52 protein-coding genes, 1 tRNA gene and 1 pseudogene (2 of these 54 running past the window's edge) are annotated in these 55,865 nt (G+C 70.7%); 28 read left to right on the top strand and 26 right to left on the bottom strand.

The window, feature by feature from the left end; all coding sequences use genetic code 11:
* Window positions 1-14, bottom strand: the start of a protein-coding gene (locus tag ACFPIH_RS22700) for a PucR family transcriptional regulator (RefSeq protein WP_381164139.1). The gene continues 1,189 nt to the left of window position 1, outside the view; only the first 14 of its 1,203 coding nucleotides appear in the window; the start codon lies at window positions 12-14; its stop codon lies off the left edge, out of view.
* 148 nt (window positions 15-162) lie between these two features.
* Between ACFPIH_RS22700 and ACFPIH_RS22695 the strand changes: the two genes are divergently transcribed.
* The gene (locus ACFPIH_RS22695) at window positions 163-813 is read left to right on the top strand and encodes a pirin family protein (protein WP_381164142.1); all 651 of its coding nucleotides are present in this window, start codon (window positions 163-165) and stop codon (window positions 811-813) included.
* On the opposite strand, the gene ACFPIH_RS22690 is transcribed toward ACFPIH_RS22695, so the two are convergent.
* Together ACFPIH_RS22690 and ACFPIH_RS22685 are read right to left on the bottom strand one after the other, a co-directional pair.
* The gene (locus tag ACFPIH_RS22690) at window positions 810-1,625 is read right to left on the bottom strand and encodes a serine hydrolase domain-containing protein (RefSeq protein ID WP_381164145.1); all 816 of its coding nucleotides are present in this window, start codon (window positions 1,623-1,625) and stop codon (window positions 810-812) included. The two genes, ACFPIH_RS22695 and ACFPIH_RS22690, sit on opposite strands and share 4 nt — an antisense overlap.
* A gap of 19 nt (window positions 1,626-1,644) precedes the next feature.
* Complete coding sequence (locus ACFPIH_RS22685) at window positions 1,645-2,115, bottom strand: GNAT family N-acetyltransferase (protein WP_381164148.1); 471 nt, start codon at window positions 2,113-2,115, stop codon at window positions 1,645-1,647.
* Window positions 2,116-2,210: 95 nt separating this feature from the next.
* Between ACFPIH_RS22685 and ACFPIH_RS22680 the strand changes: the two genes are divergently transcribed.
* Complete coding sequence (locus tag ACFPIH_RS22680; protein ID WP_381164151.1) at window positions 2,211-2,708, top strand: MerR family transcriptional regulator; 498 nt, start codon at window positions 2,211-2,213, stop codon at window positions 2,706-2,708.
* On the top strand, window positions 2,705-3,718 hold the full coding sequence (locus tag ACFPIH_RS22675) for an aldo/keto reductase (RefSeq protein ID WP_381164154.1): 1,014 nt from the start codon (window positions 2,705-2,707) through the stop codon (window positions 3,716-3,718). Before ACFPIH_RS22680 ends, ACFPIH_RS22675 begins: the two co-directional genes overlap by 4 nt.
* 28 nt (window positions 3,719-3,746) lie before the next feature.
* Here ACFPIH_RS22675 and ACFPIH_RS22670 read toward each other — a convergent pair.
* The 3 genes and pseudogenes from ACFPIH_RS22670 to ACFPIH_RS22660 all read right to left on the bottom strand — a co-directional run.
* A pseudogene (locus ACFPIH_RS22670) lies at window positions 3,747-4,436 on the bottom strand (DUF4429 domain-containing protein); the annotation flags it as partial.
* A gap of 66 nt (window positions 4,437-4,502) precedes the next feature.
* Window positions 4,503-5,720: an alpha/beta hydrolase gene (locus ACFPIH_RS22665; RefSeq protein WP_381164157.1), complete on the bottom strand. Its 1,218-nt coding sequence runs from the start codon at window positions 5,718-5,720 to the stop codon at window positions 4,503-4,505.
* 92 nt (window positions 5,721-5,812) lie between these two features.
* On the bottom strand, window positions 5,813-6,439 hold the full coding sequence (locus tag ACFPIH_RS22660) for a TetR family transcriptional regulator (protein ID WP_381164160.1): 627 nt from the start codon (window positions 6,437-6,439) through the stop codon (window positions 5,813-5,815).
* Window positions 6,440-6,506: 67 nt separating this feature from the next.
* On the opposite strand from ACFPIH_RS22660, the gene ACFPIH_RS22655 reads away from it, so the two are divergent.
* Window positions 6,507-8,126, top strand: a complete 1,620-nt coding sequence (locus tag ACFPIH_RS22655; RefSeq protein ID WP_381164163.1) for an MFS transporter — start codon at window positions 6,507-6,509, stop codon at window positions 8,124-8,126.
* A gap of 214 nt (window positions 8,127-8,340) precedes the next feature.
* Here the strand turns inward: ACFPIH_RS22655 and ACFPIH_RS22650 are convergent, their stop codons facing one another.
* On the bottom strand, window positions 8,341-9,078 hold the full coding sequence (locus ACFPIH_RS22650) for a potassium channel family protein (protein WP_381164166.1): 738 nt from the start codon (window positions 9,076-9,078) through the stop codon (window positions 8,341-8,343).
* A gap of 81 nt (window positions 9,079-9,159) precedes the next feature.
* The gene (gene aceE / locus ACFPIH_RS22645) at window positions 9,160-11,892 is read right to left on the bottom strand and encodes a pyruvate dehydrogenase (acetyl-transferring), homodimeric type (protein ID WP_381164169.1); all 2,733 of its coding nucleotides are present in this window, start codon (window positions 11,890-11,892) and stop codon (window positions 9,160-9,162) included.
* Between the two features lie 359 nt (window positions 11,893-12,251).
* Here aceE and ACFPIH_RS22640 point away from each other — a divergent pair, with 359 nt between their 5' ends.
* The 6 genes from ACFPIH_RS22640 to ACFPIH_RS22615 all read left to right on the top strand — a co-directional run bounded on the left by ACFPIH_RS22640 (window position 12,252) and on the right by ACFPIH_RS22615 (window position 16,724).
* Window positions 12,252-12,689, top strand: coding sequence for a DUF3052 domain-containing protein (locus ACFPIH_RS22640; RefSeq protein ID WP_381164172.1), 438 nt, complete (start codon window positions 12,252-12,254; stop codon window positions 12,687-12,689).
* 110 nt (window positions 12,690-12,799) lie between these two features.
* Window positions 12,800-13,258 carry a peroxiredoxin gene (locus tag ACFPIH_RS22635; RefSeq protein WP_381164175.1) on the top strand — a complete coding sequence of 153 codons (459 nt, stop codon included), beginning with the start codon at window positions 12,800-12,802 and terminating at the stop codon, window positions 13,256-13,258.
* A gap of 156 nt (window positions 13,259-13,414) precedes the next feature.
* Window positions 13,415-13,990: a calcium homeostasis/redox stress adaptation protein gene (locus tag ACFPIH_RS22630; RefSeq protein WP_381164178.1), complete on the top strand. Its 576-nt coding sequence runs from the start codon at window positions 13,415-13,417 to the stop codon at window positions 13,988-13,990.
* Window positions 13,991-14,096: 106 nt separating this feature from the next.
* Window positions 14,097-14,672, top strand: coding sequence for a TerD family protein (locus tag ACFPIH_RS22625; protein WP_381164181.1), 576 nt, complete (start codon window positions 14,097-14,099; stop codon window positions 14,670-14,672).
* A gap of 49 nt (window positions 14,673-14,721) precedes the next feature.
* Window positions 14,722-15,870: a DUF475 domain-containing protein gene (locus tag ACFPIH_RS22620; protein ID WP_381164185.1), complete on the top strand. Its 1,149-nt coding sequence runs from the start codon at window positions 14,722-14,724 to the stop codon at window positions 15,868-15,870.
* A gap of 116 nt (window positions 15,871-15,986) precedes the next feature.
* Window positions 15,987-16,724, top strand: a complete 738-nt coding sequence (locus ACFPIH_RS22615; RefSeq protein WP_381164188.1) for a TerD family protein — start codon at window positions 15,987-15,989, stop codon at window positions 16,722-16,724.
* Between the two features lie 12 nt (window positions 16,725-16,736).
* Here ACFPIH_RS22615 and ACFPIH_RS22610 read toward each other — a convergent pair whose 3' ends face one another.
* Complete coding sequence (locus ACFPIH_RS22610; RefSeq protein ID WP_381164191.1) at window positions 16,737-17,486, bottom strand: TerD family protein; 750 nt, start codon at window positions 17,484-17,486, stop codon at window positions 16,737-16,739.
* Between the two features lie 173 nt (window positions 17,487-17,659).
* Here ACFPIH_RS22610 and ACFPIH_RS22605 point away from each other — a divergent pair, with 173 nt between their 5' ends.
* From ACFPIH_RS22605 to ACFPIH_RS22595, 3 genes are read left to right on the top strand one after another with little or no spacing between them, the layout of a single operon-like run.
* The gene (locus ACFPIH_RS22605) at window positions 17,660-18,826 is read left to right on the top strand and encodes an HpcH/HpaI aldolase/citrate lyase family protein (protein ID WP_381164194.1); all 1,167 of its coding nucleotides are present in this window, start codon (window positions 17,660-17,662) and stop codon (window positions 18,824-18,826) included.
* A gap of 24 nt (window positions 18,827-18,850) precedes the next feature.
* Window positions 18,851-21,331: a phosphoribosyltransferase gene (locus ACFPIH_RS22600; RefSeq protein WP_381164197.1), complete on the top strand. Its 2,481-nt coding sequence runs from the start codon at window positions 18,851-18,853 to the stop codon at window positions 21,329-21,331.
* Window positions 21,331-22,134 (top strand): HAD family hydrolase, encoded by an 804-nt coding sequence (locus tag ACFPIH_RS22595; RefSeq protein WP_381164200.1) that lies wholly within the window; start codon window positions 21,331-21,333, stop codon window positions 22,132-22,134. Before ACFPIH_RS22600 ends, ACFPIH_RS22595 begins: the two co-directional genes overlap by 1 nt.
* A gap of 2 nt (window positions 22,135-22,136) precedes the next feature.
* Here the strand turns inward: ACFPIH_RS22595 and ACFPIH_RS22590 are convergent, their stop codons facing one another.
* Window positions 22,137-22,355 carry an FmdB family zinc ribbon protein gene (locus ACFPIH_RS22590; protein ID WP_381164203.1) on the bottom strand — a complete coding sequence of 73 codons (219 nt, stop codon included), beginning with the start codon at window positions 22,353-22,355 and terminating at the stop codon, window positions 22,137-22,139.
* 290 nt (window positions 22,356-22,645) lie between these two features.
* Here ACFPIH_RS22590 and ACFPIH_RS22585 point away from each other — a divergent pair, with 290 nt between their 5' ends.
* The 3 genes from ACFPIH_RS22585 (at window position 22,646) to ACFPIH_RS22575 (ending at window position 27,442) form a co-directional block, all read left to right on the top strand.
* Window positions 22,646-24,820 carry a transglycosylase domain-containing protein gene (locus ACFPIH_RS22585; RefSeq protein WP_381164638.1) on the top strand — a complete coding sequence of 725 codons (2,175 nt, stop codon included), beginning with the start codon at window positions 22,646-22,648 and terminating at the stop codon, window positions 24,818-24,820.
* Between the two features lie 46 nt (window positions 24,821-24,866).
* A complete protein-coding gene (locus ACFPIH_RS22580) occupies window positions 24,867-26,150 on the top strand; it encodes a polysaccharide deacetylase family protein (RefSeq protein ID WP_381164206.1) in 1,284 nt (427 codons plus the stop codon).
* Between the two features lie 137 nt (window positions 26,151-26,287).
* Window positions 26,288-27,442 carry an amidase domain-containing protein gene (locus ACFPIH_RS22575; RefSeq protein WP_381164209.1) on the top strand — a complete coding sequence of 385 codons (1,155 nt, stop codon included), beginning with the start codon at window positions 26,288-26,290 and terminating at the stop codon, window positions 27,440-27,442.
* Here ACFPIH_RS22575 and ACFPIH_RS22570 read toward each other — a convergent pair.
* The 3 genes from ACFPIH_RS22570 to ACFPIH_RS22560 all read right to left on the bottom strand — a co-directional run bounded on the left by ACFPIH_RS22570 (window position 27,430) and on the right by ACFPIH_RS22560 (window position 30,234).
* On the bottom strand, window positions 27,430-27,954 hold the full coding sequence (locus tag ACFPIH_RS22570) for a DUF4383 domain-containing protein (RefSeq protein ID WP_381164212.1): 525 nt from the start codon (window positions 27,952-27,954) through the stop codon (window positions 27,430-27,432). The two genes, ACFPIH_RS22575 and ACFPIH_RS22570, sit on opposite strands and share 13 nt — an antisense overlap.
* A 56-nt stretch (window positions 27,955-28,010) precedes the next feature.
* Complete coding sequence (locus tag ACFPIH_RS22565) at window positions 28,011-29,384, bottom strand: coiled-coil domain-containing protein (RefSeq protein ID WP_381164215.1); 1,374 nt, start codon at window positions 29,382-29,384, stop codon at window positions 28,011-28,013.
* A gap of 82 nt (window positions 29,385-29,466) precedes the next feature.
* Window positions 29,467-30,234: a DUF4097 family beta strand repeat-containing protein gene (locus tag ACFPIH_RS22560; RefSeq protein ID WP_381164218.1), complete on the bottom strand. Its 768-nt coding sequence runs from the start codon at window positions 30,232-30,234 to the stop codon at window positions 29,467-29,469.
* A gap of 167 nt (window positions 30,235-30,401) precedes the next feature.
* On the opposite strand from ACFPIH_RS22560, the gene ACFPIH_RS22555 reads away from it, so the two are divergent.
* From ACFPIH_RS22555 to ACFPIH_RS22545, 3 genes are all read left to right on the top strand, one after another.
* Window positions 30,402-30,476: transfer RNA gene (locus ACFPIH_RS22555), tRNA-Val, on the top strand.
* A gap of 75 nt (window positions 30,477-30,551) precedes the next feature.
* Entirely contained in the window at window positions 30,552-30,914 is a 363-nt protein-coding gene (locus ACFPIH_RS22550) for a DUF6153 family protein (RefSeq protein ID WP_381164221.1), read from the top strand.
* Between the two features lie 54 nt (window positions 30,915-30,968).
* Window positions 30,969-31,532, top strand: coding sequence for a DUF305 domain-containing protein (locus tag ACFPIH_RS22545; RefSeq protein ID WP_381164224.1), 564 nt, complete (start codon window positions 30,969-30,971; stop codon window positions 31,530-31,532).
* Here the strand turns inward: ACFPIH_RS22545 and ACFPIH_RS22540 are convergent.
* Together ACFPIH_RS22540 and ACFPIH_RS22535 are read right to left on the bottom strand one after the other, a co-directional pair.
* Entirely contained in the window at window positions 31,529-31,873 is a 345-nt protein-coding gene (locus tag ACFPIH_RS22540; RefSeq protein ID WP_381164227.1) for a hypothetical protein, read from the bottom strand. The genes ACFPIH_RS22545 and ACFPIH_RS22540 overlap by 4 nt on opposite strands.
* 81 nt (window positions 31,874-31,954) lie before the next feature.
* A complete protein-coding gene (locus ACFPIH_RS22535; RefSeq protein ID WP_381164230.1) occupies window positions 31,955-32,809 on the bottom strand; it encodes a serine hydrolase domain-containing protein in 855 nt (284 codons plus the stop codon).
* A 61-nt stretch (window positions 32,810-32,870) separates the two neighbouring features.
* Between ACFPIH_RS22535 and ACFPIH_RS22530 the strand changes: the two genes are divergently transcribed.
* The gene (locus ACFPIH_RS22530; RefSeq protein ID WP_381164232.1) at window positions 32,871-33,098 is read left to right on the top strand and encodes a DUF2277 domain-containing protein; all 228 of its coding nucleotides are present in this window, start codon (window positions 32,871-32,873) and stop codon (window positions 33,096-33,098) included.
* A 68-nt stretch (window positions 33,099-33,166) separates the two neighbouring features.
* Here ACFPIH_RS22530 and ACFPIH_RS22525 read toward each other — a convergent pair whose 3' ends face one another.
* From ACFPIH_RS22525 to ACFPIH_RS22505, 5 genes are all read right to left on the bottom strand, one after another.
* Window positions 33,167-33,841: a DedA family protein gene (locus tag ACFPIH_RS22525; RefSeq protein ID WP_381164641.1), complete on the bottom strand. Its 675-nt coding sequence runs from the start codon at window positions 33,839-33,841 to the stop codon at window positions 33,167-33,169.
* A gap of 153 nt (window positions 33,842-33,994) precedes the next feature.
* On the bottom strand, window positions 33,995-34,450 hold the full coding sequence (locus ACFPIH_RS22520; protein ID WP_381164235.1) for a DoxX family protein: 456 nt from the start codon (window positions 34,448-34,450) through the stop codon (window positions 33,995-33,997).
* Between the two features lie 68 nt (window positions 34,451-34,518).
* The gene (locus tag ACFPIH_RS22515; protein WP_381164644.1) at window positions 34,519-36,387 is read right to left on the bottom strand and encodes an FAD/NAD(P)-binding protein; all 1,869 of its coding nucleotides are present in this window, start codon (window positions 36,385-36,387) and stop codon (window positions 34,519-34,521) included.
* An 847-nt stretch (window positions 36,388-37,234) separates the two neighbouring features.
* Window positions 37,235-38,869, bottom strand: coding sequence for an alkaline phosphatase D family protein (locus ACFPIH_RS22510; RefSeq protein ID WP_381164238.1), 1,635 nt, complete (start codon window positions 38,867-38,869; stop codon window positions 37,235-37,237).
* 170 nt (window positions 38,870-39,039) lie between these two features.
* Entirely contained in the window at window positions 39,040-39,684 is a 645-nt protein-coding gene (locus ACFPIH_RS22505; RefSeq protein WP_381164241.1) for an HNH endonuclease family protein, read from the bottom strand.
* A 354-nt stretch (window positions 39,685-40,038) separates the two neighbouring features.
* Here ACFPIH_RS22505 and ACFPIH_RS22500 point away from each other — a divergent pair, with 354 nt between their 5' ends.
* The gene (locus tag ACFPIH_RS22500) at window positions 40,039-40,620 is read left to right on the top strand and encodes a TMEM165/GDT1 family protein (protein ID WP_381164244.1); all 582 of its coding nucleotides are present in this window, start codon (window positions 40,039-40,041) and stop codon (window positions 40,618-40,620) included.
* Between the two features lie 179 nt (window positions 40,621-40,799).
* Window positions 40,800-41,453, top strand: a complete 654-nt coding sequence (locus ACFPIH_RS22495; protein WP_381164247.1) for an HAD-IA family hydrolase — start codon at window positions 40,800-40,802, stop codon at window positions 41,451-41,453.
* A 480-nt stretch (window positions 41,454-41,933) separates the two neighbouring features.
* Here the strand turns inward: ACFPIH_RS22495 and ACFPIH_RS22490 are convergent, their stop codons facing one another.
* Window positions 41,934-43,331, bottom strand: a complete 1,398-nt coding sequence (locus ACFPIH_RS22490) for a peptidoglycan-binding protein (protein WP_381164250.1) — start codon at window positions 43,329-43,331, stop codon at window positions 41,934-41,936.
* 172 nt (window positions 43,332-43,503) lie between these two features.
* Here ACFPIH_RS22490 and ACFPIH_RS22485 point away from each other — a divergent pair, with 172 nt between their 5' ends.
* Window positions 43,504-45,633: an MDR family MFS transporter gene (locus tag ACFPIH_RS22485; protein ID WP_381164253.1), complete on the top strand. Its 2,130-nt coding sequence runs from the start codon at window positions 43,504-43,506 to the stop codon at window positions 45,631-45,633.
* On the opposite strand, the gene ACFPIH_RS22480 is transcribed toward ACFPIH_RS22485, so the two are convergent.
* Together ACFPIH_RS22480 and ACFPIH_RS22475 are read right to left on the bottom strand one after the other, a co-directional pair.
* Entirely contained in the window at window positions 45,626-46,126 is a 501-nt protein-coding gene (locus ACFPIH_RS22480) for a GNAT family N-acetyltransferase (RefSeq protein WP_381164256.1), read from the bottom strand. The genes ACFPIH_RS22485 and ACFPIH_RS22480 overlap by 8 nt on opposite strands.
* A 2-nt stretch (window positions 46,127-46,128) precedes the next feature.
* A complete protein-coding gene (locus ACFPIH_RS22475; protein WP_381164259.1) occupies window positions 46,129-46,773 on the bottom strand; it encodes a dihydrofolate reductase family protein in 645 nt (214 codons plus the stop codon).
* Between the two features lie 168 nt (window positions 46,774-46,941).
* Here ACFPIH_RS22475 and ACFPIH_RS22470 point away from each other — a divergent pair, with 168 nt between their 5' ends.
* Together ACFPIH_RS22470 and ACFPIH_RS22465 are read left to right on the top strand one after the other, a co-directional pair.
* Window positions 46,942-47,628, top strand: a complete 687-nt coding sequence (locus ACFPIH_RS22470) for a hypothetical protein (RefSeq protein ID WP_381164262.1) — start codon at window positions 46,942-46,944, stop codon at window positions 47,626-47,628.
* Entirely contained in the window at window positions 47,625-48,365 is a 741-nt protein-coding gene (locus ACFPIH_RS22465; protein WP_385877362.1) for a hypothetical protein, read from the top strand. Before ACFPIH_RS22470 ends, ACFPIH_RS22465 begins: the two co-directional genes overlap by 4 nt.
* Here ACFPIH_RS22465 and ACFPIH_RS22460 read toward each other — a convergent pair.
* Window positions 48,354-48,809, bottom strand: coding sequence for a DnaJ family domain-containing protein (locus ACFPIH_RS22460; RefSeq protein WP_381164268.1), 456 nt, complete (start codon window positions 48,807-48,809; stop codon window positions 48,354-48,356). The genes ACFPIH_RS22465 and ACFPIH_RS22460 overlap by 12 nt on opposite strands.
* Before the next feature lie 106 nt (window positions 48,810-48,915).
* On the opposite strand from ACFPIH_RS22460, the gene ACFPIH_RS22455 reads away from it, so the two are divergent.
* Entirely contained in the window at window positions 48,916-49,308 is a 393-nt protein-coding gene (locus ACFPIH_RS22455) for a hypothetical protein (RefSeq protein WP_381164271.1), read from the top strand.
* A 51-nt stretch (window positions 49,309-49,359) separates the two neighbouring features.
* Here ACFPIH_RS22455 and ACFPIH_RS22450 read toward each other — a convergent pair whose 3' ends face one another.
* Both ACFPIH_RS22450 and ACFPIH_RS22445 read right to left on the bottom strand, forming a co-directional pair.
* A complete protein-coding gene (locus ACFPIH_RS22450) occupies window positions 49,360-50,034 on the bottom strand; it encodes an O-methyltransferase (protein ID WP_381164274.1) in 675 nt (224 codons plus the stop codon).
* A gap of 144 nt (window positions 50,035-50,178) precedes the next feature.
* Entirely contained in the window at window positions 50,179-52,080 is a 1,902-nt protein-coding gene (locus ACFPIH_RS22445) for a DUF2330 domain-containing protein (protein WP_381164277.1), read from the bottom strand.
* 397 nt (window positions 52,081-52,477) lie between these two features.
* On the opposite strand from ACFPIH_RS22445, the gene ACFPIH_RS22440 reads away from it, so the two are divergent.
* On the top strand, window positions 52,478-54,523 hold the full coding sequence (locus tag ACFPIH_RS22440; protein WP_381164280.1) for a bifunctional glycosyltransferase 87/phosphatase PAP2 family protein: 2,046 nt from the start codon (window positions 52,478-52,480) through the stop codon (window positions 54,521-54,523).
* Between the two features lie 80 nt (window positions 54,524-54,603).
* Window positions 54,604-55,865, top strand: partial view of a CHAT domain-containing protein gene (locus ACFPIH_RS22435; protein ID WP_381164283.1) — the 5' portion only. 796 nt of this gene lie beyond the right edge of the window; only the first 1,262 of its 2,058 coding nucleotides appear in the window; it begins with the start codon at window positions 54,604-54,606; its stop codon lies beyond the right edge, outside the window.

The following is a 55,865-nucleotide window of genomic DNA, read 5'->3' as shown; positions in this document are numbered from 1 at the left end:
TCGGGTTCGGGCACGGTGACAACTCTGCCCTATCGCTGCGCTGGCTTGCGTTGGTGGGGGCTCGGGTCTGGGGGCTGCCGCCCCCGGGCCCCCGCTTCGGCCCTGAACGGGCCTTGTCCTCAAACGCCGGACGGGCTGGATGATGGATACCTTGGTCGAGTGATGGACGTACGGCGTGCTGAGGCGCGCTACCCGGGCGGGGATGCCGCTGCCGGTGTCGAGACGCGGCACGCCTTCTCCTTCGGGGCGCACTACGACCCCGGCAACCTCCGCTTCGGCGCGCTGATCGCCTGCAACGAGGAGCGGCTGGCCCCCGGCGCCGGGTTCGGCGAACACCCGCACAGTCACACGGAGATCGTCACCTGGGTGGTGGCGGGCGAGCTGACCCACCGCGACTCGGCCGGCCACGGGACGACCGTCCGCCCCGGGGACGTCCAGCGGCTCAGCTCGGCGGGCGGAGTACGGCACGTCGAGCGCAACGACGGTACGGAGCCACTGGTCTTCGTCCAGATGTGGCTGGCCCCCCTGGACCCCGGCGGCGACCCCTCCTACGAGATCGTCCGGGGCATCGCCGACTCCACCCCGTACGCCGTCCCGGAGGCCGGCGCGATGCTCCACGTACGGCGTCTGGCGCCGGGCGAGCGCACGGCCGTACCGGACGCGCCCCATGTGTACGTCCATGTCGTGCGCGGCGAAGTCCTGCTGGACGGCACGGAGTTGGGGCCGGGGGATGCGGCCCGTATCACCGACACCAAGGACACGGAGGCGGTCGGGGTGACCGAAGTCGAGCTGCTGGTCTGGGAGTTGGCCTAGAGCTCGGCCAGTACCGCGTCCGTGAAAGCCGGCCAGGCCTCGACCGCCCAGGGGCCGAAGGCGCGGTCGGTGAGAGCCACACACGCCACCTCTGCGGCGGGGTCGATCCACAGGAACGTACCGGACTGGCCGAAGTGTCCGAAGGTGCGCGGCGAGGACGAAGAGCCGGTCCAGTGCGGGGACTTGGAGTCCCGGATCTCGAAGCCGAGACCCCAGTCGTTGGGGTTCTGGTGGCCGTAGCCCCGCAGGACGCCCTTCGTCCCCGGGTACTGCACGGTCATCGCCTCCGCGACCGTGCGCGGGTCGAGGAGCCGCGGCGCCTGCACCTCCGCCGCGAACCGCAGCAGGTCCAGGACCGTCGACACACCGTCCTTGGCGGGCGACCCCTCCAGCGAGGTGGACGTCATTCCCAGCGGCTCCAGCACCGCCTGCCGCAGATACTCCGCGAACGGGATGTCCGTCGCCTTCGCGAGATGGTCGCCGAGCTGCTCGAACCCGGCGTTGGAGTACAGCCGCCGCTCCCCGGGCGGGGCCGTGACCCGGTGCTCGTCGAAGGCGAGCCCCGAGGTGTGCGCGAGGAGATGGCGGACGGTCGCCCCGGGCGGCCCGGCGGGCTCGTCCAGCTCCAGCGCGCCCTCCTCGTACGCGACGAGCGCGGCGTACGCGGCGAGCGGCTTGGTGACCGAGGCCAGCGGGAAGCGCCGCCCGACGGGGCCGTGGGTGCCCAGGACCGTGCCGTCGGCCCGTACGACACCCGCGGCGGCGGAGGGAACCGGCCAGTTCTCGATCAGCGCGAGGCTCTGCAGCGACATGCCGTCGAGCCTATGCGGCTCACAGCGTCAGCCGCATCGAGGGGTCCGGCTTGCGTAGGAAGCCCAGTGACGCGTAGAGCGGCTCGGCCTCGGCGGAGGCGTTGAGGTCGACCTGGCCGGCGCCCTGCTCCCGGAACCAGTCCAGGAGCGACTCCACGCACGCGCGCGCGTACCCGCGGCGGCGCGTGGCCGGGTCGGTCGCGACGCTGAAGACGTGCCCCACCCGGCCCTGCGGATTGCCCGGCCGCCCGATCCGGTACTCCATCGTGCCCACCGCCAGCGCGGCCAGCAGCCCCGGCCGTTCCGGATGGTTCACGACGAACGCGGCGAGATCGCCGTCCGGGGCGGCGAGCCGGGACCGCAGGACCGGGAGGGACTCGCCGTGCCAGTCCGAGGAACCGGCGGCGGCGAACACGGAATCGAGCATCACCTGACGCAACCGCAGTACCTCGGCGGCGTCCTCGGGCAGGGCGCGGCGTACCTTTGTCATGCCCGGCACGCTAACCGTTGCGATCAAGCCGCGTCCCCCGAATTCTTACCGGTTCCGCTTGCTTCGAGCCCACTCCAACGTCATAGCGTGGAGCCATGACGGTGTTGCAGTCCACGCCCCTGACCGCCGAGCAAACCTCCCGCGACGACGTCTGCGCCGCGCCACCGCCGCGCCACCCTCGTCCCGACGGACAGGACAGCTACACGATCAGCGAGGTCGTCGCGTTCACCGGGCTCACCGCCCACACCCTGCGCTGGTACGAGCGGATCGGGCTGATGTCCCACATCGACCGCTCGCACACCGGCCAGCGCCGCTACAGCAACCGCGACCTGGACTGGCTCGACCTCGTGGGCAAGCTGCGGCTGACCGGGATGCCGGTCGCCGACATGGTGCGGTACGCCGAGCTGGTGCGCGAGGGCGACAGCACGTATCCCGAGCGGTACGAACTCCTCGAGGCGACCCGGCGGGACGTGCGGGCCAGGATCGCGGAGCTCCAGGACACGCTGGCCGTGCTCGACCGCAAGATCATGTTCTACGCGGACGCCTCTTCCGGCGCCCGTGCCTACGAAGCGGAAAGGACCCCCGTCCGATGAGCAGCCCCACCATCCCGACCGTCCGGCTCGGCGAACACGGCCCCGAGGTCGGCGTCCAGGGCCTCGGCTGCATGGGCATGAGCTTCGCGTACGGCCCCTCCGACGCGGAGGAGTCCCGCGCCACCCTGGACCGCGCCCTGGAACTCGGCGTCACCCTCTACGACACGGCCGACGCGTACGGCGACGGCGAGAACGAGCGGTTCCTCTCCCCGTTCTTCAAGGCGCACCGCGACGAGGTCGTCATCGCCACCAAGTTCGCCCTGTCGATCCCGCCGGACGACCCGGCCCGGCGGATCATCCGCAACGACGCGCCCTACATCCGCCAGGCGGTCGAGGCGAGCCTGGAACGCCTGGACGTCGACGTCATCGACCTCTACTACATGCACCGGCGCGACCCGGCCGTACCGATCGAGGACACCGTCGGCGTGATGGCCGAGCTGGTGCGCGAGGGCAAGGTCAAGCAGCTGGGCCTGAGCGAGGTGACGGCCGGCGAACTGCGCGCCGCGCACGCGGTGCACCCGATCGCCGCCGTGCAGTCGGAGTGGTCGCTGTTCAGCCGGGACATCGAGGCGCAGGTCGTGCCGGCGGCCCGGGAGCTGGGCGTCGCCCTGGTCCCGTACTCCCCGCTCGGTCGCGGCTTCCTGACCGGCTCGTTCACCCAGGCCGAGACGCTCACGGCGGACGACTACCGCCGTACGCAGCCCCGCTTCACCGGCGAGAACGCGGCGGCCAACGCGGCCCTGCTGGAGGTGATCCGCGCGGTCGCGAAGGCCCATGAGGCGACCGTCGGCGAGATCGCCCTGGCCTGGGTCCAGCAGCAGGCCCGGGTGCACGGCCTCCCGGTGGTCCCGATCCCGGGCACCCGCAGGCCGTCCCGCGTCGAGGAGAACGCACGGGCGACGACGATCAGCCTGACGGAGGACGAACTGGCCCTCCTGGAGCCCATAGCGGACAAGGTGGCCGGCGACCGCTACGCGGACATGACGTCCACTTCGAAGGGGCGTGAGTAGACCCACCCCGAGGGGCTCTTCACCGCCCGCGAACCGCTGCCAGAACCGCCGCCGCGAACGGCAGTGACTCGTGCAGCGCGCCGTACCCCAGCCCGAACACCACGGCGGCCGGATCCTGGTCCGGCTGCCCGGGCCGTTCGCCGTCCTCCCGGCGCCGCAGCCGCAGATACCCCTCGAGCAGCTCCGGCGAGCGCCACTCCACGTCGTTCAGCTCGCCCACCGGGAAACTCTGGTCCCCGGCCCGCCACTTCGCCGACGACGCGCCCGTCCAGAACCACCGGAACCGCACGGTCCGTCCGTCGAAGGACGCCTTCGCGTCGTAGGCCTTGAAGGACAGCGGTACTGGTGGCGCCTCCACGAGGAATCGTTCCGTCGGACCGGACTCGACGAGCCGCCCCTTGAGTTCGTCCGCGTAGTACTCGGCCAGCAGCTCCCGCTCGGCGGGCAGCACCAGCCGGTACGGATCGCACCCTTCCTTGAGCTGCCCGGCCGCCGCCTCCATCAGCGGATCGGCGCCGGGCCGCACCTCGGCCCGCAGCACGACCGTGCCCCGCCTGCCCGGTGAGAGGGTCACCCCCTCCAGGGCCGCGAGCGGAATCCTCCGTTCACCCAGCGCCGAGAGCAGCTTGGGTGTGCGCATCCCCCGTTCGTAGCGGATGTGTACGGAGTCGGAATCGAACTCCCAGGCGGCATGAAATCCGGCCAGTACGTCACCCATGCGGCTCATCGTATGCGCGACACGCATCTTCGTCCCCTCCTCGCGCGGGCCGCAATTTCTGCGTCTCTACGCGCGTCCGTCCGTGGCAGTGCCGGACAAACCCGCCCGGCAGGTGCCGTCGTCTGCTGCGCACCGCACCGAGCGGTATGCGCCAGTTCCGATGCCGGCGAGGTTGCGCAGGCTGTCCGTGCCGGGCACGAAGTAGCCGCCGTGGCCCTCCGCGTCCTTCGACGACAGCAGCCGTGCGCCGAACGCCCTGGACATCGGGTCCTCGCCGTGCCCGAGCCCGCCGACCTCCAGGTGCGGCACGTCCTGCACCCAGTCGTCGGCGTCCCGCATCGCCCACACATGGGCACCCGTGCGCAGCTGGGAAGCCTTCTCCACCCGCATACCGGGGCTCCCCGCCACCGCGATGTCGGCGACCCGCGAGGGCATCCCGCGCGCCGCGACCCCGCAGACCACCGAGCCGTAGCTGTGGCAGAACATCGAGACGGGCGAGCTGCCGGGCAGGGCGCGCAGCAGCGCGTTCAGCCGTACGGCGCCGTTCTCCGCGCGCATCGCGGTCGCCGAGTCGATGCCGAGGCCGTCGGGGGAGGTGTAGTCGGCCCAGGCGATCACGGCGGTCCGGGTCGACGGGCTGACCTCGCGCTCGGTCTCGTACAGGGCCTCGGCCATGCCGACCGGTGCCGAGTATCTGCGGTTGGTGCGCTGGAAGGTGAGCACGTCGGTGTCGACGCCGGGGACGACGACGGAGATCCGTCGGGCCTCCTCGAGGTCGCCGAAGACCTCGGCGGCACGCCCCGAGCCCTCCGGGTCGAAGGCGAGCATCTGCCGGTGGGCGCTGCTCATCACCTCGTAGCGGTGCATGCGCCGCCCGGCCTCCTGCTGCCCGGTGGGCGAGAGCCGGCTGTCGTGCATCCGCTCGCGCTCGATCCGCGTCTGCTCGCGCAGGGCGAGCCGGTTGGCGCGGTAGCGCAGCGTGACCGGGGCGCCGTTCATGTTGCCCACCGCGAGCGGGTAGGCGTGCACGAGCTCGGTGCGCTGGGCGGCGTTCAGCGAGGCGAAGAAACGGGCGATCCGGCCGGGCGTCGCGTCGGGGTCCGGCAGTGCGTGGCCGTCGAGCCTGCCGTGCTCCCACGCCGAGCGCGAGGCCTGCAGGGCCGTGGTTCCCCGTTGATGGCGTACGGCGGTCCAGCCGGTGGTCGCCAGCATGAGGAACACCACGGCCAGAGCGAGCAGCGCACGCCAGGCGCCGAGCTGGGGGGAGGTGTCGAAGGAAGTCACTGGGAGGACACACTAGGAGAACGGGAGGGTCTCAGGTTAATAAAGTGACAGGGATCACGTTTGGTGTGGCGTGGTGATGGTCATAAGGCTTTTCAGGGCTTGCGCCAGCTTCCCAGCAGGGCCGGTCCCACCTGATCGAGGTAGCGGGACGTCAGCGCGTGCATGCCCGCCACGCTGAATTCCGGGCCCGTCACCCACTGCCGCTCGGTCACCCGCATCACCCCGCTGAAGACGGCCACCGCGAGCCGCGGCCGGGGATCGGCGTCCACGTCGAGGCCCTCGCGCTCGGCGATCACCCGGGCCAGCGTCTCCTCGACCTCCAGGGACCGCCGCAGATGCGCGGCGAGCAGCACCGGCGTCGACTCGATCACCCGGTACATCCTCAGGTACTGCTCCACCGGTACGACGCTCTCGACGATCTCGTGGATCGACTGCCAGCCGTCCAGCACGGCCTGGCGCAGCGCCTCCATCGGCGCCTCGTGCGCCGGCCGCTCCCGCACCGCCCGGACGAACCGCTCCACCGTCATGTCCAGCAGACCGAGCGCGGCCTCGTCCTTGCCCGCGAAGTAGCGGAAGAAGGTGCGCTGGGAGACGTCGACGGCCTCGGCGATCGCGTCGACGGTGGTCGCCTCGTACCCCTGCGTGGTGAACAGCTCGACCGCGGCCCGCAGGAGCGCGTCCCGGGTGCGCTGTTTTTTTCGCTCACGCAGAGTTTCCATAATGTGTCAGTTACCGACTTGTGAACTCGTTTGTCAATTGTCAGTGGCTGTCACTAGCCTCGGAAGCATGACTAGTCAGACCACCATCGACACGACGGGGTCGGGGGACAAGGCACCGACAGCCCCGTCGAAGGGGGCGCCGGCCGACGGGCTGCGCGGACACCCCTGGTTCACTCTCATAACCGTCGCCGTCGGGGTCATGATGGTGGCCTTGGACGGCACCATCGTCGCCATCGCCAACCCGGCCATCCAGAAGGACCTCGGCGCGAGCTTCGCCGACGTCCAGTGGATCACCAACGGCTACTTCCTCGCCCTCGCGGTCTCCCTGATCACCGCGGGCAAGCTCGGTGACCGCTTCGGCCACCGCCAGACCTTCCTGATAGGCGTCGTCGGCTTCGCCGCCGCCTCCGGAGCCATCGGCCTGTCCAGCAGCATCGCCGCGGTCGTCGCCTTCCGGGTCCTGCAGGGCCTGTTCGGCGCGCTGCTGATGCCGGCCGCGCTCGGCCTGCTGCGGGCCACCTTCCCGGCCGAGAAGCTCAACATGGCGATCGGCATCTGGGGCATGGTCATCGGCGCCTCCACCGCCGGCGGCCCGATCCTCGGCGGCGTGCTCGTGGAGCACGTCAACTGGCAGTCGGTGTTCTTCATCAACGTGCCGGTCGGAGTCCTCGCCGTCGTCCTCGGCGTGATGTTCCTGCTCGACCACCGCGCGGAGAACGCGCCGCGCTCCTTCGACCTGCTCGGCATCGCCCTGCTCTCGGGCGCGATGTTCTGCCTGGTCTGGGCCCTGATCAAGGCTCCGGCCTGGGGCTGGGGCGACGGCAAGACCTGGGCGTTCGTGGTCGGCTCCGTCGTCCTCTTCGCGGCCTTCGCCATCTGGGAGACGAAGGTCAAGGAGCCGCTGATCCCGCTGACGCTGTTCCGCTCGGTCCCGCTGGCCGCGGGCGTGGTCCTGATGGTCCTGATGGCCATCGCCTTCATGGGCGGCCTGTTCTTCGTGACGTTCTACCTCCAGAACGTGCACGGCATGAGCCCCATCGACGCCGGCCTGCACCTCCTGCCGCTCACCGGCATGATGATCGTCGGTTCCCCGCTCGCGGGCGTGATGATCACCAAGCTGGGCCCGCGCATCCCGCTGGCGGGCGGCATGGCGGCCACCGCGCTCGCCATGTACGGCATGTCCACGCTGGAGACGGACACCGGCAGCGCGGCCATGGCCCTCTGGTTCGCCCTGCTCGGCCTCGGCCTCGCCCCGGTCATGGTCGGCGCGACGGAGGTCATCGTCGGCAACGCGCCCATGGAGCTGTCGGGCGTGGCGGGCGGCCTCCAGCAGGCGGCGATGCAGATCGGCGGCAGCCTCGGCACGGCCGTGCTGGGCGCGGTGATGGCCTCCAAGGTCGACAGCGACCTCGCCGGCAACTGGACCGCGGCCGGACTGCCCGAACTCAGCCCCGCAGAACTGGCCCAGGCCTCCGAGGCGGTCCAGGTCGGGGTGCCCCCGCTGGCGGCGCAGACGCCGCCCGAGGTCGCCGCGAAGATCACCGGCGTCGCCCATGACACGTTCATCTCCGGGATGAGCCTCGCGTCCCTGGTGGCGGCGGGCGTGGCGGTCGTCGCCGTCTTCGTCGCCCTGCTCACCAAGCGCGGGGAGAACGCGGAGGCGGGCGCGGGGGTCGGCCACATCTGAGGTCCACGGGCCGGGGGCGAACCTGCCCGACGTCACCTGCCCTGACGTCACCTGACCCGACGTCAACGGATTTCCCCTATCAGGGTGACAACGCTAAAGCTCTCTCGCCTCCGGCACGTGCCACAGGTCACAGTTAGTCAGGCCCTCCGGATGACAGGGCGACCAGGTCCGCGACGCGCTGCCGGAGGGGGACAGCGCGCCGCGGACCTGGCTGTTACGGCCTCAGGGAGTGGTCCCGAAGTTCCGCGACCTCCGCCCGCAGCGCCCGTACCTCCTCCGTCAGCGCCAGGATCGCCTGCGTCTGGGCGCGTTCCTCCACGTCGTCCTTCTCGAAGCGCTCCATGAACCACGCCGCGATGTTCGCCGTGACGAGACCGAGCAGGGCGATACCGGAGAGCATCAGGCCGACCGCGATCATCCGCCCGAGCCCGGTGGTCGGCGCGTGATCGCCGTAGCCGACGGTCGTCATCGTCGTGAAGGACCACCACAGCGCGTCACCCAGAGTGCGGATGTTCCCGTCCGGCGAGTCCCGCTCCACCGACAGCACGGCGAGCGAGCCGAACATCAGCAGCCCGACCACCGCCCCCGCGACGTATGTCGTCACCCGGATCTGGTCGGCCATCTGCGCCCGCCGCCCCACCAGCAGCAGCGTCGACACCAGCCGCAGCAGCCGCAGCGGCTGGAGCAGCGGCAGTACGACCGCGCACAGGTCCAGCCAGTGGCTGCGGACGAACTGCCCCCGGCGCTCCGTCAGCGCCAGCCGGACGACGTAGTCCGCGGCGAACGCCCCCCACACCACCCACTCGACCGCGGTGCACGCCACCGTCACCGCGTGCCCGGCCGACGTGTCCACGATGGGCAGGGCGTAGGCGACGGCGAACACCACCGCGAGGGCCAGCAACGGCCGCTGGGTCCACCGCTCCCACCGCGCCTGCGCCGTTCGTTGTTGCATGCCCGCATCGTAGGGAACGCGTAAGGGGCGCCGGAGCCACCGGCCCCAGCGCCCCTCTCACGCGGTACGCGCGGGTACCCGCTACGCGTCGCCGCCCGCGGCCCCGGGGTCCGCCGCCGACGCGTCGAGGAGCTGGTAGCGGTCGATCGCCTGCTTCAGCACCGACCGGTCCACCTTCCCCTCCTTCGCCAGCTCGGTCAGCACCGCCACCACGATCGACTGCGCGTCGATGTGGAAGAACCGGCGGGCCGCGCCCCGGGTGTCGGCGAAGCCGAAGCCGTCCGCGCCCAGCGACTGGAACGTGCCCGGCACCCACCGCGCGATCTGGTCCGGCACCGACCGCATCCAGTCGGACACCGCCACGAACGGTCCCTCGGCGCCGCTCAGCTTGCGCGTCACGTACGGCACCCGCTGCTCCTCCTCCGGGTGCAGCAGGTTGTGCCGCTCGACCTCGACGGCCTCGCGCCGCAGCTCGTTCCAGGAGGTCGCCGACCAGACGTCGGCCTTCACGCCCCACTCCTCGGCGAGGATCTTCTGCGCCTCGACCGCCCACGGGACGGCCACACCGGAGGCGATGACCTGCGCGGGGATGGTGCCGGCGGTGGCCTCGGCGATCCGGTGGACGCCCGCCAGGATGCCCTCGACGTCCACGTTCTCCGGCTCGGCCGGGTGCTGGATGGGCTCGTTGTAGACGGTGAGGTAGTAGAAGACGTCCTCACTGTCCGGGCCGTACATCCGGCGCAGCCCGTCCTGCACGATGTGCGCGATCTCGTACGAGTACGCCGGGTCGTACGCCACACAGCCCGGGTTCGTCGACGCGAGCAGCTGCGAGTGGCCGTCCGCGTGCTGCAGACCCTCACCGGTCAGCGTCGTACGCCCGGCGGTCGCACCCAGGACGAAACCGCGCGCCAGCTGGTCCGACATCTGCCAGAACTGGTCACCGGTGCGCTGGAAACCGAACATCGAGTAGAAGACGTACACCGGGATGAGCGGCTGGCCGTGCGTCGCGTACGCCGAGCCCGCCGCGATGAGCGAGGCCGTACAGCCCGCCTCCGAGATGCCGTCGTGCAGCATCTGCCCGGTCGGCGACTCCTTGTACGCGAGCAGCAGATCGCGGTCGACCGACTCGTACTGCTGGCCGAGCGGGTTGTAGATCTTCGCGCTCGGGAAGAACGAGTCCATGCCGAACGTGCGGTACTCGTCCGGTGCGATCAGTACGAAGCGCTTGCCCAGCTCCTTGTCCCGCATGAGGTCCTTGAGGAGCCGCACAAAGGCCATGGTGGTCGCGATGGACTGCTGGCCCGAGCCCTTCTTCACACTCGCGTACGTCTTCTCGTCCGGCAGCGCGAGCGGCTCGGCGCGTACGACGCGGGTCGGGACGTAGCCGCCCAGCGACTTGCGCCGGTCGTGCATGTACTGGATCTCCTCCGAGTTCCGCCCGGGGTGGAAGTACGGCGGCGCGCCGGACTCCAGCTCCTGGTCGGAGATCGGCAGGTGGAGGCGGTCGCGGAAGCCCTTGAGGTCGGCGACCGTCAGCTTCTTCATCTGGTGCGTGGCGTTGCGGCCCTCGAAGTTCGGGCCCAGCGTCCAGCCCTTGACGGTCTTGGCGAGGATGACCGTCGGCTGCCCGGTGTGCTCCACGGCGGCCTTGAACGCCGCGTAGATCTTCTTGTGGTCGTGACCGCCGCGGCCCAGGTGCAGGATCTGGTCGTCGGTCATGCCCTCGACCATCGCGCGCAGCCGCTGGTCGTCGCCGAAGAAGTGGTCGCGGATGTACGAGCCGGGTTCGGTGGCGTACGTCTGGAACTGCCCGTCCGGCGTCGTGTTCATCCGGTTGACCAGGATGCCGTCGCGGTCCTGCGCGAGCAGCGGGTCCCAGGAGCGGTCCCAGATCAGCTTGATCACGTTCCAGCCGGCGCCCCGGAAGACCGACTCCAGCTCCTGGATCACCTTGCCGTTGCCCCGCACCGGCCCGTCGAGCCGCTGGAGGTTGCAGTTGACGACGAAGGTCAGGTTGTCCAGGCCCTCACGGGCGGCGATGGTCAGCTGGCCGAGCGACTCCGGCTCGTCCATCTCGCCGTCGCCGAGGAAGGCCCACACGCGCGACTTGGAGGTGTCGGCGATCCCGCGCGCGTGCATGTAGCGGTTCATCCGCGCCTGGTAGATCGCGCCGATCGGGCCGAGGCCCATCGACACGGTCGGGAACTCCCAGAAGTCCGGCATCAGCCGCGGGTGCGGATACGAGGACAGCCCGTACGGCGCCTTCGACTTCTCCTGGCGGAACGCGTCCAGGTTCTGCTCGCTCAGCCGGTCCAGAAGGAACGCGCGCGCGTAGATGCCCGGCGAGGCATGCCCCTGGAAGAAGACCTGGTCGCCGCCGTCGCCCTCGTCCTTGCCGCGGAAGAAGTGGTTGAAGCCGACGTCGTAGAGCGACGCGGAGGACGCGAAGGTGGCGATGTGCCCGCCGACGCCGATGCCGGGCCGCTGGGCCCTGGACACCATCACGGCGGCGTTCCAGCGGGTCGCGTTGAGGATCCGGCGCTCGATCTCCTCGTTGCCCGGGAAGAACGGCTCGGCCCTGGTGGGGATGGTGTTGACGTAGTCCGTGCTGCGCATCTCGGGCACGGCCACCCGCTTCTCGCGGGCGCGCTCGATCAGCCGGAGCATCAGATAGCGGGCCCGCTCCCGGCCGCGTTCGTCGATCGCGGCGTCGAGGGAGTCGAGCCACTCCTGGGTTTCCTCGGGATCGAAGTCAGGAACCTGACTCGGAAGGCCGCCAATGATGATCGGGTTGCGATCGGATCCGGAAGCCACGCTGTTCCTTACCTGTCAGAGGGCTGGGTGGGGCTGGTTGTCCAGTGCGTTTACCGCCCCCCATCGTGTACCTCGGGGGTTCAAACGTCATCTCTACCCAGAGGTAATCACCATCTGTTCGAATCTCGCATCCATGGATGGTTCCCAATCGTACAAACCGGGCAGATAGGTGTGGTGTATGTCACCTTCGGTCCGGATCGCGTGCCTGGAGTTGCGTCGACACGGCCAGGATCGTCACCGTTTCGGCGGTCCGAACCGCCGGGTACTTGCGCGATCCGCCCCGCCCGTGTGGACTACGGCCAATGCTTCGCGCACGCGCGTGGCTGAGTTATTCCCAAAACATGATCAGGAGGCAACCCGTGAGCGCGACCGCGGACCACGCGGAGGAGCGGACGACCCTTGCCGTCAGGCTGGGGTTCCAGCCTGACCAGGTGGTCCAGGAGATCGGCTACGACGACGACGTCGATCAGGAGCTCCGCGAGTCCATTGAGGAAGTCATCGGCAGCGATCTGGTGGATGAGGAGTACGACGACGTGGCCGACGCCGTCGTTCTCTGGTTCCGCGACGATGACGGCGACCTGACGGATGCGCTGGTGGATGCCATCGCGTACATGGAAGAGGGCGGCTCCATCCTCCTTCTGACGCCGAAGACCGGCCGGGAGGGATACGTCGAGCCCAGTGACATCGGCGAGGCGGCGACGACCTCCGGTCTGTCGCAGACCAAGAGCGTCAATGTCGGCAAGGACTGGAACGGCACCCGGCTTCTGACGCCGAAGGCAGCCAAGTCCAAGAAGTGACGTGAGGCCGTACGGGCCGGGCCGGCGTGCCCGGCCCGTACGCCGTCCCTCGCGGGGGGCTGCGTAGGGTGGGAGTCACCCAGACAGCCCCACGAAGGGACATCCCCGCGATGGCGATCCAGGTCGGCGACAAGGCCCCCGACTTCGAGCTCAAGGACAACCACGGCGCCACCGTGCAGCTCTCCGACTTCCGCGGGAGCAAGAACGTCATCCTGCTCTTCTATCCCTTCGCCTTCACCGGCGTGTGCACCGGCGAGCTGTGCGAGGTGCGCGACAACCTGCCGAAGTTCGCCGACCGCGACACCCAGGTGCTCGCCGTCTCCAACGACTCCATCCACACCCTGCGGGTCTTCGCCGAGCAGGAGGGCCTGGAATACCCGCTGCTCAGCGACTTCTGGCCGCACGGCGAGGTGTCCCGCGCCTACGGTGTCTTCGCCGAGGACAAGGGCTGCGCGGTGCGCGGCACCTTCGTCATCGACAAGGAGGGCGTGGTCCGCTGGACCGTCGTCAACGCCCTGCCGGACGCCCGTGACCTCGGCGAGTACGTCAAGGCACTCGACACCCTCTGACCACACCGGCCCCCGAGCGGCGGCGACACCGGTGATTCTTCGGCTCCAGGGCCTGCGGGGGGCGGGAACCCGTCACTAGGATCGACTCGTTGATCCGATAGTTCCGAAATCCACGCACCACGGGGCTCCCCGCCCCAGGACACCAATGGAGGACTCGTGGGAGTCAGCCTCAGCAAGGGCGGCAACGTTTCGCTGACCAAGGAGGCCCCCGGCCTGACCGCGGTCATCGTCGGTCTGGGGTGGGACGTCCGCACCACGACCGGCACCGACTTCGACCTGGACGCGAGCGCGCTGCTGCTGAACAACTCCGGCAAGGTCGGCAGCGACGCGAACTTCGTGTTCTTCAACAACCTCAAGAGCCCCGACGGCTCCGTCGAGCACACCGGCGACAACATCACCGGTGAGGGCGAGGGCGACGACGAGCAGATCAAGGTCAACCTCGCGGGGGTGCCGGCCGACATCGAGAAGATCGTGTTCCCGGTCTCGATCTACGACGCCGAGAACCGCCAGCAGTCGTTCGGCCAGGTCCGCAACGCGTTCATTCGCGTGGTGAACCAGGCGGGCGAGGCGGAGATCGCCCGCTACGACCTGAGCGAGGACGCCTCGACCGAGACCGCGATGGTCTTCGGCGAGCTCTACCGGCACGGCGCGGAGTGGAAGTTCCGCGCCATCGGCCAGGGCTATGCCTCCGGGCTGCGCGGCATCGCCCAGGACTTCGGCGTCAACGTCTGAGGCGACCGGGGGCACCAAGGTTCACCATCCGGCGCCGCACCGTTTAGGGGCGGCGCCGGACGCGCAGGACAACCGCACAGGCATCACCCAGGGGAGGACCAGCAACATGGGCGTCACGCTCGCCAAGGGGGGCAATGTCTCCCTCTCCAAGGCCGCGCCGAACCTCACTCAGGTGATGGTCGGGCTCGGCTGGGACGCGCGCTCCACCACCGGAGCCCCCTTCGACCTCGACGCCAGCGCGCTGCTGTGCAACAGCGGCCGGGTGCTCGGGGACGAGTGGTTCGTCTTCTACAACCAGCTCAAGAGCCCCGACGGCTCCGTGGAGCACACCGGTGACAACCTCACCGGCGAGGGCGACGGCGACGACGAGTCGATCCTGGTGGACCTCGCCAAGGTGCCGGCCGGCTGCGACAAGATCGTTTTCCCGGTCTCCATCCACATGGCCGACGAGCGGGGCCAGACCTTCGGCCAGGTCTCCAACGCCTTCATCCGGGTCGTCAACCAGGCCGACGGCCAGGAGCTCGCCCGCTACGACCTCAGCGAGGACGCGAGCACCGAAACGGCGATGATCTTCGGTGAGCTCTATCGCTACCAGGGCGAATGGAAGTTCAGGGCGGTAGGACAGGGGTACGCGTCGGGCTTGCGGGGCATCGCTCTAGACTTCGGAGTCAACGTTTCGTAAAGCCGAGTACGGCGCGGGGGAGACCCGTACTAACAGGATTGGGTAGCCAGTGCTTCTGAAAACCTTCGGCTGGTCGTTCGCGGTCACCGCGCTCGGCCTGGTCGCTGCGGTCTTCTACGGGGGGTGGGAGGCCTTCGGCATCGTGGCGATCCTCTCCATCCTCGAGATCTCGCTGTCGTTCGACAACGCGGTGGTCAACGCCGGAATCCTGAAGAAGATGTCCGCCTTCTGGCAGAAGATCTTCCTCACCGTCGGCGTGCTCATCGCTGTCTTCGGCATGCGGCTGGTCTTCCCCGTCGTGATCGTCGCGCTCAGCGCCAAGATCGGCCCGATCGACGCGGTCGACCTCGCGCTCAACGACAAGGACCGCTACCAGGAACTGGTCACCGACGCCCACCCGGCGATCGCGGCCTTCGGCGGCATGTTCCTGCTGATGATCTTCCTCGACTTCATCTTCGAGACCCGTGACATCCTCTGGCTGCGCTGGATCGAGCGCCCGCTGGCCAAGCTGGGCAAGGTCGACATGCTGTCGGTCTGCATCGCCCTGATCGTCCTGCTCATCACCTCGTTCACCTTCGCCACCCACGCCCACCAGCACGGCGGCGGCCACGTCGACAAGGCACAGACGGTCCTGATCTCCGGGGTCGCGGGCCTGATCACGTACCTGGTCGTCGGCGGTCTCTCCGGCTACTTCGAGGACCGCCTGGAGGAAGCGGAGGAACGCGAGCACGAGGAGGAGGAAGAGGCCGAGCGCAGCGGCAAGAAGCGCTCGCCGGTCGTGCTGGCCGGCCAGGCCGCGTTCTTCATGTTCCTCTACCTGGAAGTCCTCGACGCGTCCTTCTCCTTCGACGGCGTGATCGGCGCCTTCGCCATCACCAACGACATCGTCCTGATGGCGCTGGGCCTGGGCATCGGCGCGATGTACGTCCGTTCGCTGACGGTCTACCTGGTCCGCCAGGGCACCCTCGACGACTACGTCTACCTGGAGCACGGCGCCCACTACGCGATCGGCGCCCTCGCCGTGATCCTCATGGTCACCATCCAGTACCAGATCCACGAGCTCATCACCGGCTCCGTCGGTGTGATCCTGATCGGCTGGTCCTTCTTGTCGTCCGTGCGCCGCAACCAGAAAATCGCGGCAGCCGAGGGAAAAGCCGCGGGCTCGGACGAGAAGACTGAGGTCTCGTCCGGGGTGTGACCACCTCCTGAGTGAGGGAACGCTCTCTGGCGGGGCGGCCGGTGGGGAACTGTCCTCCACGGCCGTCCCGCCGGTCTTGGACAGTCGGTCTTCGACAGTGGATGTGGGGGCGGGGAATGGGCTTCTTCGACGGGCTCCTGGGCAGCCGCAGCGCCGACTTCGACTCGGGCAGCGCGGCGAGCAACGCGATCGAACTGACCAAACGGCACCACCAGGTCTCCCTCACCAAACAGGGCGCGGCCACCGGGAACCTGCGGGTCAACCTGACCTGGCGGATGCGGACCTCCGACTTCGGCGGACCCCAGCGGGAGAGCCTGCTGCGCCACCCCTTCAAGGCGCTGCGGCCCCCGGAGGTCATGGGACACAGCCAGAGCATGGTCAACGTCGACCTCGACCTCGGCTGCCTGTACGAGCTGGCCGACGGCACGAAGGGGGTCGTACAGCCGCTGGGCGGGCTGCTGGGGGACGTGAACGGGGCGCCGTACGTCAAACTCAGCGGGGACGACCGGTTCGGCTCGGCGTCCGGCGAGACGATGTACGTCAACCTCGACCACCGCGACGAGATCAAGCGGCTGCTGGTCTTCGTCTACATCTACGACCAGACCCCGGCGTTCGACCGTACCCACGCGATCGTGACGCTGTACCCCAGCAACGGGCCCCGAATAGAGATCGGCCTCGACGAACGGCACCCGCAGGCGCGGTCCTGCGCGGTCGTGATGATCGAGAACGTGAAGGGGGAGCTGATGGTGCGGCGCGAGGTGCGGTTCGTGTACGGGTTCCAGGCGGAGCTGGACCGGTTGTACGGGTGGGGGTTGCAGTGGGGGCGGGGTTACAAGACGAAGGTCGAGAAGTAACCCCGCAACGGTCTACCGCCCGATGAACTGCGGTCCCTGGGGCGGCAGCCGGAAGTTGCCGTCCGGGTAGCCGTAGCCGTGCGTCGGGAGGTTGGACGGGTAGCCGTACGCCGGTTGCTGTTGGGGGACCGCGGAGGTCGGCTGCTCGGGAGGCAGGGGTTGGGAGAGGCTCGGGGTGGGCGGGAGAGGGGCCGGCGTGGGGTCGTCCGACGTCGCCTCCTCGGACTCGTCCACCGAGATGCCGAAGTCCGTCGCGAGGCCCTTGAGACCGTTGGAGTAGCCCTCGCCGAGCGCGCGGAACTTCCAGCCCTCACCACGGCGGTACAGCTCGCCGCAGATCAGGGCGGTCTCCTCACCGGTCTCGGGACGGATGTCGAACGTCGCGATCGCGTCGCCGTCGCTCGCCGCGTCGTACAGCACGATGCTGAGGGAACGTACGGCGTCGAAGGTGAGGCCGTCCGCCGAAGCGACCAGGAGAATCTGGCTGACGCTGGGCTCGACACCGGCCAGATCCGTCTGGATCGTGTCGGTGAGACCGTCGGCGACCCGTTTCTTGCCGAGCCGCCACACCTTCCCGGAGGGGTGCCGGGGCTGGTTGTAGAAGACGAAGTCCTCGTCGGAGCGCACACGACCGTCGGGGCCGAGGAGCAGCGCGGAGGCGTCGACGTCCGGGACCCCCTGCCCGGGGGTCCAGCGCAGTACGGCGCGTACCGTGGTGACCTTGAGCGGGACGTTGGACCCCTTCAGCATCGCGTGCGTCATGCGGTCATCCTGCCCTCTCGGTCCTGGTCACGACAACGCGGGGTAGGGCACCCCACATGGGCGAGTTACCTGAAGTTCATGCCCAGTGGGAACCCCTGACATGGACTTCTACGTACTATTACCGGCCACCTCTTGTGGAATCCACAGGCTCAGCTCGTACCACGGGGAGATGTATGCGTCATTTCGGGCACCTGGCCCCCGAGGTGCGACAGCGCCTCTTCCACCGGGAACCGTGCGAGTTCGGCGCGGGCTCCCCGGCCAAACTGCTCTCCGCGGCCCTGGGCGCCACCCTGTACAGCCCGGCCACCCGGCCGCAACTGGCCGACGACGTCGTCAAGCAGGCCGGGCGGGGCGTGGTCTCGATGGTGCTGTGCCTGGAGGACTCCATCGGCGACGAGGACGTGGTGGCCGGCGAGGAGAACCTCGTCCGGCAGTTCGCCGACCTGGCGGGCCGCACGGACGTCGAACTGCCGCTGCTCTTCATCCGGGTGCGCGAGCCCGAGCAGATCCCCGACCTGGTCCGCCGGCTCGGCGCGCACGCGAACCTGCTGAGCGGGTTCGTGTTCCCGAAGTTCACCGAGGAGCGCGGCATCCCGTTCCTGGAGGCGCTCGCCGGCGCCGAGGGCGCCAGCGGGCACCGGCTGTTCGGCATGCCCGTCCTGGAGACGCCCGAGCTGATGTACCGCGAGTCCCGGGTGGACGCCCTGGAGGGCATCGCACGGGCGGTCGACAAGTACCGCAGCCGGGTGCTGGCGCTGCGCCTCGGCGTGACCGACTTCTGTTCCTCCTACGGCCTGCGCCGGGCGCCCGACATGACTGCCTACGACGTCCAGATCGTCGCCTCCGTGATCGCCGACGTGGTGAACATGCTGGGCCGCGCCGACGGCACCGGGTTCACGGTGACCGGGCCGGTGTGGGAGTACTTCCGGGTCCCGGAGCGCATGTTCAAGCCGCTGCTGCGCACCAGCCCCTTCCTCGAGGGGCAGGCCGTCGAGCTGCGCGAGAGACTGATCGAGCACGCCATGGACGGGCTGCTGCGCGAGATCTCCCTCGACCACGCCAACGGCCTGCTCGGCAAGACCTGCATCCACCCGTCCCATGTGCCGGCCGTGCACGCGCTGTCCGTGGTCAGCCACGAGGAGTACAGCGACGCGGTGGACATCCTGCGGCCGGAGCGCGGCGGCGGGGGCGTGCTGAGGTCGCAGTACACGAACAAGATGAACGAGGTGAAGCCGCACCGCGCCTGGGCCGAGCGGACCATGCTGCGCGCCGAGGTCTTCGGCGTCGCCCACGAGGACGTCAGCTTCGTCGACCTGCTCGCCGCGGCCATCCCTCGCTGAACCCACCTCACCATCTAGGGACGCATGAACAACGCAGTGAACAACGGGGTCTGGTCCGGCAGCTGGGTCGCCGAGCGGCTCGGGGTCGAGATCCTGGGGGACGACGCGCTGAAGGGGATGCTGGGGCTGGCCCTGCGGCGCAATCCCAAGCGGGCGCATCTGCTGGTCTCCAACGTGCTGGGCAAGCACGTCCCGCAGTCACCGTCCGTCGTGTACGGCCATGGGCTGGCCCTGGGCCGCAGGGTGCGCGAACTGCTCGGTGAGGAGGAGAGCGGCCGGGCGGTCGTCCTGGGCTACGCCGAGACCGCCACCGGCCTCGGCCACGCCGTCGCGGACGGGGTCGGCGTCGCGCCGTATCTGCACTCCACCCGCCGCCCGGTGGCAGGCGTCGCCCGGGCCGGCGGCTTCGAGGAGTCCCACTCCCACGCCACGTCCCATCTGCTGCTGCCAGAGGACCCGGCCCTGCTGGCCGGCACCGGCCCGCTGGTCCTGGTCGACGACGAGTTCTCCACCGGCAACACCATCATGAACACGATCCGCGACCTGCACGAGCGCTACCCGCGCCGCCGGTACGTCGTGGTCGCCCTGGTCGACATGCGCTCGCCGGCGGACGCGGGCCGCCTCGCGGACTTCGCCGGGGAGATCGGCGCGAGGGTGGACCTGGTGGCGGCGGCTTCGGGCACCGTACGCCTGCCGGAGGGGGTCCTGGAAAAGGGCCAGGACCTGGTGGCCAAGCATGAGGATCCCCACCTAGGGGCGCGGGGCTGTGTTGAATCTGCGGCTGCCGCCGCGTGGGCGCGCCCAGCCCCCACCGGCCCGCACGTGATCGATCTCCCCTGGCCCCCCGGCCTCCCCGACGGCGGCCGGCACGGCTTCACCCCGTCGCACCGAATACGGCTGGAGAGCGCCCTCCCCGCAATGGCCGCGCAGCTGGCCAAGGCGATACCCGAAGACGCCGCACGCGTCCTGGTGCTCGGGTTCGAGGAGCTGATGTACACCCCTCTCCGCCTCGCCCAGGAACTGGAGCGGACCGTGGCCGCCGAGGTCCGGTACTCGACCACCACCCGCTCCCCGGTCCTCGCCGTGGACGACCCGGGATACGCCATCCGCAGCCGCATCGTCTTCCCCGCGCACGACGACCCGGCCGACGGCCCCGGCGAGCGCTACGCCTACAACGTCGCCGGCACCGGAGACGGCAGAGGCTTCGACGCCGTCGTGGCGGTCGTGGACTCGGCCGCAGACACCCCCGCGCTGCACGCCCCCGACGGTCTGCTGGCCCGGCTCGGCGCGCACGCCCCGCACATCCTGCTCGCGGTTATCCCGTCGTACGTCCCCGAAAGGCCCTCCATGCTGCCCGAGCCCCTCCGCGGCCCCGCCTTCTCCTCGTACCCGCCGGAGGAGGTCGGCTGGCTGCTCCAGGACCTCTCGGACGTGACGCTGGAGGCGCCGACCGAGGAGCGCGAGGAGGCCATCCAGAGCGGCGGCGCGCACTACGCGGAGTCGCTGCCGGTGGAGTACCAGCCCAGCGAGCGCTACCAGAAGCTCTTCCAGGTCGCCCTGGAGACGTCCGCCGTCCGCCTGGCGCAGGCCGTCGGCACGGTCACGGAACTGGTGCTCGCCGAGCGGTCGCCCCGCCCGGTGCTGGTCTCCCTGGCCCGCGCGGGCACCCCGGTCGGCGTACTCATGCGCCGCTGGGCCAAGTACCGGCACGGGCTCGACCTGCCGCACTACGCCGTGTCGATCGTGCGGGGCCGCGGCATCGACGCGAACGCGCTGCGCTGGCTGGCCGCCCACCACGACCCGAGGGACGTCGTCTTCGTCGACGGCTGGACCGGCAAGGGCGCCATCACCCGCGAACTCGCCGAAGCGCTGCGGGAGCTGGAGGCCTCGGACGGGATCGGCGGCTTCGACCCGGAGATCGCGGTGCTCGCCGACCCGGGCTCGTGCGTGCGGACCTACGGCACCCGGGAGGACTTCCTGGTCCCTTCCGCGTGTCTCAACTCGACCGTCTCCGGCCTGATCTCGCGAACGGTGCTGCGCGCGGACCTGGTCGGGCCGCACGACTTCCACGGCGCCAAGTTCTACCGCGAACTCGCCGGCGCGGACGTGTCGATGGACTTCCTGGCCGCCGTCGAGGCCTGCTTCCCGGAGGCCGCCCTGGAGGCCCTCGCCCGCACCAGGAAACTCCTCGCCGCGGACCGTACGCCGACCTGGGAGGGCTGGGCGGCCGTCGAGCGGATCAGCGAGGAGTACGGCATCCACGATGTGAACCTGGTCAAGCCCGGCGTCGGCGAGACCACCCGGGTGCTGCTGCGCCGGGTGCCGTGGAAGATCCTGGCGCGGGCCGGGGCGGGCGCCGACCTGGACCACGTACGGCTGCTCGCGGAGCAGCGGGGAGTCCCGGTGGAGGAAATCGGCGAGCTGCCGTACAGCTGCGTCGGGCTGATCCACCCCCAGTACACGCGCGGGGCGACCGGCGCCGACGGCAAGGCGGTGGCGGTCTGATGCCGGTGCTGGTGGCGAGCGACCTCGACCGTACGCTCATCTACTCCGCGTCGGCCCTCGCGCTGACCATGCCCGACGCCCGCGCGCCCCGGCTGCTGTGCGTGGAGGTGCACGAGAGCCGTCCGCTGTCCTTCATGACGGAGACGGCGGCCGGGCTGCTCACCGAACTCGGCGACACGGCGGTGTTCGCGCCGACGACCACCCGGACGCGCAAGCAGTACCTGCGCATCAATCTCCCCGGCCCGGCGCCGAAGTACGCGATCTGCGCCAACGGCGGCCACATCCTGGTCGACGGCGTCTCCGACCAGGACTGGCACGCGCGCGTGACGGCACGTCTGGCGGACGAGTGCGCCCCGCTCGCGGAGGTGGAGGAGCATCTGGCGGCCTCCGCCGACCCCCTCTGGCTGCGCAAGCAGCGCAACGCCGAGGAGCTGTTCGCCTATCTCGTCGTCGAGCGCGAGCTGCTGCCCGAGGAGTGGGTGAAGGAGCTGGCGGCCTGGGCGGAGAACCGGGGCTGGACGGTGTCCGTGCAGGGCCGCAAGCTCTACGCCGTGCCGAAGCCGCTCACCAAGAGCGCGGCCGTGCGCGAGGTGGCCCGCCGCACCGGCGCCGAACTGACGCTGGCCGCCGGGGACTCCCTCCTCGACGCCGACCTGCTGCTGGCCGCGGACCGGGGCTGGCGCCCCGGCCACGGCGAGCTGGCCGACACCGAGTTCACGGCCCCCGGCCTCACCGCCCTGCCCGAACGGGGCGTCCTGGCCGGTGAACGCATCCTCCGGGAGTTCCTGAAGGCGTCCGGGTAGCCCTAGGAGCAGCAGCCACCCCCGCAGCAACCACCCCCGCCGCCCGCCCTGGGCGCGGGGGCGGCGGCGCTTGCCGTGCCGCCCACGGCTACTGTTGACAGAAGCTTGACCGTGTCGTCGTGGCCCGCCGGGCAGTCGGCGGGAGCGGCGGACTCCGCCATCGGACGGGACAGTTCGAAGGTGTCGCCGCAGGTCCGGCAGCGGTACTCGTATCGAGGCATGTCGACAGGCTAATCCCCATATGCCGGGCGGGCGAGGATCAGTGTTTCGACTGTGTTCACTTCTGTCGATTTCTTATGTGGAGAACCTGCGAAGAGCGCTGGTAATTTGTGAGTGCCGCGATGACCAGTGACGTTCAAGGGATTCTGGGTTCGCAGCCGCATCCAGGGCAACCATGTCAAACCCTCGCGGGTCTGTACGTCTGCCTGCGCGAGCAATGTAAAAAGTGCGGAGGGAGACACGAGTGACCCAGGTGGGGCAGGGGGAGGAGCCCCAGCGGCCGGACGAGACCATGCAGTTGAAGATCCCCGAGTCGTTCCGTCCGGACGAGACCGTGCAGCTGCGAATAGCGGACATACCTGTTGTGCCCGACAAATCCGAAGAGCAGGAAAAGGGGCGTTCGTCAGGGAATCGCCGTAAAGCCCCGCGTCCTTCCCTGCGCTCACGGGTCACATTCCTGCTCGCCCCCCTGACCGCGGCAATGGCACCGTACGTGGCTCGTGTCACTCCGTACGCCCGCAAGCTCCGCCCGCAGTACCCGCGCCCCGGCCGCACCGACTGGCGGCGCTGGCTGCCGTCCTGGCGGCAGTGCCTGGGAGGCGTCCTCGCGTCCATAGGGCTCACGAGCATGCTCCTGGTCGTCGCCTACGCGGCCACCGACGTCCCCAAGAACCTCAACTCGTACGCCACCCAGCAGGACAACGTGTTCTTCTGGTCCGACGGCACCCCCATGGCCCGCACCGGCTGGGTCCAGCGGCAGGCGATGCCGCTCAAGGACATCCCCGAGGACGTCCGCTGGGCGGTCCTCGCGGCCGAGAACGCCAGCTTCTACAGCGACCCCGGCATCTCCTTCAAGGGCATCAGCCGCGCCCTGTTCCGCACCATCGGCCAGGGCGACACCCAGGGTGGCTCCACCATCACCCAGCAGTACGTCAAGAACGTCTACCTGAACCAGAACCAGACGGTCAGCCGCAAGTTCACCGAGGCGATGATCTCCCTCAAGCTCGACAACCAGATGAGCAAGGACGACATCCTCGAGGGCTACCTCAACACCAGCTGGTTCGGCCGCGGCACCTACGGCATCCAGCGCGCCGCCCAGGCCTACTACGGCAAGGACGTCAGCCAGCTCAACGCCAGCGAGGCCGCGTTCCTCGCCTCCCTCCTCAAGGGCGCGGGCCTCTACGACCCGACCCTGTCCAAGGCCAACCGCGCCCGCGCCGTGGAGCGCTGGTCCTGGACCCTCGACCGGATGGTCGACATCGGCAAGCTGTCGAAGGCCGAGCGGGCCACGTACACGAAGTTCCCCGAGCCGCTCAAGAGCAACCCGCTCTACGACACCGGCGAGCAGACCGACTACCTGGTCGAACTCGCCTCCCAGTACGCCAAGAAGTCCGGCGGCATCTCCGAGAAGGACTTCGACCTCGGCGGCTACCAGATCTACACGACCTTCGACAAGAAGCGTGAGAACCAGCTCACGGCGGCCGTCACCAAGGCCCGCAAGGCGGCCCAGAAGGACGACCCGAAGACGGCGAAGGCCGCCCACTACGGCGCCGCCTCGGTGACCTCCGACGGCCGGATCCTCGCCGTCTACGGCGGCCCCGACCACCGTACGCAGGGCTACAACGAGTCCAACGCCACCACCGTCCCGGCCGGCACCGCGTTCCTGCCGTTCGTGTACGCGGCCGGTCTCGAGAACGGCATCCACAAGACCCGCGAGGGCGACACCACCCAGGTGACCGGCGAGTCGCTCTACGACGGCAACAACAAGGTGCCGGTGACCACGCCCGAGGGCCCCTACTGGGACCGCAACGGCAAGCAGGTCGCCGCCGAGAACGACGGCGACAGATCGTACGGGCAGATCTCCCTGCACCGGGCCCTGGAGCTGTCGGTGAACACGCCGTTCATGCAGCTCGGCATGGACACCGGCCTGGAGAAGGTGCGCGAGGCCGCCGAGGACTCCGGCTTCCTGTCCTCCAGCATCGGCGCCCAGGTGCCCGCGCTCTCCCTGGGCAGCTCCACGCCCAGCGCGATCCGGATGGCGAGCGGCTACACCACCTTCGCCGCGGCGGGCGTGAACACCGAGCCGTACTCGGTGCGCAAGATCACCAAGAACGGCTCCAAGGTCGTCCTGGAGACCCCGGCGGTCCGCCGCGCCTTCGGCGCCGACGTCGCGTCGGAGGTCACCTCCGCGCTCGCCGACTCCTTCAGCACCGCCCACCCGTACGACGTCCCGCGGGCGGCCGTACAGTCGGGCCAGGCACCGGTCGCGGGCAAGGCCGGCACCACCCCCAAGGACACCGCCTCCTGGTACGTCGGCACCGCCAAGACCGTGTCCACGGCGGTCGTCGTCTACCGCATCGACCTCACCAAGAGCCTCGAACCACTGCCTCTGGAGGGCATCGCCGGAACCGCCGACAACAGCGTCCCGTACGGCATCTGGTCAGGTGCCATGAGCCCGCTCGGCTGACCACCGAGCGGGTCCCACCCCCCAACCCCGGGAGAATGAGCCGCACATGAAGTCATCGTCGGGCCGCCGCCGCAAGGCACCGGCCCCGCGCCGCCCCGCCGCCACGCATCCGGGGTTTCTCACCCTGGCCGCGCTCCTCGTCGTCGCCTCCCTGATGGGCGGCTACGTGGTGCTCAACCGGACGGACAACACCCAGCCGACCGCCGCCGCGGGGGACAGCAAGAAGGCGTCGGCACAGGCCACCAAGGAGCCGGAGTGGGACGGCAAGACCCACGTCCTGGGGGACGGCTCCACCTCCTACACGGGGCCGCAGACGGGGCAGTTGAAGGCGGAGCCGCTCAAGCCCGGTGAGAAGCCACCGCAGTTCGTGGTGTTCTCCTGGGACGGCGCGCTCCAGGGCGACGACGAACTCTTCTCCCACTACCGGGAGATGGCCGTGAAGTACAACGCCCACATGACGTTCTTCCTCACGGGCATCTACCTGCTGCCCAAGAGCAAGCGGGACCTGTACAACCCGCCGATGCACTCCAGGGGCAGCTCGGCGATCAGCTTCCCCACCGACGAACACATACGCACCACGCTCGAACAGCTCGCCCTCGCCTACGAGCAGGGCAACGAGATAGGCACCCACTTCAACGGCCACTTCTGCGAGGCCAAGGGCGGCGGCTACTGGAGCGTCGAACAGTGGAAGAGCGAGATCGACCAGTTCTACCAGTTCGTCGAGAACTGGAAGACCAACACCGGCTACAAGGACATCGACCCGCTGCCCTTCGACTTCAAGAAGGAGGTCGTCGGCGGCCGGGCGCCCTGTCTGGAGGGCCAGCCGAACCTGCTGAAGGCCGCCAAGAGCTACGGCTGGCGCTACGACGCCTCCTCCAAGGGCGAGTTCCAGATCTGGCCGGAGAAGAAGAACGGCATCTGGAACTTCCCGCTGCAGATGCTGCCCTACGACGGCGGCACCTACCAGGGCCTGTCCATGGACTTCAACTTCCTGGCCAACCAGTCCGACGGCCAGCCCGACGGGGACCCCGCCAAGTACCCCGAGTGGCAGCAGGAGACCACCGACACCTACATGGCGGGCTTCAACCGCGTCTACTACGGCAGCCGTGCCCCGATGTTCATCGGCAACCACTTCGAGGAGTGGAACGGCGGCATCTACATGAAGGCCATCGACGACGTCATCAAGAACGTCTGCACCAAGAAGGACGTCAAGTGCGTGTCCTTCAAGGAGCTCGCCGACTGGATGGACGTCCAGTCGCCCGCGACGCTGGAGCGGCTGCGGAGTCTGGATCCGGCGCAGAGCCCCGACTGGTCGACCGTCGTGAAGTGACGGCGTTCAGCGGGTCGAAGTAACCAAACCTCAACCGTGGGCCCTCTTCACAAGAACCACATGAGGCATGCAAAGATTTTGTCCCCCGGCATCCGTCCGCCGGGGCAAGAGGGGAAACATCAGTGAAGTCAAGGAAATTGAGCGGGACGCGCCGTCGCGTCACGATACTCGGGGCGGCCGCGACCTCGGTCGTCGCCGGAGTCGCGCTGCTGCCGAACTGGTCGGCCGGTGCCGCCGTCGTCGACGACCCCACCGTCGACGCCAAGACCAAGGCCACCTTCCAGCGGCTGGCCGACGCGGTCTTCACCGACCGCACCGACGCCCTTGTCACGGGCAAGCAGGGCGACCGCGCGAAGCCGCTGACCAACGGCTTCTCCGGTGACGTCAAGCTGTCCTCCGGCACCGCCCGCACCGAGGACTCCACGCTGTCCTCGCTGGGCGAGCGCAAGAACAAGCTGGCCAAGGCCGGCGAGAAGTACAGCAAGGCCGCCACCACGGTCACCCTCAACGCCACGCGCGTGACGGGCCGTACGGCCAAGGCCGCGGTCACCGAGACCACCACCCTGACCTACGCGAACACCAAGGGCAGCCAGCCGAAGACCACCGGCTTCCAGGCCACCCACGAGCTGACCTTCAAGGCCGACGGCCGGGGCGACTGGCAGCTCACCACCATCCGCGACACCGACCAGGGCGGTCTCGCGGTGAACACGCTCTCCAAGCCGGCGTCCGTCAAGGCGACCACCGCCGACGACACCATGCCGAACGCCCCGCGCGCGGCGACCACCCGCAACCCGGCCGCCGTCCCGAAGACCGGCACGGCCTACGACTACAAGGCCATGGCGACCTACGCCGAGAAGTACTGGAACGTCTACAACAAGGACTACCCGGACTTCAACGGCCACGGCGCGGGCGGCGACTGCACCAACTTCGTCAGCCAGTCCCTCAAGGCCGGCGGCTGGAAGCACGTCCCGGGCTACGTGTACGACTACACCAAGTGGTTCGGCAACGCCGACATCCAGTCCGACTCGTTCGTCGGCGTCAACGAGTGGTCCTGGTTCGCCCAGAACTCCAAGCGGACCACCCCGCTCGCCAACGTCTACCAGCTCGAGGTCGGCGACGTCCTCCAGGTGGACTTCGACCGGGACGGGTCCAAGGACCACACGATGATCGTCACGCAGAAGAGCGGCGGCGTCCCCTACGTGACGTACCACTCGAACAACACCCTCCGCAGGTCGGTGGCGAGCCTCGTCGCGTCGTACCCGAACGCGTACTACTACGCCTACCGCACCTGATCCGGCCGGTCCGCCGCTCCCTGGGGGTGGCGGGCCCGCCAGTACGGGTTGTCGTGCGGCAGGGCGGACCCCACCCTGCCGTACATCCCGAAGACCATCAGCAGGATCCCGACCACAAAGCTGAGCATGCAGTTCTGGATCTCGAAGGCCAGGAAGTTGTAGTCCGTCTCCAGCAGCGCCATGTTCAGGAAGCCGCTGACGATGAACAGGACGCCGAGGGTCATGTTCAGCGTGGACGCGAAGTTCCCGCCGATCACCATGCCCACGAAGAGCAGCAGCCCGACACCGACCGACAGCCAGCTCAGCGCGCCGTTGGTGTTCAGACCCCAGACGGTGTCCCCACCGGTGTCGAAGGTGCCGATCTGGTCCAGGATCCCGAAGATCCCGAAGACGACCAGCCCCAGGCCCATCAGCCCGGCGCCGATCCGGTAGACCAGGTTCAGCCGGTGGTCGACCGGCAGATGGTCGTCGATCCTGATCCGCCGCCGGGTGTGCAGTGCGTGTGCGGCCATCTCAGCCTCCCTGAACGTACCTCCCAATATCCGACGGACGGCCCGTCGCGGCAACGTCAGTGCCCGCCGCCGCGCTCCTCACGGATCCGGCTCACCACGTCCGCCACCGCCCGCCGGACCGCCTCCGTCTCGGTGAGGAAGTGCCAGTAGTCGGGATGGCGGCCCTCCAGACCCGTGATCGCCCGCTCCAGCCGCGCCACCGCGTCGTCCAGCGGACGCGCGTCCCGCGGATCCGGGGTGTTGCGCCCGGCCATCGCCAGCCGCTGCGCGTCCCGGATCGCGAACCGGGTCCGGTCGATCTCCGCCCGCGGATCCTTCTGTACGGCGTTCAGCCTGGCCAGCCGGTCACCGGCGGCCGAGACCGCCTCGTCGGTGGTGTTCAGCAGCGCCCGCGCCGTCGACAGCAGCGAGGTGGCGTCCGGCCACCGCTGCGCGTCCCGCGCCTCCCGCGCCTCCCGCAGCTTCGCCTCCGCCTGCCGGACATGCTCCACGGCCTCTGCGGGCACCTGCTGGAGGTCCTGCCAGCAGGCCGCCGTGAACCGCCGCCGCAGCTCGCTCAGAATGGGCTCCACCTGCTCCGAGCGGGTCGTGAGGGCCTGCGCGCGGGTGCGCAGCGACACCAGCCGGTGGTCGATCTCGGCGGCCTTCTCCGGCAGCCGCTCGGCCTCCACCCGGACCGCCTCGGCCTCCCGCGTGACCCGCTCGGCCCGCTCCAGGGTCCCCGGCACCCCGTGCTGCCCGGCCCCCTGGTTCAGCTTCGTCAGCTCGGGCGCCAGGGCCGCAAGGCGCGCGGCGAGATCGTCCGCCCGCAGCCCGGTCCTCCGTACGGCGTCCAGCGCGTCGGACGCGGCGAGCAGCGCCTGCCGGGCCCGCTCCACGGCGGGCGCGAGCCGCGCCAGCTGCGTCTCCGCCTTGCCCAGCAGCGGACCGAGCCCCTCCGTGAACCGGTCCAGCTCCTTCTTGACGTCGCCCAGCTCGTCCTTGGCCCGGGTCAGCTCGGTGCGCGCCCGCGCCGCCGCCGAGGCCTCCAGGTCGTCCCGGTCCAGATCATGGGCGTCGACCGCCTCGATGTACCGCCCGCTGGCCTCGTCGATGCGCCGGCCGATCGCCGCGAAGTCGGAGACCACGCGCCGGGCGGCCGGGGAGTCGTCCACCGCTGTGATCGTCTCGATGGAGATCCGCAGATCGCGCTGGGCGGTGTCCAGCTCGTAGAAGGCGGCCGCCGCCGCGTCCTTCGCGGCCTGCGCCTCGGCCCGCTGCCCCTCCGCCCGCCCGCCGAACCAGCGCCGGGTCCCGCCGCCCGCGAACGCGGCCGGCAGCACGAGAACGGCGACCACCGGAAGCGCGAGAAGGGTGAGGGTGTCCCGCAGCGCTTGGCGGTGTGCGCGCGGCACCAACGGCGAGTACGGCTGCGGTGGTGTCGCCGTCACATCCCTCTCCCGTGCTGTGGTTCGCCCCGAACGGCTGTCCGGCTGCCATTCTCCCACCGGTAGGGACGAACACACGAGCCCGTCAGTTCGCCGTTCGCACCGTGACTTTCCCGTCCGAGGAACGGGCGCTCACCACATGCGCGCTGGACTCGTCCCGGGGCACGGACACCTCCGCCCCGCCGTCCTCGCTGTCGGCCGTCACCCGGTACGTCGCCCGGGGCAGCGCGACCGTCACCGACCCGTCCTGGGTCACGGCGTCCACCCGGTCCGGTACGGCGCCCAGCTCCAGCCGCACCGACCCGTCGTCGCTGTGCGCGCTCACCGTGCGCGAGGTGACCTCGGCGCGCACGGAACCGTCCTCGCTGCGCAGGTCCAGCGGCCCGCTGGAGTCCGTGACGCGCACGGACCCGTCGTCGGAGCGGATGCCCAGCGCGTCCCGGAACCCGCTCGCCCGCACGCTCCCGTCCTCGCTCCCGACCTTCACCGCGACGCCCCGGGGCACCTCGATCCGGTGCTTGGCCGCACAGTCGGCGACGACCCCGGAGCACTTCACCCGCAGCACCAGCCGGTCGTCCTTCATCGACCAGGTCACCTTCGGGTCCTTGCCGACCACGACCGACCCCTTGAACCACCGGGTCACCTCGACCACCCCCGCCCTGTTCCCCTCCGCCGCGACGACCTCCAGCGCGGAGTCGTCCGAGTCGATGGTGAGCGTGCGCCCCTGCAACGCGAAGGTCCGGTGGTCGGGGGCCTTGTCGTCGGCGGCGGCAGCGCCACAGGCGGTGAGCCCGGCGGCGAGGACCATGACGGCTCCGGTGACGAGAAAGGTCGTACGAGTCCTGCCGGCCATGGTGGTCCCCCTGCGTCGTCGGCGTTGTCCCTGTGACCTACGACCGTAGGGAGCGGCGCTCGCCCGCACGATCCGGCGGGCTCCCGGACGGGAGGTGGGGACAACCCCCGGGCCGATACGGGTTTGCGGGGCACGGCCTCCGGCAATGTAGGCTGTCGGCCTGTCCCGGGTGCGTAGCTCAGCGGTAGAGCGCCTGCCTTACAAGCAGGATGTCGGCGGTTCGAAACCGTCCGCGCCCACCAGGAAGTGACAAGGGCCACCGGAGTGATCCGGTGGCCCTTCGCATGTGCGGACGCCGGCGCCCCTACGATGTCGCTGTGAACGGACTGTGGCGGCGGGCGGTGTGTGTGCTCGGGCTCCTTGTGGGCCTGCTCGCCATGCACGGTCTCGCGCCCGGTGGGGCACCGCACGTGGCGCACACCGCGCACATGGAGACCCGGCCCATGGCGGCCGGCGCGGCCGAGTCCCACGACGGCTGCTCCGACTGCGGGACCGTCCACCACGCCGACGCGGCCTGCTCGGCGGCGGCGGTGAGCGGCGCCCCGGCACTGTCCGGCCTCGCCGCCGACCCCGTCCCCGTGGCCGTACGGGACGCCGTGGCGCACCCGCGCACACCCGCGGCTCCCGACGGTGCCCGCGCGCCACCGTCCCTGGCGGAACTCCAACTCCTGCGGATCTAGACACGGTCGTCGTACGCCGTGTCCAACCACCTTTCCCTCCACAGGAGTTTTCTCATGAGCAACACTCGTGTACGTCGTTGTGCCGCCCTGGCGGCGGTGGCGGCGACGGCAACCCTCCTCCTCACCGCGTGCGGTGACGAGGCGTCGGATCACAACGCGCAGGACGTCAGCTTCGCGCAGGGCATGATCCCGCATCACCGGCAGGCCGTGGAGATGGCCGACCTCGCCGCCGACCGGGCCTCCTCCGCAGAGGTCAAGGACCTCGCCGCGAGGATCGAGAAGGCCCAGGACCCGGAGATCGAGAAGATGACCGGCTGGCTGAAGTCCTGGGACGAGAAGGCGACTTCGACGGGCGGCGGCATGGAGGGCATGGACCACTCGGGGATGTCCTCCGACATGTCCGCCGACATGGGGAAGCTGGAGAAGGCCTCCGGCGAGGCCTTCGACTCCGAGTTCCTGACGATGATGATCGAACACCACGAGAGCGCGGTCACGATGGCCGGGACCGAGCGGGACAAGGGCGAGGACAAGGCCGCCAAGGCGATGGCCGACGACATCGTCACCGGCCAGAGCGCCGAGATCGCCGAGATGAGGAAGCTCCTCGGCAGTAAGGGCTAGCCCTCCTCGCCGGGTGGGGTCACGTGCGCGTGCTTGAGGCGTGTGCGGGCCTCCACCCGGTCCTCGGCGGCGACCTCCGACCAGAAGCGGTGGCAGCTCACGAACACCGCGAGCTCGTGCTCACGGCGGCGCAGCTTCTCCACCTCGGCCTGCTCGTCGGCCGTCCAGCCGGGGGAGGCGGGGCGCTCGACCTTGCGCCAGGCCGCCTCGTCGCTGAATCCGTCCAGGGGCTCCACGGACCAGGGGAGTCGCTTCAGCAGGACCGATAGCTCGGCCCGGACCTGATGCAGCTCCTCCTGACCGGCGCGCAGGTCGCTCGGAAAGTCATAGGTCTTAGCCACACGCTAATGCTACGCCTGTTCGATTTTGAGAGGCGAGTTCCTTCGGGGTGTTCGTGTGAACATACGTTCGACAGGGTGGTTTCAGGTGGCGGCGGTCCGGCTCTGCCGCAGGATCTCGACACCCAGCTGGTCCGTCCGCTCCGGCTCTCCGTTGAGCCGGTGGATCAGCACCCAACTCCCGTCCTGCGTCGCCCCGGTGAAGAGCGAGGCGTGCCGGGTCGCCCCGTTGTGCCAGCGCAGCGGCCCCGCCTCCTGCCAGGACGGCGCGGGATCACCGAGCCGGCGCTCCACCAGCAGCCGTACGGCCAGGTCCGCCGCCGCCCGGGGAGTGGCCCACAGTCCGCCGGCCGGGAGCATCGCGCCGGTCATCGTCCACGGCGCGCGCGGCCTGCCGAACCGCCCCGGCGCGAGCAGCCGCCGGTCCGTGCCGGGGAGCGCGGCCACCTCGGTGACCTCCAGCGGGCGCAGCACGTACTCCGTCACCAGTTCCTCGTACGGCGTCCCGGACGCGGCGGCGGTCAGGGCCGCGCCGAGGACGGCGTAGCCGAGGTTGGAGTACTCCTCCCGCTCACCGGGCGGGCGGGTGGTGAGCGTGTCCAGGCGGGGGAGGAGCGCGTGCAGCGCGGGGACGTCGAACGCGGCGTACGGGTCACGGCGGGGGAGCCGGCCGGGCGGCAGCCGGGGGAGGCCGGAGGTGTGCCGGGCGAGGTGCAGCAGCGTGATGCCGGTCGCGGGGGTGGCGGGCAGCCACCGTTCGAGGGGGTCGTCGAGCGCGAGCACCCCGGCGGCGGCCATCCGGACCAGGGCCGTACCGGTGACGACCTTGGTGAGCGAGCCGATCTCGACGTACCGGTCGACGGCGTGACCGTCGGCGAGGGCGGGCGGGGCTCCGGGGGTGAGGACGCAGGTCGGGACCCGAAGGCGTACACCAGTCATGGGTGCGCATTCTGCTACGGCGTCCCGCCCGCGACGCCCGTCGATCGGGGACACTGGTGGTATGTGCCGGAGTATCAAGACCCTGCGCCCGCCCGTGCTGCCCGAGGAGGCCACGGAGGACGAGATTCGTGCCGCCGCCCTGCAGTACGTACGCAAGGTGTCAGGCTTCCGGGCGCCCGCCGAACACAACCGGGAGGTGTTCGAGCGCGCCGTCGAGGTGATAGCGGCGGCGACGGCCGAGCTGCTGGACGGGCTGGAGGTACGGGGAGCGACGCGCCGGGCGTCCTAGCCGCACGCCCGGCGCCCCGCGCCTCCCGTTATGCCGTAGGCCTGCTCGTTACGTCGCAGGTCTGCCCGTTACGTCGTAGGCCGTCGGACCAGGTAGGCCGCGCCCGCGCCCGCGCCGAAGAGGGCCAGGAGGGAGACGCCCGTCGCCAGCCAGCTCGCGCCCAGCCAGTGGGCGCCGAAGTAGCCGAGGGCGACGCTGTAGGCCGCCCAGGACAGGCCGGCCAGGGCGGACCAGGGGAGGAAGTCGCGTGCGCGGCGGTGGGCGGCGCCCGCGATGAGGGAGACCACCGAGCGGCCGGCCGGGGCGAACCGGGCCAGCACGACCAGCGTGCCGCCCCCTCGGGCCAGCGCCTCGCCGAGACGTTCCTGCGCGGAGGTCAGCCGCCGGGAGCGGGAGATCGCCCGGTCCAGGCGCTCACCGCCCCGCCAGGCCAGCCGGTACGCGACCAGGTCGCCCAGCACGGACGCGGAGGTCGCGGAGAGGATCAGGACCAGGATGTCCGGCACCTCGTGCGGTACCTGCCCGGCCGCCGCTCCGGCCGCTCCCGCCGCTCCGGAACCCGCCGCGGCTGCCGTCGCCGCGGTGATCACCAGCACCCCGCTCGGCAGTACCGGCACGAACACGTCCAGAAGGACCGACAGGCCCACCAACGCGTAGATCCACGGGCTGCCCAACAACGCCCCTACAGCCCCCACTGACACTGCCCCCACACCTTCGAACACCGATCGCTCCCCCGTACCCATGACAGCCATACAGCGTACGCGTCGGATGTGACAGAAGGGTCACGAGTGGTGATTGTGTTGAACACGGCGGAACGCGGTGGATCGCGGCGGAACACGGTTCAACACGGGTGCCCTCCCCGCTGTTTGCGGAGAGGGCACCCATGGTGGGGGGAGTCAGACCGAGGCTGTGGCGCGCGGCGCGACCGGCTCGCTGGCCGGGGCGGTGCGGCGGTTGATCAGCCGGTCCAGACCGAGCGCTCCGGAGCCGGTGAAGACCAGCAGCAGGAAGGCCCAGCAGAACATCGCGGAGGCCTCGCCGCCGTTCTCCATCGGCCACAGGGCGCCCGGCTGGTGCACCTTGAAGTACGCGTACGCCATGGAGCCCGAGGCCAGCAGCGCGGCGGGCCGGGTGACCAGGCCCAGCAGCACCAGGGTGCCGCAGACCAGCTGGATCGCGGCCGCGTACCAGCCGGGCCAGGTGCCGGCGTCGATGGTGCCGCCGTCGGTGCCGGCGGCTCCGCCGAGGACTCCGAAGAGCGAGGCGGCGCCGTGGCAGGCGAACAACAGGCCTACGACGATACGGAACAGGCCCAGCGCGTAAGGCTGGGCGGTATCGAGACGAGCGGACATGTGGGGGTGCTCCTTCGGTCTGTCGGTGGGGGCGGCGGTACCGAATGAGCGATCCACGCTAGGTGGGCCTAATCTATGCTTGCAAGTTCAACATTTAGCCACTCCTTAGGTCCCGTTTCCGGCCTGCCGTCCGTCGTCGCCGCACGCAGAGCGGCTCTCGCCACCGCGTCGGCATCCGAAAGCGTGACCGAATCCACGCCTGGACGGGCGCCCGCGGCGGTCACCCAGTGCACGCCCTCCGTGGGTACCCCGAAGGCGAACCTCCTTGTGTGCGACCTGCCCTGACGATCGATCAGATGGTAGGGACGCGGTGTTACGTCCACGCCCCCGGTCAGGTAACCGTCGACCATGTGCGGACGGCACCGGCCGGTCTTCAGCAGCCTCGCGAGCAGCGGGTCGGCGGTGCGGCCCAGATCCGGTTCCGGCAGCCGGGCCTCTATGAGCGATGTCACGCGGACGGCCGAGCCCGGCACCTCCGGCGAGTGCGCCCGCCAGGCCCCGTCCTCCTCCCGCACCTGCAGACGTGGTCCGAGCACCTCCACCACCCCCGCCTCCAGCAGCGCGGCCAGCTCTTCTATGCGCCGGCGGGGCGGGCCGATGGACAGGAACGCGTTGAGCGGGGTGTACCAGCGGTCCAGGTGGTCCCGGCGGGAGGTGCCGGCCAGCCCGCCGTGGTCGACGACCAGCCGCAGCTCGTTGCGCAGGTCGCGCAGCACGTCCAGCGCGGCCTTCAGGGGGCCGTCCACATTGCCCCGGGCGGCTTCCCGCGCGTCCCGCCGCAGATACGCCAGCAGCCACTCCCGCCACTGTCCCGGATGCGTGAAGTGCCGTTCCGTATACGGGCGGGAGACGCGGTCCCAGCACCAGCGGTCGGCCTCCTGGACGCCGTACGCGTCGAGCAGCGCGGTCTCCCGGGGGTCGCGGTGCGGGAGCCCGAGGAAGCGGTCCGCGAACCCCGCGTCGCCGGTGAGGGCCGCGTAGTAGACCGTCTCCACCTCCTTCGCCACCAACGGCCACACCTCCGCCAGGAAGTCCGGCGCCTCCCCCGAGTCCGCCCGCTTGCGCAGCCCCGCGATCACCTCCGGAGTCAGCACCAGCGGGGTGTGCCGGCCGTACGGCCCCTTGGCGTTGTCGCCGCGCGCCTGGTACGGGATACCGCGCCGCGAACCGGCGTAGAGACGCGGCTCGCGGCCGGAGGGTATGTAGCGCAGGGTTCCCGAGCCGCCCTCGCCGTGGACGAAACGGCCGCCCCGGCCCGTCGTCAGGAGGGCGATGTGGTCGAAGAAGTTCAGGCCCAGGCCGCGCAGCAGGACCGGTTCACCGGGGGCGAGGGGGGAGAGGTCGACGTCGGCCGGGTTGGCGGGGGGTATGTGGCGCAGGCCGTGCCGCCCGGCGTAGGCGGTGTGGCGCTGCTGGGCGCTGTCGGGGATCGCGGGGAGATGGCCCTGGGCGAGGACGACCGCGGACAGCCCGACGAGGACGCGGCCGTCGTCGAGGGTGAGGACCTGGCGACCGTCGGCGGCGTCGTCGAGGCGGACGGCGCGGGCCGCGTGCGTCTCGACGCGCACCGAGGGCGGCGCCTCGCGCACGGTCCGCGTGAAGACCCACTCCAGGTAGCGGCCGTAGTGCGCGCGGGTCGGGTACTCGTCGGGTCCCAGCTCGCCGTCCGCCCACTCGTACAGGCTGGGGCCCGGCCGGATCGGGCCCGCGCAGTCCACGCTGTCGTCGGTGAACAGGGTCACCTGCGAGGCCACGGTGTTCATCAGCAGCTCTTGCGACTGCCCGGTGCGCCACACCCGGCCGGGTCCCGGCGGCGCCGGGTCGACGACATGGACCGTCAGCCGCGTTCCCGACGGGAGGAGTTCCCGCGCGGAGGCACACAGACGCTCCAGAACGCTGGCCCCGCGCGGCCCGGCCCCGACCAGGGCGACGGCCACCGGAGCACCACTGGCGGGGGCGGCGCCGAGCGGGGCGACGGCGACGGGGGCCGGGGTGGCGCCTGCCGGGGTGGCGCCTGCCGGGGTGGCGGAGGTCTGGGTGGCGCCTGCCGGGGTGGCGGAGGCCGAGGTGGTGGAGGCCTGGGTGGCGCTTGCCGTGGTGACGGCGACGGGGGTGGTGCCGACCGGGGTGGCGGAGGCCCGGGTGGTGCCGACCGGGGTGGTGCTTGCCGTGGTGACGGCGACGGGGGTGGCGCTTGCTGGGGTGGCGGAGGCCCGGGTGGTGCCGACCGGGGTGGTGGTTGCCGTGGTGACGGCGACGGGAGTGGCGCCTGCCGGGGTGGCGCTTGCTGGGGTGGTGGAGGCCTGCGTGGTGCCGACCGGGGTGGCGCTTGCCGGGGTGGCGGCGACGGGGGTGGCGCCTGCCGGGGTGGTGGAGGCCGGGGCGACGGAGGCCGGGGCGACGGGGGCCGGGGTGGCGCCTGTCGAGGCGGCGGAGACCTGGGTGGTGCCGACAGGGGCGGCACCGGCCGGGCGGGCGGAGGCCGGGGTGGCACCGACCGGGTCCACGGTGGCCGGGGCCGCAGCGACCGCGACCGGCGCGACGGGGGCCTGGGCGGTGCCTGCCGGGGTGACGGCGGCCGGGGTGACGGCTGTTGGGGCCGGTTCCGCGTTTGCTTCCGCGTTCACTGAGCGCAAGGGACTGACTCCCGGGCGTGTGGGGGGCGCAATGGAGTGGACCGCCCACCACACGGCTCCTCAAGCGGACGGCCCGCCTCATCATGCCGTTGGCCGTCACAGAAGCCAACGTGGGCCCCACCGGCCCCACTTGCCTCACATGTCCCACTCAGGGGGTCAAGTCGGACTCCTCCACTGTTCTCAGCCCGCCCTGATCCTGCGCCTGTTCCAGCCGCAGCCGGGCCGAACGGCCGTGCAGGGACAGGGTCATGAGCTGGTTGCCGAACCAGGGCCCGCCGGACTTCCGCCAGTCCACGGGTGGTCGAGGACAGCGACCGTGCCGGGCCAGACGGCGCCCCAGCGCACGGGCCACCGCACTCCAGCCGAACCGGAAGCCCACCCTTATCCACACCGGGATGGAGTTGTGCACGGGCGAGCAGGTGAGTTGCAGCACACGCGCGTCCGGAGCGGACCCGCTCCCCTCCGGCCACCGCGGCTCGGCGACGTACGCGTGATGCACGTCGCCGGAGAGGACGAGCACCGTCGCCGGCGCCTCCGCCCCCGAGCCCGCCTCGGCGATCAGTCCGGCCAGCGCGGCGAAGGAGCCGGGGAAGGCGGCCCAGTGCTCCAGGTCGGCGGCCCGCCGCACCCGCTCCCCGAACCGCGCCCAGCGCGCTCCCCGTTCACCCCGGCACAGGGCGGAGTCCCAGCTCTCGGCGTGGTGCACGAGGTGCGGGAGCAGCCAGGGCAGGGAGGTGCCGATGAGGAGATGGTCGTAGTCGCCCCGTTCCTGGAGCACCTGCTCGCGCAGCCACTGCGCCTCCCCGGGGTCGAGCATCGCGCGCTCGTCCTCCTTCAGGACCCGCGCGGCCCGGGTGTCCACCATCAGCAGCCGTACCCGCCCGAAGTCGCGCCGGTAACTCCAGCGCACGGAGGCCGGGTCGGCGTCGGCGCCGCACGCGAAGGCGCGCAGGACGTCGGTGGCGTCGGGGGTGGCGCGTACGGCGGCGTAGAGCGGGTCGGCGGCCAGTTCGGCGGGGGAGAGGTTGCCGAGGTGCTGGTGCACCCAGTACGACATCAGACCGCTCAGGATCCGCTCGTTCCACCAGGGCGTGGCCCGCAGGTCGGCGAGCCAGGCGGCGGAGGTGTTCCAGTCGTCGATGACGTCATGGTCGTCGAAGATCATGCAGCTGGGCACGGTGGACAGCAGCCACCGCACCTCCGGGTCGAGCCAGGACTCGTAGTACAGCCAGGTGTACTCCTCGAAGTCGGCGACCTCGGCGCCGGGCGGGTCGGCCAGGCCGCGACGGGCCAGGATGCGTTCCCGTACGGCGTCGGAGACCTCGTCGGCGTACACCTGGTCGCCCAACAGCAGGAGTACGTCGGGCCGTTCGGCGTCGGGGTCGGCGGCGAGGCGGGCGGCCAGGCTGTCCAGGGCGTCGGGGCCGACCGGGTCGTGCGCGTCGGCCGGGGGCGCGGCCCAGCGGCAGGAGCCGAAGGTCACGCGGACGGCGCCGCCCTCGGCGGGGGCGGGGATGACGGACGGCGGGAAACGGGAGTCGGGCGGCGGCCACACCCGGCTGCCGTCCAGAAACACCTCGTACGCCGTTTCCGTGCCGGCGGTCAGGCCGGTCACCGGGACCAGGGCGTAGTGATGGCCCGCCACCTGGAAGGTGGGGGCCGTGCCGCCGGCGCCGTCCGCGCAGCGCACCTCGGCGGCGCACGGGCGGCTCGCCTCGACCCAGACGGTCGCGGACGAGGCGTCGGCGTATCTCAGCAGGGGGCCCAGCCGCAGTCCGGCCACGCGATCACTCTCCTCCGTCGCACCCGTACGGTACGGAACGACGGAGGAGAGTGGGGAGGTTCCGCCGCCGAAATGTGATCAGCGGTCGGTTCGGTGCGCGGTCGGCGGCCGGTCGGGCGGCTTCAGGCGCGGGTTCAGGCGCGGCTGCGGGCCCTTGTTCAGGCGCGGCTTCAGCAGCTGGCGAGGTAGCTGGTGAGCGCGGACTTCTCGGCCGAGTCGACGGAGAGGTCGTAGTAGTACTTCACCTGCACCCAGGCACGGACGTAGGTGCAGCGGTAGGAGGTGACCGACGGCATCCACTCGGCCGGGTCCTGGTCGCTCTTCGACTGGTTCACGTTGTCCGTGACGGCGATGAGCTGCGGCCGGGTCAGGTCGTTGGCGAACGCCTGGCGCTGGGCGGTGGTCCAGCCGCTGGCGCCGGAGTCCCAGGCCTCGGCGAGCGGGACGAGGTGGTCGATGTCCAGGTCGGAGGCGGCGGTCCAGGTGGCGCCGTCGTACGGGGAGTACCAGGAGCCGCTGGTCGCGGCGCAGGCGGAGCTGGTGACGACGTTCGTACCGTCGCGCTTGAGGACCGTCTCACGGGTGTTGCAGGTGCCGGAGATGGTGATCCAGTGGGGGAAGAGGTCGCGGTCGTAGCCGGTGCGGTCCTCGGTCGCCACGGTGAGGGAGGCGAGGTAGGTGCGGGCGGTGGCCGCGCTGACCGGGGTGGGGAGGGCAGCGGAAGCGGTCGGCGAGTTGAAAAGTGCGACGGAGGCTATGAGCCCGGTGAGTGCCGCGAGTATGCTCAGGCGTCGACGCGCGTAGAACTTGGGCATACGAACTCCCTTGGGGAGATGGGGGTGTTGGAGCGCGAGCGAGGTGAATGCTCGTCCGCTCCGGTTGCGGGGAGGTGTGCGTCCGGTAAGAAGTTAGTGACGTGCTCATGACACAACAAGGGCTGGGGCGAAACGATCTCGTACAATTGGGGGCGTTGAAGGGGAGTAGCTCTTCGCCGGACCGTCGACATACTGCTCAGCTCGTCTGAGCCGGCGCCCGGAGGCGGATCCCGTACGGGATCGGCCAGCGAGACCTTCGGCAAGCAGTGCATTTCTGTGTGCGCTGCCCTGCCGAGGTGTCTTTGTGTGATGTACCGCACTCTCGGTGGGGTGGCCCCGACCGATTGAGGAACCTTGATCAGCATCACCGTCACGGCGCTCGTCTTCGGCGTCGTCTTCCTGGCCGAGCTGCCGGACAAGACCGCGCTCGCCGGCCTCGTCCTCGGCACCCGCTACCGCGCCTCGTACGTCTTCGCCGGTGTCGCCGCCGCCTTCGCGCTGCATGTCGCGCTCGCCGTCGCGGCGGGCAGCGTGCTGACGCTGCTGCCGCAGCAGATCCTGCACGCGCTCACCGGTGTGCTGTTCCTCGGTGGCGCCGCCGTCCTCCTGATGAAGAAGGACGAGAATGAGGAGGAGGTCCGGCGGCCGGAGAACCAGTCCTTCTGGAAGGTCGCCGGCGCGGGCTTCATGCTGATCCTGGTCGCGGAGTTCGGCGACCTGACACAGATCATGACCGCGAACCTGGCCGCGCGCTACGACGACCCGCTCTCCGTCGGCCTCGGCGCGGTGCTGGCGCTGTGGGCGGTCGCCGGCCTCGGCATCGTCGGCGGGAAGGCGCTGATGAAGCGGGTGCCGCTGAAGCTGATCACACAGATCGCGGCGCTGCTGATGCTGGCGCTGGGGGCGTGGAGCCTGTGGGAGGCGATCGCCGGCTGAGGGCATGGCTGAGGTCATGGCTGGGCTCACGGCTGAGCTGAACGTTCGGTGAACGCTTTCTCCGGTGGGTGGCGGTGGGCACCCATTCTTTTGTACCGTGGAGAAACAAAGTGGTTCCGCCCGTTTTCCCTGACCGGCGGGCGGGGCCGCCTTGTTCTCTACGCCCCCTGGAGCTGCTGATGCCCGTTCTGACCGCCCGTGCCCTTCTGCTCGACATGGACGGCACCCTCGTGAACTCCGACGCGGTTGTCGAGCGGATCTGGCGGCGCTGGGCCGAGCGGCACGGTCTGAACGGCGACGAGGTCATGAAGGTCGTCCACGGTCGCCAGGGGTACGCCTCGATGGCCGTACTGCTGCCCGACCGGCCGATGGAGCAGAACCTCGCGGACAACGCGCGGATGCTGGCGGAGGAGACGGCCGACCTGGACGGGGTCGTCCCGGTGCCCGGGGCGCCCGAGTTCCTCGCCTCCCTTGTCGCACAGGGGGTTCCGCACGCGCTGGTGACCTCGGCGGACGTTCCGCTGTCGACGGCCCGGATGGCCGCGGCGGGACTGGAACTGCCGGACATCCGGATCACCGCGGAGTCGGTCGGCGCGAGCAAGCCGGACCCCGAGGGCTTTCTGAAGGGCGCGGCGGAACTGGGCGTCGCCCCGGCGGACTGCGTGGTCTTCGAGGACTCCGGCGCGGGCATCGCGGCGGGGCGCGCCGCGGGGATGCGCGTGGTCGGCGTCGGTCCGCGCGCCGGCGTACACCAACCGGACGTGGTGGTACGGGACTTGCGGGCGGTGCGGGTGGAGGCCCTGGAGTCGGGGGTACAGCTCCACATCGGCTGACCGCCCTACCCTCCGGGTCGGCTCATGCCGGCCTGCGTGGCTTCATGCCGGCTCGCGTTGAACTCACGTCTGCCTGCGCCTGGCGTTCGTCGGCAGCGTCCGGCCTCACGTCGGCCCGGCGTCGGTCCGCGTCCAGCCTCGCGTCTGCCTACGTCGGCCGTGTCGGTCCTCACGGTGGCCGTCTCGGTCCTCACGTTGGCCGTGTCGGTCCTCACGTTGGCCGTGTCGGTCCTCACGTTGGCTTGCGTCGGCTTCACGTCATCCCCGCGTCGGCCCGTTCGGCCTCGCCTCGGCCGCCTTCAGCCTCACGTCGGCCTGAGTGGCTCTACGTCGGCCCACGTCGACCTCACGTCACCCCCGCGCCGACCCGCATCCGGCCTTGCGTCCGCCTACCTCGGCCCATGCCGGCAGCGTCTCGCCTCGCGTCGGCCTCATGGCGGCCCGGGTCCGCCCCGCGTCCGCCCGCCTCGGCGCCCCGCCTCACGGCTCCTTCGTTTCGGCCTCCAGGGACGTTCGGGTTGCCGCGCCGTACACGCCCAGTTCGTCATCCTGGATGCCGCGTGACCACTGGTAGTTGCGCACCGAGGTTTCCACGTCGCTGCTGAAGGTGCCGTCGGCCTCGCCGTCGTACAGGAACAACTGGCCCAGCCGCAGCTGGAGTTCGGTCACCTCGGCGCCGGTGTCGCCGCGCTGCAGCACCGGTGCGGTGATGGTCTCCTCGCTGCCGTCGGACCCGTTGCCGGGCTCGGCGGTGCTCGAGACGCGGGCGGTGGGCGCGGTCGCGCTCGCCGCCGCCGACGTGGAGGCCGACGGCGAAGCGCTCGACGGAGTCGCGGACGGCGAGGGGCGCCGGCTCGGGCTGGCCGACGGCGAGGAGCTGGACGCCGTGGGGGAGGGCGAGTCACTGCCGGACTCGGACGCGGAGGCCGCGCTGGTCGAGGTGTCGGGCACGGCGGCCCGTACGTCCTCGGGGGCGGCGCCGTTCCGCTTCGGTGCCTCGTAGGTGAACAGCCCGCTCGCGAACCCGACGGCGGCGATGACGGCGACGGCGGCGGCGCTGGCCGCGATGAGGACGGTACGGCGGCGTCGGCTGCGGGGCGGGTGCTCGTCGTCGGCGCCGATCCCGTCGTCCTCCCCCGGTGCCATTGGTTGCTCCGGTTCCCCCGGGCGGAGCCCGTCCGCGTCGGGGGCCGACTCGAACAGGCTCAGATCGGCGGGCCTGGGCTCGAAGGCACCGGTCCCGGCCTGCGGAGCCTGAGCGGCATCGGGGACCTGGGGCAGGGCCACGGTCGCGTCGACCGCCGGTACGGCGTCGAGCGGCGCGGTGGCATCCGCCGGCAGGGCAGCCCACAGCGGCGCGGTCCCGTCGGCCGCCGGTACGGCGTTCAGCGGCGCGGTCTCGTCGGCCGCGGGTACGCCCCCCGCCGGCGGGGTCCCGTCAGCCGCAGACCTGCCCCCCGGGGCCGCGGGCCCGGGCAACCGCACCGCCCGCAACTGCACGGTCTCCTCGACCGCCGGTACACCCGCCCCCGCCGGCGTCGCCGGACCGTCCCCCGGACCAGGCGCAGCCACGCCGCTCGCCGAGCCCGCCGAAGGTGCCCCGCCCCCTGTCTCCCGCGAGGGCGAGGGCGAGGGCGACGGCGCCCCGCCCCGCGTGCCCGTCTCCGTCGCGTCCCCGAGTTCGACGTACGGCCGTATGCGCAGCGGGTCGAAGTCCTCCGCCGCTGCCGCCTCCGCCGTACGGGTGTCGAGCAGGGCCTCGGCGGCGAGCCGGGCGCAGGCGCACGACGGGGTGTTGTCCGGTGCGCGCAGCGCGCCGCACTGCGGGCACGGCAGCCCGTGCGGTCCCGGTCGCCCTTGCCCCGCCCGATCGTTCACCTGTTCGTCCCTCCCCATAAGAACTCCAGAGTTTATGCAGATCTCCCACACAGCCAGCGCCCCAAGACCCCGGAATGTCGCGCTCCGTAAGGATTCGGAGGGGCACTCAAGAGGCCATAACGGGTCACACCGATCACGATGGACAGTGGCACGAGAGCCTCAGGAGGTATCCATGGCCTTGGACGCGCACAGCAGGACGTCGGATCCACATGCGGAACACGTGTCCGGAAACGTTCTCGTCTCCATCGGCGCCCTCCTGCTGGGCATGCTCCTGGCCGCCCTCGACCAGACCATCGTGTCGACCGCCCTGCCCACCATCGTCAGCGACCTGGGTGGTATGGAGCATCTGTCCTGGGTGGTCACGGCCTACCTGCTGGCGTCGACCGCGGCGACCCCGCTGTGGGGCAAACTGGGCGACCAGTACGGGCGCAAGAGGCTCTTCCAGGCCGCGATCGTGATCTTCCTGATCAGCTCGGCGCTCTGCGGAATGGCGCAAAACATGCCGCAGCTGATCGGCTTCCGCGCGCTCCAGGGACTCGGCGGCGGTGGCCTGATGGTGCTGTCGATGGCGCTCGTCGGCGACCTCGTCCCGCCCCGCGAACGGGGTCGCTACCAGGGCCTGTTCGGCGCGGTCTTCGGCGCGACCAGCGTCCTCGGCCCGCTGCTCGGCGGTCTGTTCACCGAACACCTCAGCTGGCGCTGGGTGTTCTACGTCAACCTGCCGGTCGGCGCCGTCGCCCTCGCCGTCATCGCGACCGTCCTGCGTATCCCGCGCAAGGAGACCCGGCACGTCATCGACTACCTCGGCACCCTCCTCATCGCCTCGGTCGCCACCTGTCTGGTGCTGGTCGCGTCGCTGGGCGGCACGACCTGGGAGTGGGGCTCGCCGCAGATCGTGGGCCTGGCGGTCCTGGGAGTCGTACTCGCCGTCGTGTTCGTGGCCGTCGAGCGGCGGGCCGCCGAACCGGTCCTCCCGCTCAAGCTGTTCCGCATCCGCACCTTCACCCTCTCCGCGGTGATCAGCTTCATCGTCGGCTTCGCGATGTTCGGCGCGATGACCTATCTGCCGACCTTCCTCCAGGTCGTGCAGGGTGTCTCACCGACCCTGTCCGGTGTGCACATGCTGCCGATGGTGGCCGGCCTGCTGCTGTCGTCCACGGTCTCCGGACAGATCGTCAGCCGCACCGGCCGCTGGAAGGTGTTCCCGGTCGCCGGCACCGCCGTCACGACCATCGGCCTGCTCCTCCTCCACCGGCTCGACGAGCACAGCTCCACCGGCGAGATGAGCCTCTGCTTCCTCGTCTTCGGCCTGGGCCTCGGCCTGGTCATGCAGGTCCTGGTCCTCATCGTGCAGAACGCGGTCGGCTACGAGGACCTCGGCGTCGCCACCTCCGGCGCCACCTTCTTCCGCTCCATCGGCGCGTCCTTCGGCGTCGCCATCTTCGGCACGGTCTTCGCGAGCCGCCTCTCCGGCAAACTCACCGACGCCTTCCGGGGCGTACGGCTCCCCGACGGCGTGAGTACGCAAGGGCTGGAGTCGGACCCGCGCGGGATCGCCGAACTGCCGTCCGCCCTGCGCCCGCCGGTCCTGCACGCCTACGCCTCCTCCATCACCGACGTCTTCCTGTACGCCGCCCCCGTCGCCCTGCTCGGCTTCGTCCTCGCCTGGTTCCTCAGGGAAGACCCGCTGCGCGGCTCCGTCACCGCGCCCGACGTCACGGAGACCCTCGCCAGCAACCCCGTCGAGCGGTCGTCCTACGACGAGGTGTGCCGCGCCCTGTCCGTCCTCGGCACCCGCGAGGGCCGTCGCGAGATCTACCGGACGATCACCGAACGGGCGGGCTACGACCTGCTTCCGGCGGCGAGCTGGATGCTGCTGCGGATGAAGAAGTACGGCGGTGTCGAGCCCGCCAGGCTCGCGGACCGCAGCACCGTCCCGCTGACGGTGGTCATCGAGGCCGCCCGCCAGATCGAGGAACGAGGGCTCGGCGTACGCGAGGGCCTGGACCTCGTACCGACCCCGGAGGGCCGTGAGGTCGCCGAGCGGCTGTCGCGGGTCAGGGAGGAGTCCCTGGCCGACCTGCTCGGCGACTGGTGGGGCCCGGACCGCCCCACCGACCTGGTCGGACTCGTCAAGGAACTCAACGACGAGCTGTGCGGCTCCGACCGCGAACAGCCGCACGGCGACCGGCCGCAGGACCATCGGCCGCCCGACCGCCGCCCGCCCGATCACCGGCCGCAGGACGGTCGGCCGCCCGATCACCGCCCGCCCGATCACCGCCCGGCGACCCCGTTCACGTGAGCTGCTTCGTGAACCAGTGCTCGGCGTAGGGGTCGGTGTTGTGCCGCTCGGTCTCCGTGTAGCCCAGCCGGGCGTACAGGGCCCGCGCCTCGACCAGGTCGCCGCGGGTGTCGAGGATCAGACGCGTGGCACCGAGTGCCCGCGCGGCGTCCTCGGCCGCCCGGACGAGAAGCGGGGCACCGCCCTTTCCGCGCAGTTCCTCCCGGACGAACACCCGGGTCAGCTCGGCGGTCGCCGCGTCCAGCAGCCGTACGCCCGCACACCCGCCCGGCTCACCGTCGTACCGCCCGACCAGCAACTGTCCACCGGGCGGGGTGAGTTCGGCGCCGGTCCGGGCGGCGATCTCCCGCTCCAACTCCTCCGGACCGGTCCGCCGCCCCTCGTGCAGCAGGTACCAGCGGTCGCTGACCTCGGTGTAGTACGCCCGCCAGAGCGCGAGGGCGACCGGCGAGTCGTAGGGTTCGGGGGCGATGGACCAGGTCATGACCCGCATTGTCAGCCGACCGGGTCGGCCTTCCGCAACCGGATATGGGTGACGCCGGGGGAGTCCAGCACCTCGGTCTTCCGCCATTCGACGTACTCGCCGTGCCCGTCGCCCAGGTTGTCGAACAGCCGTCGTCCGCCGCACGCGAGGACCGGCACCACGTGCAGCAGCAGCTCGTCCAGCCACCCGGCCCGGATGAACTGCTGCACCAGGTCGGCGCCTCCCGCCAGCGAAACGTCCTTGTCCCCGGCCGCCTCGGCCGCCTCCCTGGCCAGCGCGAGCGCCCGCTCGGGGCCCTCGGTGACGAAGTGGAAGGTGGTCCCGCCCTCCTTCACGAGCGGCTCGCGCGGGTGGTGGGTGACGACGTAGACCGGCGTGTGGAAGGGCGGGTTGTCACCCCATGGCTCCTCCCCGGTGATGTACATGCCGTGTCCCATCACCACCGCGCCGGGCCGGGCGACGTGCTCGGCGATCAGGTCGTCGTCCGGGCCGTCCGCCCCGCCCTCCATCCCCTGCATCCGCCGGAACGTCCGCAGCCCGTACACCCACGAGTGCAGTCGCTCCCCGCCGATGCCCAGCGGGTGTTCGCGGCCGGACTCCGGCCCGGCGATGTATCCGTCCAGCGACATGGCCAGCCGCGCGATGACCTCACTCATGACAGCCTCCTCGTTCCTGTTCCTGTTTCTCGCTCTCCTGATGCCTTCACTGGTGCGTCGAACGGGCCGCCACCGGATCGACACACCGAGGGAGTTGTTTGAGAGAAGTTGTGCGGGCAACCCGATCCCGGAACCGGCCCGGAGGGGCCGACACACCGGAAGGCAACCATGTCCACAGGCGTGATCATCGTTCTGATCGTGGCTGCGGCGGCCGTAGTCGCCGTCGTGGCGATCCTCGCCGTACGGGCCCGTGGTCCGCACGGCGGACACGGCCTGAAGCGGCGCTTCGGGCCCGAGTACGACCGGGCCGTCGCCCGGCACAACGGGGACGTCAAGGCGGCCGAGGACGAACTCGGTGCCCTCGTGGAGCGGCACGGTGGACTGCACGAGCGCCCGCTGGAGCCCGCGGAGCGCGAGCGGTTCGAGGCCCGCTGGACGGCCGCCCAGGAGAGCTTCGTCGACTCGCCGAGGACGGCGGTCGCCGAGGCAGACCAACTGCTCGCCGAGGTGGCGGGCGCGCGCGGCTTCCCCGACGGCGCCCAGTACGAGGAGCAGCTCGCCGCGCTCTCCGTGCACCACGCGGACCATGTGCACGGCTACCGGCGCGTGCACAGCGCGGCCCGGGTACGGACCGGCGGCTCGCGTGACGCGGACGCGCCCGGCACGGAGGACCTGCGGGCCGCCATGGTCGAGGCCCGCGCCCTCTTCGGCGACCTGATCGGCTCGTCCCGAGGCGAGCCCGGCCGCCATCGCGCCCGGACGTCGGGCCCGGCGGTCCGGGAGGACCACTCCCGCTCGCGCTCGGCCCGCCACCTGCCGTGGGGCGCCCACCGCCAGCAGACGAAGGAGGGATGAACGAGATGCCGGACGACCGAAGGATGAGTGAGATGCGGGACACGACGGACGAGACGGACACGAGGGGCACGACAGACCCGAGGAGTACGAGGAGCACGACGGGCACGACGGGCACGGCACCGGGGACCAGGGGCGGGGCACCGGCCGTCGGCAAGGACGGCGCGGCTGTGAAGGACGGCCACGTCGACGGTGGCAAGGACGGCCATGTCGACGGTGGCAACGTCGACGAGATCGCCGCCCGCCGCGGAAGCGGCGCCGTCCCGAGCGCCGGACGGGGCACCGGCTCCGACACCGACACCGGTACCGGCACCGGCACCGGCACGAGCGCGGCTCGCGGAAGCGATACCCGGAGCACCACCGGAACCGGAACCAGGAGCACCACCGGAACCGGAACCGGAAGCGGAACAACCGCCGGTACCGACGTGAAGGGCTCGGCGCTCGTCTCGCGTGACGAGTGCGACAAGCTCGCCGCCCGCATGGAACACGCCGTCGTCGGGTTCGTGGACGGCCCCCGGGACGCCGTGACGGAGGCCGACCGTGTCCTGGAGGAGCTGGCCACCCGCGTCACCGAGGCCATGAACAGCCGCCGCCGCAGCCTGCGCGGCTCCTGGCAGCAGTCGGCCGACAACGGCGACACGTCCACCAGGAACATCGACGCGAGCAACACCGACACCGAACAACTCCGGCTGGCCCTGCGGGACTACCGCGAGCTGACCGAGAGGCTGCTACACGTGTGACCCGCCGCTCGACCCCTCGCTCCGGTCACCCGGGGCCTCAGCCGCCGCCCGGCGCTCCCGCCACTCCCGTACGACCGCTTCCACGTCGTACGGCTGCATACCCAGCGGGGGGCCGGGCGGCGGCTTGAACATCATGTCCCGGAGCTTGACGTTGACGTCCGTGATGATCTTCCGGACGACCCGCTCCGACGAGGCCGAGTACGCCGCAGCGAGGGCGTCCTCGGCCTCCTTGCGCAGGGCGAGGGCCGGCGGCAGGACGGAGAGGCCCTCGCGGGCCATCTTTCGCTTGATCCACCAGAGTTCGTCGTACGACGTTTCGAGGGCCGGCGGCAACGGCTGCCCCGCACCCGGAAGTTGATCGAACTCGCCGCGCCGCTCCGCGTCCTGGATCTGCTTGTCGACCCAGGACTCGAACGGAACTCCCGGTGGCTTTCGCTCGGTCATGCCTCCATTGTGCCGGACGCGACAGGCCCGGGCGATTTATCATGCCCCGGCTGTGCAAACGCTGTTCAGCCGCTGGTCCAGCCATCATTCACGAAGGAGAGCGCACGTGCTCGAACTCACCATGGCCTCCGTCTCCGGGACGGAAGAGGGTGCCACGGCCGGCATGCTCATGGCCGACGCGCCCAGTGACCCGGGCGCCGTGCTGCGGGTGGGCCGGGACAAGGCGGTGTGCCGTCTCGTGACGCCCGAGGACTGGCTGTTCGTCTCCCGGGTGCACCTGGAGTTCCTGTGCGGCCCCGAGGGCACCTGGCAGGTCTGCTGGCTGCGCGGCTCGCAGGACGAGCCCTCGTCCGAAGTGCGGCTGATCGTCGGGGAGTACGCGCAGCAGATCGCCTACGGCGGCACCGTGCCGCTGCCGCGCGGCGGCTCCGGCGAGATCGTCGTCGTCGACCGCACCGGGCCGCGCAGCGTCAACGTGGGCTTCTACCACGAGGAGTAGAGCCGCGGGGCGGGGAGTAGAGCCGGGGGAGGGGGCGGCGGGCGGGAGGAGCTACGCCAGGACGCGTGCGAGCGCGAAACCGTCGTAGCCCTTCGTGCCCACCGTCTGGATGGCCGTGCCGCTCAGCCGGGGGTGCGAGCCGATCAGCTCGATCGCGGCGCGGGTGCCCCGTACGTCATCGCTCGCGTCGTCGCTGTCGTCGACGACCCGCCCCTCCCGTACGACGTTGTCGACGACGATCAGGCTGCCCGCGCTGGTGAGTCTCAGGGCCCACTCCAGGTAGTGCGGGTTGTTGGCCTTGTCGGCGTCGATGAACACCAGGTCGAACGGGGGAGGGTTCTCGTCGGCCAGCGACGGCAGCGAGTCCAGGGCGGCGCCGACCCGCACCTCCACGATCTTGTCGAGGCCCGCGCGGGCGATGTTGCGGACGGCGACCTCGGCGTGTCTCGGCTCGTACTCCAGCGAGACCAGCCGGCCGTCCGCCGGGAGCGCGCGGGCCAGCCAGATCGTGCTGTAGCCGCCGAGCGTGCCGATCTCCAGAATCGTCCGCGCCCCCTGGATCTCGGCCAGCAGCTGGAGCAGCTTGCCCTCGTTCGCCGTGACGGCGATGTGCGGCAGCCCGGCGGCCTCGCTGTCGCGCAGCGCGGCCTCCGTCACCTCGTCGTCCGGGGCGAGATGGGACGTGAAGTAGGTGTCTACGGCGTCCCAGACCCGCGACTCGCTCATGGGCTCTGCCTCTCAGTCCTGGTCTCAAGTCCTAGATGGAAACCGGTGACTACCTGTGGGCAGAACCGGTGACTACCCGTGAAACGGGTTCGCCCGTGTGCGGGTTCCCACCCGCTCCCCTCGCGGACCGCGCCCGACGGCGATTCACCCGTTCGGCCTAGAGATCACCGGCTGGGTGAAGGGCTTGGCGGAGGTCGGCGGTTTGGTGGGCATGGGGGGCGGCGGGGCAGCGGCGGGCATGGGCGGCACGGCGGGAGACCTGGGCGTCCCGGCGGGCGAAGGCGGCGGTACAGCGGGGGAGCGCGGTGGCACGGCGGGGGAGGGCGGTGGTGCGGCGGCCGTCGGGGGCGGGGTGGCCGGCATGGGTGGCGGCACGGCGCCGGTGGTGGGCCGTACGGCGGGCCGTACGGCAGGCCGGGTGGCGGGCATCGGCGGCACGATCGGCGTACGGCGCCACGGCGAGGCGACTGGAGGGCTGCCCGGCCTGGCCCGCCCCGGGGGCACGGGAGGCATCGCAGTGGGCTGTTGGCCGGGGCGACCGGAGTGGCCGGGACTCCCGGGAGTTCCGGGATCCCCCGGGTGCCCGGAGGGGCTGGGCCGGCCAGGTTGACCGGGCCGAGCGAACCGGCCCGGTTGGCCGGGCCGCCCGGAACTGTCGGGCCGGCCCGGGCTGCCCGGTTGGCCGGGACCATAAGGATCGCTGGTGCCGCTGGTGCCGCTGGTGCCGCTGGTGCCGCCGGTGCCGCCGGGTTCACCGGGTTCACCGGGTTCGCCGGGACTGCCGGCCAGGCCGCCGAAACTGTCGGCCTCGCCGAGGTGGCCGAGATGGCCGAGATGGCCGTACGCATGCCTGGGGCTCGGCCCGGTCTCAGCCCCCCTGCTGACCCGCCGGAGCCTGCTGCCGTGCAGGCCGACCGTGACCACCGCCGTGGTCAGCGCAGCGAGCCCGCCGATCACCGTCAGCATCCACACCGGGACACCGAGCACCCGCAGCAGATGGTCCTCGTAGATCACCTGCTGGAACGGGGCGTCCGTGGCCGCCCGGCGCAGGGTGTGGTCCCCGGAGATCGCCGAGGGCTGCGGGAACTCCTGGGACACGGCCGTGAGGAACGGTGTGTCCGCCGCCAGCTCGCCCAGCGGCCCGCGTGTCGCCGTACCGATCCGCCCCGCGAACGTGACCCGGGGCCGGTCGCCGCCGATCCGGGACGCCGGTTCCATGCGGTGCGCGGCGAGGACGTACAGGCCGAGCGACTGCGGGGTGGCCGACAGTTGGGACAGTCGCATCGGGTAGACGGGCGCGTCGGCGGCGAAGGTGAGGCGCAGCGGTTCGAGGACGCCGTCGAGGGCCGCGCCGGCGGTCTCCGGGACGAGCTTGACCGCGACGTACTCCCAGCGCCGCTCGACGTACGGCTTGAGGGCGGTCTCGAGACGCGGCGGGAAGGTGAAGTCGTTCGCACTGAGCCAGTCGTCCAGGGCGGCCGGATCCGTGGCTGTCAGCCGGGCCACGTCGAACGGCCCGAGCCGCTCGCGCCCCACCACGCCCACGTCCGCGTTGCCGCCCGGCGGGGGCGGCGGACCGCCCCCGCCGTCGCCGGTGGTCAGCGGCCAGTCGCCGTCCTGCGGCCAGAAGTGGCTGCGGGACCGCTGCACGGGCGCGGTGGCGGCGGCCAGCTGTTCGAAGAGCTCGGTGTCGCCGAGGTCCACCGTGGCCCGGCGCGGCACCGGCATGATCCAGGCGGCCCGTTCGGCGTCCCCGCGGACCGTCAGGCTCGTCACGATCTGCTCCTGCTCGCCGTCCCAGCGCACCACGGACACCTCCCGGCCGACCGTGAGCTGCCGCTCGTCGCCCGGGAGCAGCGCACCGCAGGCGCAGGCGTACGCCGGTGCGACGAGCGAGCCGAGCTGGACCCCGAGCAGCGCGAGCAGCACGCCCACGACCCGAGCCCACACCCGTCCGCCCCGCGCGGGAGTGCGCGCCGCGTCCCGCCGCCGTCTCTCGCGCCCCCGCACTGAAGCGAGAGCGGTCGCCCCGACCAAGCCGATCATGTGCCGCAGCCCTTTCGTCGTCCCTCGCCCACCGGCCGTACGCGGCCTGCCGCCCTATGCCGCGCTACGCCGCCCTCTGCCGCCGTCACCCATGGCGCCCTACCAGCCCCTAGGGGGGTTTGCTGCCGTCAACAGCGGCGTACGACGGTACGGCCGAATCGCTGATTCCGTTCGTGTGAAGTGCGGGTTCCGGCCGCGCTGTGACCGACATCGCGCCCTGCGGAGGCAACCTCGCCCCCGGCGCACTATCGTCTTCCGGACAAAAGGAGGGCCGACGTCAGGTGAAGCGGGGGTGGCCTGCGTCTCTCTTCGGGGGCGGTGCGAGCCCATAGGGTTCGTCAAGGGAAAATCCACGCAACGGACGCGTGGCACGAACGGGGCGGGAGGCCTACGAGGCGTGGCGAATGCGGAGCACAGCGGGCGACCGACAGGGGTCTTCGGGGCGACGGCGGTCGGCACGGCGAAGGCGCGCCTGCGCGCGGCCCGCCTCGGCCTCTGGCTGGTCGCGGCGGTCCTCGCCGTACGCCAGGTGGCCGTCGTCCTGGGCACCCCGCGCGGAGAACGGCTGACGGACCTGGAGACCTGGGTCGGACCGAACGGCGTGCTGCACGTCAAGGGTTCGCTCTACGACTCCACGCAGTTCACCGGCACGCCGTTCGGCGGGCTGGTTCTCAAACCCCTCACCAGAGCGGCGGAACAGGCCCTCGGCTGGGGCTGGACCTTCGGCACGCTGCTGCTGGTCGCGGCCCTCGGCCTGGTCATCGCGCGGGCCCTGCCGCAGCCGGTCACCAGACGTACGGCCCTGCTGGCGGCCCCGGTCGCGATCAGCCTGCTGATGCTCTCCCTGCCGGTCCGCAACACCCTCTGGCTGGGCCAGACCAGCATCATCCCGGTCCTGCTCGTGTTCCTCGGCTGCTTCGCGGTACGGGACTGGCGGGCGGCCGGCGCCCTGATCGGCCTGGCGGCGGCCCTCCAGCCCACGGTCCTGCTCTTCGCGGCGCTGCTCTGGTTCACCGGCCGTCGCCGGGCGGCAGCGGCCACGGGGGCGACCTTCGCCGGAGCCACGGTGCTCGCGTGGGCGGCGCTGCCGCACGACTCGTACACCTACTGGGTGCACCACATGGCGGGCGTGGGCCTGGGCGGCAAGGCCGATGCCCTCGGCAACCAGTCCCTGCACGGCGCCCTGCTCCGCCTAGGCCTCTCCGGCCCGCTGGAGATCGGCCTGTTCCTGGCGCTGGGCGCGGCCATCGCCGTCCTCGGCGTCCGCCGGGCGGTCCGCTACGCACGCGACGGCCAGCTCCTGCTCGCGGTGGCCCTGACGGGCTGCGCGGCGATCGCCGTCTCCCCGACCACCTGGCAGCACCAGCTCCTCTGGCTGCTGCCGGCGGTGGTCGGCCGGGTCGGCAAGCGGGCCTCGGACCGCTACGTCTGGCCGGTCGCGGTCGTCATCACCATGACCCTCCCGGCGAAGATGATGCTGCCGAACATGCCGGCCCTCTACCCCCTGCGTGACAACGTCGTCCTGCTGGCAGCCGTCGCCGCGGCCACCCTCATCCCCTTCCTCCCGCGCACCTCCCCGTACTACAGATCGCCCATCCCCACGGACTACGCGCCTCCGGTCCCGGCCCGCTGGAAGCAGGTCCCCCTGCTCCCGTTCCTCAAGCGCGTCCTGACCCGCCCGAACCTCCTCCTGGAACTCCTCCTCATCCGCGTCACGTACGCCGCCTACCAGCAGGTCCGCCTGGCTGCGACCGGTGGCACGAACTCCGAGGGCCGTGCCGACGCGGAGGCGCACGGCCGGGAGATCCTCGACATCGAGCGCTTCCTCCACATCGACATCGAGCACGCGGTCAACCACTGGGTGGTCGGGGTCGGCTGGCTCCGCGACTTCTTCGACTTCTACTACGAGTCCTTCCACTTCGTGGTCCCGCTCTCCGTGCTGGCCGTCCTCTACTGGCGCCGCCCCGTCGACTACCGCTGGGCCCGCGCGTCCCTGGGCTTTGCCACCCTCCTGGCCCTGGTCGGCTTCTGGCTCTACCCGCTGGCCCCGCCGCGCCTGATGCCGGGCCTCGGCGTCATCGACACGGTCCACGGCGTCCAGGACTTCTCCAAGCCGGACTACGGCACGCTCACCGCGCTGACGAACCAGTACGCGGCGATGCCCTCCCTCCACTTCGGCTGGTCCCTCTGGTGCGGCCTGGTCATCGCGATCGTCGCCCCCAAGTGGTGGATGAAGGCCCTGGGCCTCCTGCACCCCTTCTTCACGGTCACGGCGATCGTCGCAACGGGCAACCACTGGGTCCTCGACGCGGCGGGCGGCGCGGTGGTGGTCCTGGCGGGCTTCGGCCTCTCCTACGCCCTGATGGGCCCACGGGCGGGGGAGGCGGCGCCGATGAAGCGATCCGAACTGATCCCGGCGGAGAAGGAACCCACGCCGAGCTGATCCCGCACCGCCCGACTGCCGAGTGGACGCCCCGAAGTATCGGGTGTGCACTGTAATTGTGGGGGTCGGAGGTGGCGGGAATGGAAGATCTGCCGTTTCGGCTCGAAATCATTGAAACCGACACCGAGTGGATCGTTCAGTGTTCATCTGAGTTCGGTGAAGCGAGCATGCGGGTGTCGCCACCCTGTTCGGAGAGTGAAATGCAATCCGAGCTGGATGGGGTGGAAAAATCCCTGGTGAAGTCGTACAGCATGAACATTGTGCGTGGTGCGTCAGTACCGGAGAAGACGGCGCGCGAATTCGGAAATCTATTGACCAGGACAATTCTGAGGGACAAGATATTCACTCAGTTCGATCTGTGCAGAATCCGCGCCAAAGAGCAGGGGAAATCGGTTCGTGTATTGTTGCGAACGGACGGACCGCAGGTGATTCGTATTCCGTGGGAGTACATGATCGACCCGGCTTACGATGACTACCTTGCCCTGCATGTACCGATCGTACGAGACTTGCGGCTCATGAATCGCACAACCCCGATGCCGCTTACCCTCCCGCTCCGAGTGCTCGGTATCTCGGCGCTTCCGGACGATCTTCCGGCACTGGAAGCGCAACAGGAGAGAGACCGGATCGCGCAGGTCCTGCGGCGGGACAGCTCGGAAAAAGTGGACGTTCACTGGCTGGCGGGAGACCGGTGGCAGGACCTCAGAAGCGCGCTGAAAACGGGCACGTGGCATGTTCTCCACTGCGTCTGCCACGGCGGATTCGACAAGGCGGGTGCCGAGGGATACATCCAACTCTCCGGCGACGACGGTTCGGCGATGCGCCTCCATGCCAGCGATCTCCGGCGGCTGATCGCAGCCGGCCCCCATCTGCGTCTCGTCGTGCTGAACGCCTGCGAGTCCGCGGTGAGCGGGCCGGAGAGCGCCTTCACGAGTACCGCCGCCGCTCTGATGGCGGCAGGAGTGCCGGCCGTGGTTGCGATGCAGTACGAGATCACCGACCGTGCCGCTTTCACCTTCGCCTCCTCCTTCTACGAGCGGATCGCCGAAGGAATTCCGGTGGACCAGGCGGTGACGCTCGCCCGCGACGATGTGAAAGTGCGCCTGGGTAGTCTGGAGTGGGCTACCCCCGTGCTTTTCCTCGCGTCCGACACGCCCCAGATCTTCGCATCGCCGAAAACATCGCCGGTGAGGAATACGCCGCAGGATTCGCCGCCGACCACGGAACCCACGCGGTCGCCGCCCAAGAGGATCGATGTACTCGCTGAGGTCGGGCCCTGTGGGCATGTGGCGCTCGGGCCGGGAGACCTGTTGGCCGCGGCCTGCGAGGACGGCGCGATCCGGGT

This window comes from Streptomyces vulcanius (assembly GCF_042653945.1).
Classification (GTDB): domain Bacteria; phylum Actinomycetota; class Actinomycetes; order Streptomycetales; family Streptomycetaceae; genus Streptomyces; species Streptomyces mangrovi.
This window is presented reverse-complemented; position numbering and strand designations above follow the sequence as displayed.

Bases quoted from the DNA above. Each gene is read 5' to 3' on its own strand.
- ACFPIH_RS22695 (WP_381164142.1), top strand. From the start codon at position 163: ATGGACGTACGGCGTGCTGAGGCGCGCTACCCGGGCGGGGATGCCGCT.
- ACFPIH_RS22690 (WP_381164145.1), bottom strand. From the start codon at position 1,625: ATGTCGCTGCAGAGCCTCGCGCTGATCGAGAACTGGCCGGTTCCCTCC.
- ACFPIH_RS22685 (WP_381164148.1), bottom strand. From the start codon at position 2,115: ATGACAAAGGTACGCCGCGCCCTGCCCGAGGACGCCGCCGAGGTACTG.
- ACFPIH_RS22680 (WP_381164151.1), top strand. From the start codon at position 2,211: ATGACGGTGTTGCAGTCCACGCCCCTGACCGCCGAGCAAACCTCCCGC.
- ACFPIH_RS22675 (WP_381164154.1), top strand. From the start codon at position 2,705: ATGAGCAGCCCCACCATCCCGACCGTCCGGCTCGGCGAACACGGCCCC.
- ACFPIH_RS22660 (WP_381164160.1), bottom strand. From the start codon at position 6,439: ATGGAAACTCTGCGTGAGCGAAAAAAACAGCGCACCCGGGACGCGCTC.
- ACFPIH_RS22655 (WP_381164163.1), top strand. From the start codon at position 6,507: ATGACTAGTCAGACCACCATCGACACGACGGGGTCGGGGGACAAGGCA.
- ACFPIH_RS22650 (WP_381164166.1), bottom strand. From the start codon at position 9,078: ATGCAACAACGAACGGCGCAGGCGCGGTGGGAGCGGTGGACCCAGCGG.
- ACFPIH_RS22635 (WP_381164175.1), top strand. From the start codon at position 12,800: ATGGCGATCCAGGTCGGCGACAAGGCCCCCGACTTCGAGCTCAAGGAC.
- ACFPIH_RS22625 (WP_381164181.1), top strand. From the start codon at position 14,097: ATGGGCGTCACGCTCGCCAAGGGGGGCAATGTCTCCCTCTCCAAGGCC.
- ACFPIH_RS22615 (WP_381164188.1), top strand. From the start codon at position 15,987: ATGGGCTTCTTCGACGGGCTCCTGGGCAGCCGCAGCGCCGACTTCGAC.
- ACFPIH_RS22610 (WP_381164191.1), bottom strand. From the start codon at position 17,486: ATGACGCACGCGATGCTGAAGGGGTCCAACGTCCCGCTCAAGGTCACC.
- ACFPIH_RS22605 (WP_381164194.1), top strand. From the start codon at position 17,660: ATGCGTCATTTCGGGCACCTGGCCCCCGAGGTGCGACAGCGCCTCTTC.
- ACFPIH_RS22600 (WP_381164197.1), top strand. From the start codon at position 18,851: ATGAACAACGCAGTGAACAACGGGGTCTGGTCCGGCAGCTGGGTCGCC.
- ACFPIH_RS22595 (WP_381164200.1), top strand. From the start codon at position 21,331: ATGCCGGTGCTGGTGGCGAGCGACCTCGACCGTACGCTCATCTACTCC.
- ACFPIH_RS22590 (WP_381164203.1), bottom strand. From the start codon at position 22,355: ATGCCTCGATACGAGTACCGCTGCCGGACCTGCGGCGACACCTTCGAA.
- ACFPIH_RS22585 (WP_381164638.1), top strand. From the start codon at position 22,646: ATGCAGTTGAAGATCCCCGAGTCGTTCCGTCCGGACGAGACCGTGCAG.
- ACFPIH_RS22580 (WP_381164206.1), top strand. From the start codon at position 24,867: ATGAAGTCATCGTCGGGCCGCCGCCGCAAGGCACCGGCCCCGCGCCGC.
- ACFPIH_RS22570 (WP_381164212.1), bottom strand. From the start codon at position 27,954: ATGGCCGCACACGCACTGCACACCCGGCGGCGGATCAGGATCGACGAC.
- ACFPIH_RS22560 (WP_381164218.1), bottom strand. From the start codon at position 30,234: ATGGCCGGCAGGACTCGTACGACCTTTCTCGTCACCGGAGCCGTCATG.
- ACFPIH_RS22545 (WP_381164224.1), top strand. From the start codon at position 30,969: ATGAGCAACACTCGTGTACGTCGTTGTGCCGCCCTGGCGGCGGTGGCG.
- ACFPIH_RS22535 (WP_381164230.1), bottom strand. From the start codon at position 32,809: ATGACTGGTGTACGCCTTCGGGTCCCGACCTGCGTCCTCACCCCCGGA.
- ACFPIH_RS22530 (WP_381164232.1), top strand. From the start codon at position 32,871: ATGTGCCGGAGTATCAAGACCCTGCGCCCGCCCGTGCTGCCCGAGGAG.
- ACFPIH_RS22525 (WP_381164641.1), bottom strand. From the start codon at position 33,841: ATGGGTACGGGGGAGCGATCGGTGTTCGAAGGTGTGGGGGCAGTGTCA.
- ACFPIH_RS22520 (WP_381164235.1), bottom strand. From the start codon at position 34,450: ATGTCCGCTCGTCTCGATACCGCCCAGCCTTACGCGCTGGGCCTGTTC.
- ACFPIH_RS22505 (WP_381164241.1), bottom strand. From the start codon at position 39,684: ATGCCCAAGTTCTACGCGCGTCGACGCCTGAGCATACTCGCGGCACTC.
- ACFPIH_RS22495 (WP_381164247.1), top strand. From the start codon at position 40,800: ATGCCCGTTCTGACCGCCCGTGCCCTTCTGCTCGACATGGACGGCACC.
- ACFPIH_RS22485 (WP_381164253.1), top strand. From the start codon at position 43,504: ATGGCCTTGGACGCGCACAGCAGGACGTCGGATCCACATGCGGAACAC.
- ACFPIH_RS22480 (WP_381164256.1), bottom strand. From the start codon at position 46,126: ATGCGGGTCATGACCTGGTCCATCGCCCCCGAACCCTACGACTCGCCG.
- ACFPIH_RS22475 (WP_381164259.1), bottom strand. From the start codon at position 46,773: ATGAGTGAGGTCATCGCGCGGCTGGCCATGTCGCTGGACGGATACATC.
- ACFPIH_RS22470 (WP_381164262.1), top strand. From the start codon at position 46,942: ATGTCCACAGGCGTGATCATCGTTCTGATCGTGGCTGCGGCGGCCGTA.
- ACFPIH_RS22465 (WP_385877362.1), top strand. From the start codon at position 47,625: ATGAACGAGATGCCGGACGACCGAAGGATGAGTGAGATGCGGGACACG.
- ACFPIH_RS22460 (WP_381164268.1), bottom strand. From the start codon at position 48,809: ATGACCGAGCGAAAGCCACCGGGAGTTCCGTTCGAGTCCTGGGTCGAC.
- ACFPIH_RS22450 (WP_381164274.1), bottom strand. From the start codon at position 50,034: ATGAGCGAGTCGCGGGTCTGGGACGCCGTAGACACCTACTTCACGTCC.
- ACFPIH_RS22445 (WP_381164277.1), bottom strand. From the start codon at position 52,080: ATGATCGGCTTGGTCGGGGCGACCGCTCTCGCTTCAGTGCGGGGGCGC.